This window comes from Winogradskyella sp., from assembly GCF_965656915.1.
Classification (GTDB): Bacteria; Bacteroidota; Bacteroidia; order Flavobacteriales; family Flavobacteriaceae; genus Winogradskyella.
The window spans coordinates 115,343-173,013 of record NZ_CBFHMI010000001.1; the positions used below are offsets into that span (position 1 = coordinate 115,343).

Genomic DNA, 57,671 nt, shown 5'->3' on the forward strand with positions numbered 1-57,671 from the left:
ATTATTTACCTCACTACCACCAACAAAAATATGAGTAGCAATAGAGGTGTTGACTTTAGTGATAAAGTTTGAAACATTTTCAACCTTCATTTTATCAGGATCAATTAAAACAGCTAAAAGGCGTTTTGAAGATTTACTAGATACGACTATATTTCGATAGATATTCTTCATTCTGGAACAACGTAAGCACAGGTAAAACCATCAAATTCTAAGAAAGCTGTATTGTATCTGTATTTTTTATTTTTATAATCTATCCAAGCGACGGTTTCTTTATCTTTGAGCATAAATGGTATAACTAAAAAGTGCTCTTTAAATAGCATTCCTGGAGTTGCAAAAAGCTTATATAGCGATTCTTTAATTCCCCAAATAACGGTAAGTTTTCTAATGTAATCATTCGCAGAAGCATTGAGATAACTAAACTCGTAATCAATAAATTTTTTAGCAATAACGCCTATTTTAAAACGCTGTTTTTCTATATCAATTCCGACTTCCTTATCACTAACAATCACACCTGAATAGGTAAAGGAATGTGTTATTGAAATGTATTTACCGTCTTTTAGATGAGGTTTGCCATTGTCATCGTAAAACAATTCCTGATCTGTATACCCAAATTCTCTAAGTAAATGGCGTACACTTAAAAAACCGCGTTGGTGAATTTCACTTTTCATGCCTAAAACACGCTCAAGGCTATTAGGCTTTAAATCTAATGGCCTCAATAAATCATCATAAAGCTCTTCAATCTTCCAGATTTTAACAGCAGTTTGTGAGTTTACGTTAATGGATTTGTACAGTGGCATTTAATATTGTGAAACCTAATGATTATCTTTGCACTGCCTAAGGCAGATTTAGCTTTTTTTGGTAAGCGAATTTAACCATTTTAAGCACTAAATCCCAAAGGCAATTAATTTAAAAATAGAAAGTAAAAAAGAATATGAGTACAAAAACAATTGCTTACGTACCCTTTAAAGTAAAGAACATTGATCTTGCAGAATGGGGAAGAAAAGAAATAGAACTCGCTGAGGCAGAGATGCCTGGATTAATGAGTCTACGTGAAGAATACAAAGACGAGCAACCATTAAAAGGTGCGCGTATTGCTGGTTGTCTGCATATGACCATACAAACTGCCGTATTAATTGAAACTTTACAGGCTTTAGGTGCTGAGGTAACTTGGAGTTCTTGTAATATTTTTTCAACGCAAGATCAAGCAGCAGCCGCTATTGCAGCTGCAGGAACTGCAGTTTATGCCTGGAAAGATATGACTGAAGAGGAATTTGATTGGTGCATTGAGCAAACGTTATTTTTTGGTGAAAACAGACAACCGTTAAATATGATTCTTGATGATGGTGGGGATTTAACTAATATGGTATTAGATAAATATCCGCATTTAGCAAAAGACATTAAAGGTCTTTCGGAAGAAACAACAACTGGTGTACATAGACTTTATGAGCGCGTAAAAAATGGTACTTTACCAATGCCTGCAATAAATGTAAATGACTCTGTAACCAAATCTAAGTTTGATAATAAATATGGTTGTAAAGAATCTGCAGTTGATGCGATTAGAAGAGCAACAGATGTAATGTTAGCTGGTAAAAGAGTAACGGTTTGTGGATATGGTGATGTTGGTAAAGGAACTGCGGCTTCTTTTAAAGGTGCAGGTAGTATTGTAACCGTTACTGAAATTGACCCTATATGTGCATTACAAGCTGCAATGGATGGTTTTGAAGTTAAGAAATTGGAAACCGTAGTTGGTAATTCTGATATTGTTATTACGACTACAGGAAACAAAGATATCGTTAGAGCAGAGCACTTTAATGCAATGAAAGACAAAACCATAGTGTGTAACATTGGGCATTTTGATAATGAAATCCAGATGGCTTGGTTAAACGACAATTACGGAAACACAAAAAACACCATTAAACCACAAGTAGATAAATACACTATTGATGGTAAGGACATTATTGTATTAGCAGAAGGTCGTTTAGTTAATTTAGGCTGTGCAACTGGTCATCCAAGTTTTGTTATGAGTAATTCATTTACAAATCAGACTTTAGCACAAATAGAACTTTGGAATAATTCTGAAAATTATAAAAACGAAGTTTATATGTTACCTAAGCATTTAGATGAAAAAGTTGCAAAACTTCATTTAGAAAAAATTGGTGTCGAATTAACTGAGCTTAAGGAGTACCAAGCAGATTATATTGGTGTAACTGTTGAAGGTCCTTACAAGCCTGAGCATTATCGATACTAGAAATATTGATTTTTAAAAGTACCATGCTTTTAAATAAATAAAATCAAACCCTTACATTTCTGTAAGGGTTTTGTTATTTTTAGGCATCCATGAAACGTACACAAAAACTTTCCGAATATGTTATTAAGTTAGAATCTTATATTTCTAAGTATTTAGAAAGTAATACCAAAGTCTCTAAAAGTACAATTGGCTGGCAGATAGATCATAGTCTTAAAGTAATTAATAATGTTACTAAAGCAATAGAAGCTTCCGATCCTACTTTGTATAAAAATAATTTTAGCTTTTTAGGACGTATATTTTTAACTCTTGGTTATTTTCCGAGAGGGAAAGTAAAAGCTCCTAAACATGTAAAACCTCCCGAAATAATTTTAGAAGACGATTTAATAGCACAAATTGAAGCTGCTAAATCTAATATTGAAGCATTAGCTAGTTTAGATAAGAATTCTTTTTTTAAGCACCCTTTATTTGGCAATATAAATACCAAAAGCGTCTATCGTTTTTTAGAAGTACACACCAAACATCATCTTAAGATTATTGACGATATTTTGAAAAACTAATTAGTTAGAATAACTAATCGCTCGTTCAGAATCTAATGTTTAAATAAAATTTTATTAGTTGTAACCTCAGTAAATACATATAAATTTGATTGAAAACAAGGTGAGGTTTCTACCAACTCAATAACCACTTTATCATAGCAATAATTAGAACGCAAAAAATAAAGTTCCTTATTTTTAATCAAAACATAGCCCACATGATTATCTAAACCAACAAAATAAACACCATCAGAATAAACAGCATTAACTTCAGTCTTTAGTTCCTCAAAAGATAGATTTGAATACATCTTAAGCTCAGTTTTAGACTGTAAAAGTTTGGATTCATCACAACCAGCCGCTTGTGCCATTTTATAACGATTGAGATTAAACCCTAAATGTTTTAAAGTGGTCGAAACAAAATAACCACAAGCAATTTCGCCATCATTAGGACTATTGGTATGGCCATTAAAATCCCAAGGTGTGTCATACCAATGTGGCACAATATCATTTAATAGCTTTTAATAGATATATTTTGAAGCACTATCAATTGCCTTGTTGTTATTAGTTTGATATAAGTTTTTAAAATAAAATTTATCTGCTTTAATCTTTGTGATGATAGAATTATAGTTGCCTTTGGGCTTAAAGTTGATACTTAGTTTTGTGGAATCAAATGACAATGCTACTGATTCTTCATTTATAATAACATCTGCAATTTCAGAAATAGGCTTATCATTTTCTTTTAATTCAGGCTTACATCCAAACAAGAAAACCAATAATAGAATAAATAGTGCTTTTTTCATTACTGGTAAAACATTAAAACTCACTTTTAATTATAAATAAACCCCTTCTATTTCTAGAAAGGGCTCAATCAACTTTAAAAATTATGAAGGTTAATCTTTTTTTAGATTAAGACTTCCAAGATTATGAAATAAAAACTCTTTAGAATCTGTCATTGACACAAACAAACCTTCAGGAAATTTTCTACCCAACGGTATGGTTGTAACTTCGCAACCATCTGTTTCTAAAGTTCCAAGATTTACTTCTTTAATAAAGTCATTTGTTTTTCTGTCAAAGACACAAAAACTATGTGATTGCTGATTAGATACTATCAAAAAACCAGAATTGTTTTGGTATTTAGCAATTGCTATTCCTTCTATATCCCTATTAAAATAGTCGGACCCAAAACAAGACAATTCTTCATTTCCCTTTTTGGGATCTGCATAGTATTTTCTAATACAATGATCTTCATCTGAATAGTATATAAAACCTAATTCGTTATCTACCGCAATAGCTTCTATTTCTTTCTTTCTGCTAAATTGCCCAAACTTTCTTACAAGCCTAGTGCTAATACCTAAACTGTCTGAAATTAATTGGTATTGATATAAATAATTATTAATTGGCCCTTCTTTTCTGCTTACAATAATATATGTTACTGATGCTGCAAAATCTCTATAAAAAGCAATGCCCATTGGTCTACGGTTTGCAATTTCAGATTCATCTTCAAACACCTTAAGCCCACCTTTATCTAACATTTCCATATTTGGAACAGAAAATAATCGTATTTGATTTTTTTCTCGTTCTGTAAATGCTAATAAATCAATGGTTGTTGAGTCATTTAATTTAAAATCATAAGAAATATCAACATTATTAGGGTAGCTTTTACCCATTAAAGATTTCTCTTTTATGATTTTTCCGTTTAAGTCAAATGCATAGACACCACCATTAACTTCATCTTTATCTGTGCCAAAAACAATACTTTCTTCTGTATTAGATTTGTTAATCCAAATGGCGGGATCATCTGTGTCGTTTGGTGTTTTTTCTGTTCTCAACACAGGTTCAATAACTCGTAGATTATTTTGCTTACAGCCTATAACAGCTAAGAACAAAATAAAGAAACAACAAATACTATTTTCTTTTAAATAAGTCATACTTTAATCCAAAGGTTAAACGTTGTCCATAATATTCTGCCTGCATTGTTCTGTTTCTTACTCCTTGGTAATAACGTAATGGCTGGTCTGTAATATTCAATAAATCCAAATAAACTCTCAGATTAGGTGTTACTGCATAATTAACATTAAAATCTACTAAAAACTGCTCATCATAATAACGATCGTCAAAGGCATTTCCTCCAATTTCATCGATATAAGCGTCTGAGTAATTTACAGAGAATCTTACATTAAATTTTTTATCATTATAGGCTAAAGAACCGTTAAACATATTAGGTGCTGTGCCTGGCAAATCTAAATCGTTTCGTTCATCACCGTCTTCTGTAAAAACACCATCTGTAGAAGATGTTAAATATGTATAATTTAAATAAATACTGAAATTTTTAGCAAAGCCAGGTAAGAAATCCAGTTGGCGTTGAAATGCGAATTCAGCACCAAAAATGGAAGCACCTTCACCATTTTGTGGTTGAAAGACCTGAAACCCTGTTGCATCATCTTCGCTCTGCAAGACATAAATAAAATCGCGAATGTCCTTGTAAAAAAGACCACCAGAGAGAATTCCTACACTTTCAAAATAATGCTCTGCCATCAAATCAAAAGCCATAGATGTTGTCGCTTCCAGCTCTGGGTTTCCTAAAAAAATCTCTTCGTCAGAGGAAACTATATCAACGGTTGGTACTAAATTTTCATAATTTGGTCTTGCTAAAGTATTGGTCCATGCAAATCTAAAAATTGTATTATCTGTTAAATCATATTTTAAATGAACACTCGGCATCACATTGGTATAATTACTTTCTTCTGTTATAGTACCCACAAGTTCTTCTTCATCTTCAATTTGGTTACCAGTAGCTTTTATAGATGTATTTTCTACTCTTAGACCTGCCAGAATACTAAACTTTTCTGATAATTGTTGATTGGCCATTGCATAAGCTGCAAATACATTTTCTTCAACATCGTAGTTAGCTCTAAGGAATTCATCTAGTACAGGCTCTCCATCTACCAGACTAAGTCCACCCAACCACTCAGGTGATGCAAAAAAACCGGTTTGATATTGGCTACCGGCTAAATAATCAGGGTCTGAAAAATCTCTAGTTGGTAAGTCATCAAGTGTAGGAAACTGATCTTCTAAATCGAATTCAAAAAAGTTATTATCTCTAAATTTGTTTTTTAGTCTTCCTCTTAAACCAAACTTAACAAAACCATCGCCTTGATTAAAAAAGTCTGCAGGTAACTGAGCATTTAAGAATAGATTAATATCCTCTTCTTCTGTGTACTGATTTTCTTCTGTTATTTCATCAAATTCAAAACCAGACAAATTATCACCATCAGCAGAATTTACTGGTATAAATAATGGAAATTCAGAATCTAAAGTGTTATTAATAAGATATTTAGAATTAAACTGTGCATAACGCTCATTTAAACGTTCTTCTGAAGCTTTTGCATAAGACGTCATCCAATCTAATTTTAGTTCACCTAATAAGTGCTCACCTGATAGGGAATAATTTTGCATGCGCTGATCTTCTAGACGTGCGTTTTGATTTCTATCATTATCTATACCTGCCTTAGTTTGCCTTGCCACTTCAACAGGAAATTGCGTTAGGTTACCATTACCATCAATTGAAAAGTCACCTTGTTCAATATCTTCACCATCTAAAATCTCGTGCTCTAAACGGTAACGGTTCTCGCGATCATCTCGCCAATTGTACATAGTTCTTAATTCAATTTTATTATTAGCATCAAATCTATAATCAAAATTGGCTGAGAAACTTCTTCTCACACGCTGTACGATATACGTTCGTTGTTCAAAAACATTAGTATATGGATTAACATCTGCCTCAACGACATCAGTGCCGTCAAAAAACTCGAATTCATCCGTCCACTCGGCTTCTATATTATCGGAACCAAAGTCATTATCAAAAACAGAAGCAGAAACCATCCATCCAAATTTTCCATTATTAGAACGGTCTCCTAATAAAAAAGTTCCATTTAATATGCGCTTATCGGAAATAAAGCTTACACCTGACCCTAAAGTAGCTGACAATCTAAATCCTTCAGGTGCAGCACGTGTAACAAGGTTTACAGAACCTCCTAAAGCATCACCATCCATATCTGGCGTTACGGCTTTATTCACTTCAATCGTCTGAATCATATCTGCAGGGATTAAATCCATTTGAATGTTTCTATTATCTCCTTCAGCAGATGGAATACGAGATCCATTTAATGTTACTGAGTTTAATTGAGGTGCTAAACCTCTTACAATAACGTTTCTTGCTTCTCCTTGATCTACTTGCATAGTAATACCAGGTATACGTTTTACGGCATCTCCAATATTAGCATCAGGAAACTTACCGACCTGATCCGCAGAAACAATATTAGTAATGTTCTGTTTGTTTTTTTGGGTATTTAAAGCCTTAGCTTGTCCACCACTAAATCCAGTGAGTAAAACACCATCTAATTGCTCAGCCTGACTTTTTAGAAGTACTTTTACTTCGACAGTTTCGTCTTCTAAAACTTCAACCTCAACAGTTTGGTCTGCATAACCTAAATATCTAATAATTAGAGTTTGCTTACCAACAGGAACATTTAAAAGTAAAAATTCACCTTCAATATCAGAAACAGTGCCTTTGTTTGTTTCTGAAATAGTGATGGTTGCGTAAGGCACTAACAGGCCTTGTTCATCTGAAATAACCCCTTTTATATTTCCATCTTGAGCAAAAGAAAATAGACTCAATAAAAAGAGACATAAAGTAATAATGTAATGATTTTTCATTTTAATAATTTGGTTAATTAATTCACCACTAATTAAAACATTACCACCATCAATTAAATTAACTGTACTTTATGATATCTTTACATTTCATAGCTTTTTAATCACTTTTTATAATAATTTAACATTGTTTTAAAGTTTACTATAAATTAACTTTAAAACCGGTCTTTCATCTTCATTTTGTATATTTAAAAATGCATATAACATCTAAATTACCTGAAATAGAAACTACAATTTTTACCATAATGAGCGCTTTGGCTAATGAACATAAAGCACTTAATTTATCTCAAGGTTTTCCTAATTATCCGAGTTCTCAAAAGTTAAATGACTTGGTAACAAACGCTATGAATAATGGCTGCAATCAATATGCGCCTATGGCAGGGAATTTAGATTTAAGATTAGCAATTGCTAATAAATATCAGCTACTTTATAAATCCACTTACCATCCAGAAAAAGAAATAACGGTTACAGCCGGAGCAACACAAGCAATCTACACAATCATTTCTGCATTTATAAGACCTAAGGATGAAGTCATCATTTTTAAACCAGCTTATGATTGTTATCAACCAGCTGTAGAAGTTAATGGAGGAATAATAATTCCGATGCAATTATCTGCACCAAATTATAAAATTAATTGGGAAGAAGTTGCATCAAAAATATCATCTAAAACCAAGATGATTATCATAAACTCACCTCATAATCCGAGTGGCACGATTTGGTCTAAAGCAGATATGCAAGTACTAGAAAAGCTAACTAAAAACACTAATATCATTGTACTAAGTGATGAAGTCTATGAACATATTGTATTCGATAACGAAAGACATCAAAGCGTCTGTCTTTTTAGTGATTTAAAACAGCGCAGTTTTATAACGGCATCATTTGGTAAAACATTTCATAATACGGGATGGAAAATTGGTTATTGTTGTGCTCCAGAAGAATTAATGCTCGAATTTAGAAAAGTACATCAATTTAATGTGTTTTCTGTTAATCATCCTGCGCAAAAAGGCATCGCAGATTTTATGCAAGATGCTAATACTTATCTAAATTTAAATGAATTTTTTCAACACAAACGCGATTTGTTTTTAAATCTGATTTCTGAATCCAGGTTTGAATTTAAGCCATCTAAAGGCACCTATTTTCAGGTATTAGATTATTCTAATATTACAAATGAACACGATGTCGATTTCGCCAAGCGATTAACTAAAGACTATAAAATTGCTGCCATTCCACTTTCTGTTTTTAACGAAAAAGGAAAGGATGACAAAGTCCTTCGATTTTGTTTTGCGAAAACTGAAGATACCTTAATTAAAGCAGCCGAAATTTTAAATAACATCTAGTTTGTTAAAACTATTTTAATTACTCGTTTGTTTATCATTTTTTCTATTTATTATATAATATGCTAGACATGAAAAAAATTTCAACAAATACGCTTCTCTCAACTATTATTGCAAGTTGTATTCTGTCTTGTGGAAGCAACGAACGGATTATTACTGACAATGGCAAGTTGTATAATATAGATGGAAAAAATATTGAACGCAATGGTAAGGAAGTTACAAATCAATTAAACGAAAGCGAAAAGAAGACTATAAATCAACTTCTAAAAGAAAAAGAAAAAAGAAGAGAAGAAGAAAAGGAAAAAATAGATGAACTAGAAGCTGCTATTAAAGAAAAGGAAGACATTGAAAAAGCGGTAAAAGAAACACAACGTGAACTTAAAAAGCAGCTTGATGACATTGAAAATAAAATTAAAGAACACGAAAATGCAAGAGATGATTATGCCAAAATAAAAACCGAACTCAAGGAAGAACAAAAGGAGTTTGAAAAATTAAAGAAACATGGAACGCTTTCTAAGGCTGAAATTAAAGAGTGGGAGGATAATCTAAAAAAATTAACTAAAGAAGTGAAAAGGCAAAAGTTAAACTAGAGAAATATCAATAATAGTTGTTACTTTTTGTACATTTCTGTGTCCAATACCTGAACAAATAAATAAACCACATGAAATATTACATTACACTTTTATTCTTAAGTGTTTCACTTAACTCATTTGCTCAAAAAGTAGAGAAGGATGGAAAAGTCTATGAAGTAAAAAAAGAAAAGGTTTTTCTTAACGGTGAAGGTGTTACAGAGACACTTGATGCCGAAATAAAGGAGTATGTTTTGAAAGAGGTAACTGCAATTTCTAACAAAATGAAAATGCAACAAAAAGCCGAAAAAGAAGCAAAAAAGCTCGAAAAAGAAAAGAAAAAAGCCGAAAAAGCCCAAAAAAGAGCCGAAAAGGAATTAAAGAAAAAAGAAAAACTCCAGAGAAATTTTGACAAAGCGAAAAGCAATTTAGAAAAGGCACAAAAAAAATATGAGCGTTTAAAAAAGAAAGGTAAACTTTCTCCAGTAGATGAAGGAAAATGGCTTGAAAAAATAGCGAAACTAACAGAGAGGTTAGAAAAAGCTCAAAAGAGAGTTAAAAGAGAATCATAATGGCAAACTCGCTAAATATTGCTGTCATACAAACGGATTTAATCTGGGAAAATCCAGAAGCAAATAGAAAGAATCTTGATGATAAAATCAATGCTATTAAGACTAGTGTTGACCTTATTATTTTACCAGAAATGTTTACGTCTGGTTTTACAATGAATGCAACTGATATTGCCGAGACTATGAATGGCAAAACCATCTCTTGGCTCAAACAACACGCCAAACAAAAAGAATGTGCAATAACTGGCAGTTTAGTAATTAATGAAGACGGAAATTATTATAATCGACTTGTTTTTATAGAACCATCTGGCAAGCTCACACAATACGATAAACGACATACCTTCACATTAGCTGGAGAACATAAGGTGTATACTGCAGGCACAAAAAAAATCACGCTTGAATATAAAGGTTGGAGAATCTGCCCTCTTATTTGTTATGATTTGAGGTTTCCTGTTTGGGGAAGAAATACAGATGGTTACGATTTATTATTTTATGTGGCAAACTGGCCTAAACCGAGAATTAGTGCCTGGGATGCATTATTAAAAGCTCGTGCTATTGAAAATATGAGTTACTGTATTGGTGTAAATAGAGTTGGTTTAGACGGTTCTAAGTATGAATATCCAGGGCATTCTGGAGTTTATGATGTTTTAGGTAACAGAATAGATGATTTTGAGCCGAATAAAGAAATGACAGAAATTATTACTTTGCAAAAAGATCATATTCAGAAATATAGAAACAGGCTCAATTTTCTTAATGATAGAGACAATTTTAATCTAGAAGTATAAAGTCAATTATAAAATCGAAACTAGATCGCACTTCTTCAATTGGCGGAGAGTAACTCACACGTTCTGGCTGAATGCCTAGTAAATAATTTCCGGTATCATATTTACCATTGCCATTAGAATCAAATATGACACGCAAACCATATAATCTTGGAGAAACATCATTAAAATCAACAACAGGTGATTCTGTAGTATATTGTTCATATAAGACATCTCCATTCTGATTCACTAACTGAACTATTAATGGAAATTCTGCATTTTTTAAGTTAACTCGAACATTACCATATTCAGACTTCATCTTAGTTCGTGTAGCATACTCTAAGGTATCTGTATTAACACCATCATAAAAATCGGTAAACGTTCCTGGGAACATGGTGAAAAAGTACTTTTGCCCTTCCACTTTTTGTACTGGGAAAGTATATTGATTCAGTAGAGAATCATATTTCACCTCAAAATCAACTTCAACGGAATCTTTATCAATAAGCTTAATTTTACTCTTATCAACACTAGATAAAGGCAAGTTGGCTTCAATAGAAAAGTCCTGATTGAAATTTAAAGTTCCTGTTATGAGCGCTTTAATGCGTAATGAATCAACTTCTAAATTTCTAAAGCGATGCTTAAACGTGTCTATTTCTTTGTCATTATTAACGACAAAAAAGGTGGTATCTACTTCAAAACCTGGTTTATACCAGTAATTTAGTGTATCCGTATCCGCTTCTTTTACAACACGATATTGATAATTTTCTGGTGTCTCTCCTAGCACATTAATCCGAATATTCTCGTAATCTCCTTCATAAGGAAAAATAAGTTGATTCTTAGCCACTTGTTTGGGCTTAAACGCTTTATAATTAACCTTTTCTTTAAATAGTTTCAACTTAAAGGATGAATCTGTTGGCACAGTTATAAAACCTTCTTTAAACCCAATTTTATCATCCTTCTGATCAAATGTGAAATTGGAGTTTTTATCCTTTAAGGCAATCAATTTATATGTTCCAGCTTTTATGTTTTCAATATTAAATGTGGTAACACTATCTAAAGTATTCGTAATATATCTTGGCTTTTCTTTGTAAACTATAGAATCTGTATAAGTCGAATCTACAGAATATAACATCACCGAAACAAAAGTATCTGGCTCTTCTTGCAAAGCATCTACAATATAACCGTTTACAGATAGGGAATCAATCGTTTCACCAGTTGAAAACACGTAACGATAGTATGGATAAGGGTTTTCCTCATTATTATCAACTATACTTTCACCAAAGTTAAACGCATAAGTTGTATTGGATTCTAAGGTATCTTTAATTTTTATGGAAATATACTTACTCGCACCTCCCATTGGGTAAATGGTAGGTTCTGTCTCCATAGGTGGTGAAATAATTAATTGTTTTCTGAGGTTTTTAATCTTGACGTATTCATCAAAATAAATTTTAATCTCATCACCTTTAAAGTTAGTTGAAAAATTTTCTGGCACTTCCTTTATAATTAATGGTGGCTCTATATCTTTTTCACCTCCCGTTGGTGTACCTCTATTAGCACAACTAAATATAGTCATGGCTAAAGCAACACTAAGTAAGACCCTCAGAAAATTAAAATGCATGTAATTTTAAAACTTTTGACAAAGAAACAATATTAATAGTAAGAAACGAAAAATTCAATCTGCAATTGCCATAGTTGCTAAACTTAACTTAATATTATCAATTTTTAACAAAACTGATGCGCAAGACTCAACCGTTGCACCTGTAGTAATAATATCGTCAACTAAAAGAATGTGTTTACCTTCTAAAGAGTTACTTTCTGTAATATTAAATATTGATCCTTCATCGCTCCAACGTGTAAGTCGTTCTTTGAACACTTGAGTTTTGGTCGACTTAGTTTTTATGAGAACAGTATCACAATATTCAGCATTTATGGCTTTGGCAATTTCACGTCCAAAATCTTCAACCTGATTATAGCCACGTTGACGCAATCTGGTTTTATATAGAGGCACTGGCACCACCACATCTATGGAATTGTATGCGGAAATCTGAGCCAATTCATTACCGAGCCATTTCCCAAAAAACCCGCTAATCTGCTTGTGTCCTCTGTATTTCAAATTATGAAGTATTTGCTGTACAATGCCTTTTTTAGAAAAATGTAAAAGTGCTGTTGCATTTTCGAGTTGCACTCTACCATAGACTATTTTTTTAACTACTTCAGAATTTTCAAAATGATGATTTGTAACAGGTAATTGATGTCTGCAAGAAAGACATAAAACCAACTCTCCATCACCTAAAAGATTATTACACGCCTCACATACTGACGGAAAAAACAAGTTTAACAAATATTTTACCACTTAATCGATTAAAATAAAATTACACCTATAGAAACTCTAATTTCACCTCAAATTAAGAAATTAATTATGATAGTTAACCCTCAATTATTTAACTATAGATTAATTATAGGTTCTTTACTTGTCGTTTTAGCTGTTTTAGGCATATTTAGCTTTACAAATTATCAATCCGTTAAATCCTACGAAGACTTCCTAAAACAAGAAAAACATCTCATTGAAGTTGAACTCTCTGAAATGTTGAATAGCTCTAATGATTTAAGCCAAGACTATGATCTTATGGCTTCACAGCTCCAAGAGGCAAAATTAGAAACTAAGAATGCCTTAGATTCTTTAAGATTATTAAAAAGTGATTTATCAATAATCACTAAGTTTAAAGATCAGCTTATAGTTCTAAAATCTAAGAATAGAGTGCTTCTTGGCACTATTGATTCTCTCAATTCCGCTAATCTCAAATTAGAAAAGGAAAATCGTTATGCGCTAAATACTATTGAAAAGAAAACTAATGTAATTAATGATCTAGAAGAAACTAATGCGTCACTTCATAAGACTATAGATAAAGCTGCTCTTCTTAAAGCAAACCGAATTGACGCACAAGCCTACAAATTGAGATCTGGGAAGAAACGTTTTACAGCAAGAGCAAAGAGTGCTAATGCTATCGACGTATGCATTTTGCTTTCTGAAAACTCATTAACTAAAAAAGGAGAAAAAGAAATTTTTATACAAATTGTAGGACCAAACAACAATGTTGTTGCAGATAAAGGAGAGGCAGTTTTCGGAGATAACTCATTAATATATAGTTCCAGAGAACTTATAAACTACGATAATCAAAACTTAGAGATATGCACAGCTATTGAGGCACCAGTTGAAGATCAACCATTGCTTAAAGGCTATTATTTCATTAATGTTTTCCATAAAAATAGAAAATTAGGCAGTACGTCTATTCAATTAAAATAATACTAACTACATAATTTTTTAAAAACCGCTCTATTAGTTTGAGCGGTTTTTTATTTTTGCAGCATGGCAAATGACGACAAATTCAAAAAAGTAATCTCTCATGCAAAAGAGTATGGTTACGTGTTTCAGAGTAGTGAAATCTACGATGGACTTAGCGCAGTTTATGACTATGCTCAAAACGGTGCAGAATTAAAAAAGAATATTAGAGACTATTGGTGGAAAGCCATGGTACAAATGCATGATAATATTGTAGGTATAGATGCCGCAATATTTATGCATCCTACCACATGGAAAGCCTCAGGTCACGTAGATGCATTTAATGATCCTTTAATTGACAATAAGGATTCTAAAAAACGTTATAGAGCTGATGTTTTGGTAGAAGATTTTAGAGAGAAGATTCTACAAAAAATAAATAAAGATGTTGCTAAAGCCAAAAAGCGATTTGGAGACGCTTTTGATGAAACCGAGTTTAGAACTACAAACGGAAACGTTCTTCGTCGTCAAAAACAAATAGATGATATTACTGAGCGATTAACCAAGGTACAAGAGGACGGAGATTTAGAAGGTTTTAAACAACTAATTTTAGATTTAGGCATTGCTTGTCCTGTTTCAGGTAGTAAGAATTGGACAGACGTAAAGCAATTTAACTTAATGTTTGGTACAAAGCTTGGTGCTTCTGCAGAATCTGCTATGGATCTATACCTTAGACCAGAAACTGCACAAGGTATTTTTGTTAACTTTTTAAATGTTCAGAAAACCGGGAGAATGAAAATTCCTTTTGGAATTGCACAAACTGGTAAGGCCTTTAGAAATGAAATTGTCGCAAGACAGTTTATTTTTAGAATGCGCGAGTTTGAGCAAATGGAGATGCAGTTCTTTATAAAACCAGGAACACAAAAAGAGTGGTTTGACTATTGGAAAGAGACGCGTTTAAAGTGGCATAAATCTTTAGGGTTAGGAGAAGATAATTATCGTTTTCATGACCATGAAAAATTGGCGCATTATGCCGATGCTGCAACTGATATAGAATTTAATTTTCCATTTGGCTTTAAAGAATTGGAAGGAATTCATTCACGTACTGATTTCGATTTAAAACAACACGAAGAATACTCTGGTAAAAAGCTACAGTATTTTGACCATGAAGAAAACGCTAGCTATACGCCTTACGTTTTAGAAACCTCTATAGGTTTAGACCGCATGTTTTTGGCCGTATTTTCAAATTCGTTAGTTGAGGAGGAATTAGAGAACAATACCACACGTACGGTATTAAAATTACCTGCTGTTTTAGCACCGACTAAAGCTGCTATTTTACCTTTAGTTAAAAAAGATGGTTTGCCAGAAATTGCTAAACAAATTGTTGAGGATCTAAAATGGGACTTTAATGTCGCTTACGACGAAAAAGATGCTGTAGGTAGACGTTACAGAAGGCAAGATGCAAATGGAACTCCATTCTGCATTACTGTAGATCACGATACTATTGAAGACCATACAGTAACCATCCGTCATAGAGATACTATGGATCAGAAACGCGTTAAGATTGAAGATCTAAAAGATTTAATTAAAGCTGAAGTTGACGTTAAGCACTGGCTGATGAAAATGAAGTAAAATTTTCTCTCAAAAATAAAAATCTCTAAAAACCAACAAAACACCCAAACCGCTACAGTTTGGGTGTTTTATATTATATATCGCCTTGGAACCTATAACCTAAAGAAATTCCAAACTTACTTATAAAGTCAAAATCTGTTTCTTCTGATTTAAATAAATTTCTACTAACACCAAAATTCACTTCACCAATAAAACCTCCGTTAGTTACCCATTTTCCGCCTAAACCAATTCCTAATGCAAAATCGGTGACATATTCTCTGTCATCATCTGAAACGAAGAAATTAAAATCTATATCTGTTGAATTTAACATTCCAAAGCCCTCAAGAAAGAAACCAGCTGCATACTTTTTACCAAAATAGAACCTATAATATGGTGAAACATAATATTGAAGATCGTCTTTAATTTCCTTGTCGTAAGGAACTGCAATATTTAATCCAATAGCTGATTCTTCATTTAAAAGACGCTCATAGGTGAAATCTACAATTCCAATTACTAAATATAATCCATTAGCTTTAATTTCATTTTTATTACTATTTGAATCGTTTGTATTGTCTAGCGCTTGTCCATTTACTACTAAAATAGCAGTCAATAATAAAAATGTTAAAATTGATTTTTTCATACTTATGTTAATTGATTGTTATTGTAGTAATTAGTCTAAGTTATACAACAGAGATACAAAACTATTGAAATGGTTGCATAAAATATGTATAAAATTAAAAATAAGCCTTCAATTGAATAGTACCTGTATGGATCGTTTTTGAAGTCTCTGTTTTACGTCCAAAATAATTAAGATTAAGGTCTAAAAATTTAGTGAGCTTTTTTTGCGCTAAAAGGCTCCACGTAAAATTTTTACCAGGCTGTAAGCCTTCTAGCATTTGGTAGGCGACAGGTGTATTAGCATTACCTTCAAATTCGTTTTGAAAAAAATTAAATTCACCTGTTAAGGCTATTTTTTGAGAATTATTATAGGTGAATGAAATACCATAATTATTTTGTACTAGAGATTCTAAACTGCCAATTGTATTATCTTTTGAGGTGTACTGATAGAACACGTCGAATTGTGCATTTTCGTTAAACAAATAAGACAACTTAGGTTGAAACTTTAATTCATCGATATTAAAATTTCTATTATTAAAATTCTCGCTTATGCTTTCATCATTTCCAAAACTTCCCAAAGCGTTTGCTAACCAATTAGTCGCAAACTTATGGTTAAAATTAAACTGATGACTGGTTAATCGATTTTCCTGAAAACCAATTGATAACAGATTTCTAATCGTATTGGTTAAAAACGTATAGGATGTTGTATAACGCTGTTTACCTCTGTTGTAAAACAATACGTTTCTAACACTATTATTTAAAGCCAATTGATTTTCTTCATCATCATTAAAAGGATTAAGATTAAAATTATTGCCTTCGCGCTTAATTTTACGATCTATTAAATACGATGTTTGATTATAAAAATGTGAGATTAACTTTTTTGTCTTATTCTCTGATTTACTCCATGGTTGCGGATTAAAAGTTAAGGTTTGACTTAAGCGATTTTGATGCGTTCTTACAAACACCTGATTTGGCAAAAGAACTCTGATATAATTTCCCTGATCTGCAAACTGTGCAATTTCAAATTCGTTTAATTCCTGTATCCCATTTTCATTATAATCTATCCAGGTGTAAGCACCTTGTCCAGCCTCTACCTCTACGTAAGTAAAATCTTGTTGTGGTAAGGTTCCTGAATTAGTTTCAAAACTTGTATTTAAAACAATGAGATTATTGAATAACTTTTGATTATAATTCAATCTGCTATTAAGACTTTGTTCATCTTGGGTAGATTCGTTCTCAGCCTTTAAATCTCTGTAGTTTACAAACAATTGAAGGTTGGTGAACTTATTTTGTATTAATCTAGATTTTAAATAGTAAGTGTTAGAGCTATTGACACGCTCTAACCTATTGTTACGCAAACTATCATTAAAGCGTTTGATATAACCAACCTCAGCAAATACTTTGGTACTATCACCTATACCTATAAAGGCTTCGTAGGCTTTAAGTTTTTGACTTAAAGGTGTTAACGAATCCGTTGCAATCACAGTCTGTTCGTTATCTTCAATCGCTAGTTTTATTCCTGCCCATTTTTTGTCTTTGCCGTAAACTGTACGATTAAAAGACCTTAAAAAGGTTGATTTATTTATAGTGCTTTCACTTTCTAAATAACTAGACTTAGAGAATAGATTAAAATCGCCTAATGTTAAGTTAGCAGTTAGATTATGTCTATTCCCATTAAAATTATTGGCGTAATCTAAATATTCAAAATTGTAAGCTACAAGTCCTTTTTTTGAATGCGACAATCGTAAACCTGAAGTAAGTAACAATTGATTACCAAAATTAAAATTACCCTGATCATCACGATTATCCTCTAAATTCCAATCTCTATTAAACTCAGCTCGGTAAAGTCGTTGAATAGTTCTAAAATTCTTCTGAATAAAATCTGCATCAACAAGTGCCGATAAATTCCAAAGACTATCATTCTGTATGATGTTTTGATTCAATTTTAATTTTGCGGCATAACCATCGTTGTCATCATCATCTAAACCCGAAAATAAATTGACATCATTTTTACTTCCTGCTAATTCAAAATACATATCTGTTTTTTCAGTTGGTTTGTATTGACCGTTTAAAACGGCTATTTGCAAACGTTCTGGTGCTACTAATTGCGTTATAGGTTCGTAATTACCTTGTGGAACTCCACCTATAGGAGCCACATACTCAAAAATATTACTAACAGCATTATCATTACTTAATACATAATTTCCCTGATTTGCACCAACTAGTGTAAAGCGAACACTAAATAATTCGTCTTCCGGATCTTGAGAAAACACAAAGACTTCTACTCCACCAATAATTTCTTGTTTATATAAAATTCTATTTTCGGAGAAAGACTCAGGTGTTGCAGACGATGCCACCATTAGATCTTTATCATCACCTGCATCTGCTAAAATTTGTGTTTGATCCGTTGATAGATTTTGCTGCAAGGGTTGATTTTTAGCATCACTTTCTGAATACACGGAGACATTTAAATTCAGTTTCTCAGTAGTATAACTACCACCACCAAAAACTGTAAATCTTGAGTAATTGCGTTCGCTAAATTGATAATCTACAGTAATACGCATCTCAGAAGTAATCGGAAACGTAGAGTTAAAAATAATCTCTCCTGCATTATAGTCTATAATATAATCTCTGTTCTCACCGCGTTCTAACGGTACACCATTAACGTAAACGGTTTCACTACCTGAAACTATGAGCACAAACAATTCATTATTAGGACCGCGCAACTTATATGGTCCTTGGTTACCTTCTTGAGCGGTAAACTGTGTTGTTGTAAACTGACCTCTTACTAATGCTCCAGAGGCAAAAACTGTAGTTTTATCACTAAGATTAGCACTAACCAGCAAACCTTGCACTCGCTTAGAGAAGTTAGCAAAGTAACTGCTAGTATTTACTAAATCTATATCACCTGCACGTATATTCCAATTGTCACTGAAGAGTTCTATAAACACCTGATCAAACTCATCTAATCGCTGAGAATATCCACTTTCTTGTAAAGGTATATTAGCATCTTGGATTGAAGCACGGAGTGACACTTTATCACTTAGTTTGCCTGATATCTGTAAATCTAATTCACTATTTAAAACCGAGTTTTGATTGTTACCAATGGTTACACCTCTAGAGATACTACCAGATGTTGTTAAACCATCAAAGGGAGTAAAGCTATTTTTGGTTCTGGTATCTTCAAGCCTGTAAAGCTTTTCTAAACCAGAAGTTTTATCGACAATAACTTTATCATCAAGTTGTCTGTAAACTTTGGTTAAAAATTCAGGATAGCGCAGATATTCAATCTGAATTGTATCTAAATCTATGCGCTTTTTAAACTTTAAAATAGCTTTAGAAAAATCTATAACATATAATGAAGAATCAATAACACTATTGTCCTTGGTCCTAACCACAAATTTATTTGGATTTATACTTACGGAATCTATAACAATGGAATCCTTAACTGCTACTCTTTTCGTTTTATAATTATTCTTATTCTCCTGAGCTATTCCGCTCAAAGAATATAGAAATAATAGGAAAAGTAACAGATTTCTCATGTAGAATAATAACTGCTTTACAAGTAAATTATTTTGTTGTTAAAATAGACTCAAAATAATAGTGTAAAAGTAGGGTATTATTTATTTTAGCTAAAACCGAAGAATTGACTTATGAAAATTGTATCTTATAACGTAAATGGCATTAGAGCAGCCATAAATAAAGGTTTTATAGATTGGTTAAAAGCGACAGATCCTGATGTGATTTGTCTGCAAGAAATTAAAGCTATGGAAGAGCAATTAGACCTAAATTTGTTCACCGATGCTGGCTATAATTACAACTATTGGTTTAGCGCCCAAAAAAAAGGGTACAGTGGTGTTGCCATTTTATGTAAATCTAAACCTAATCATATTGAATTTGGAACAGGTATAGAATCTATGGATTTTGAAGGTAGAAATATTAGAGTAGACTACGACAATGTTTCTGTAATGAGTATGTATTTACCATCAGGAACAAATGATGCCAGATTAGACCATAAGTTTGAATACATGGATTTAATTCATGATTACTTAAATACATTACAAAAAGAAAAGCCAAATTTAGTAGTGTGCGGAGATTATAATATTTGTCACGAAGCTATAGATATTCATAATCCAAAAATGAAAGGTGTATCTGGATTTTTACCAGAAGAACGCGAATGGTTAGGTAATTTCATAGATAGCGGATTTATAGATAGTTTTAGATTTTTGCATCCTGAGCGCCAGGAGTATTCGTGGTGGAGCTATAGAGCAAATGCCAGAGCAAATAATAAAGGATGGCGGCTAGATTATGCAATGGTTAGTCAACCATTACAAGAAAACATAAAACGAAGCGTTATTCTCACTGAAGCTGTTCACAGCGATCATTGTCCAATTTTATTAGAACTAGAATTTTAAAAACTAAATCATGATTAAAAAAATTTCGTTAATAGCACTAACACTGACTTTATTAACTTCTTGTGTGTCTAAAAAGATTTACACAGAATTAGAAGATAAATACGCTAATCTAAAAAAGGAAAATAGAAGTCTCAATGATGAAGTAAACGAATTATCTAATGATAAAACTAAATTAACCAACGATTTAAATGCATTACAAGCAGCTTACGAAAATGCTATAAAAGAAAGAGATCAATTACGCTCAGATTATGCTACTGCTAAGAGTAACCTAGATAACTTAAAAGCATCTTATAAAGCCTTGGAAGAGAATAGCTCTGCTGCGATTGCTGCAAACGCTCAAAAAAACAGGGAATTATTAACTCAGTTAGAGGCAAAAGAGCAAGCGTTAGCCACAGAAAATGAACGTTTAAATACCCTTAAAAAGGAATTAGAAAATCGTTCTAAACGTGTTGCAGAACTGGAAAATGTTATTGCTTCAAAAGATGCGAGTATGCGCGCACTAAAAGATGCCATATCTAAAGCACTCACCAATTTTGAAGGCAAAGGATTAACGGTAGAACAACGAAACGGAAAAGTTTATATCTCAATGGAAAACAAACTATTGTTTCAATCTGGAAGTTGGTCTGTAGGTACAGAAGGACGTAAAGCAGTACAACAATTAGGTAGCGTATTAGCGGATAACCCAGATATTGCCATTTTAATAGAAGGGCATACTGATGACGATCCTTATAAAGGTAATGGACAAATAAGTGGTAATTGGGATTTATCAACAAAACGTGCCACTGCAATTGTAAATATTTTAAGAGAAAATGCATCCATAAACCCTGAAAATTTAACGGCAGCTGGAAGAGGTGAATATGCACCTATTGCCTCAAATGAAACGACAGAAGGAAAAGCTAAAAACAGACGTATAGAAGTCATTTTAACACCAAAGTTAGATGAGATCTCTAAGCTGTTGAATGAGATGTAATTCTCATTCAGAGCGAAGCGAAGAATCTGATTATTTTAAAACCTTAACATAGATTTAGACCTTTCTCGTTTTAGGAATGTGAAAGGTCTTCTTATTTTTGTTCAGCAGGAGTGTCATTGCGAGCAAAGCGTGGTAATCTCTTGATAATAACTCAAGTTTAATTTAAATAGATTCCTGCTTTTGCAGGAAGTTAATATGAAATATACAACCTTACCCAACACAGATATAAAAGTGAGTAAAATATGCTTAGGCACCATGACTTGGGGAAATCAAAATACCCAAGACGAAGGATTTGCTCAAATGGATTTAGCTTTAGACAAAGGAGTTAACTTTTTTGATGTTGCAGAATTGTATCCTGTACCAGCAACAGCTGAAACTTATGCAGAAACTGAACGCATCATAGGTAATTGGTTTACAAAAACAGGTAACAGAGATAAGGTTGTGTTAGCTACAAAAATAGCTGGTCCTGGCGATTACACAGCTCATATCAGAACCACAGGATTCAGTAAAGAAGCTTTAAATGAGGCTGTTGACAATAGTTTAAAGCGATTACAAACTGATTATATAGATTTATACCAATTACATTGGCCAGAACGCCAAACTAACACTTTTGGCGTTAGAGATTATTCACATAATCCTAACGACAAATGGGAAGATAACTTCAATGAAATTCTTTACAGTCTAGATGAGATCATAAAAACTGGTAAAATTAGGCAAGTGGGATTATCTAATGAAAAAGCCTGGGGAACAATGCGTTATCTTGAAGAATCTAAAACACATAATTTACCAAGAATGATCACTATACAAAATGCCTACTCTTTATTATGCAGACCTTTTGAAGGTGATCTTGCAGAAGTTGCGCACAGGGAAAACATTGGTTTATTAGCATACTCACCAATGGCATTTGGTGTGTTATCTGGTAAATATATTAAAGGAACTGCAAGAGATAATGCACGTTTAAAAGCGTTTCCAAGGTTTGCCCGTTACAGTAGTGCACAATCTACAGAAGCTACAAAGCGCTATTTAAAAATTGCCGAAGATAATAACATGTCATTAGCACAAATGTCATTAGCTTTTGTGAATGAACGACCTTTTTTAACCAGTAATATTATTGGTGCTACTAATCTTGAACAGTTAGAAGATAATATAAATAGTATTAATATTTCATTGTCTGATGATGTCATGAACGCCATTAATGCGGTGCATGCTGAGATTCCGAATCCTGCGCCTTAAAACCTATTAATAATTCTTATTATTTTTTGAATTACGGAAAAACCGTAATTAAAGTCATGCTTTTTCTTACATTTTAACATTTAAGGATTTCTTTAAAATGAGTTATAAACTTAATTTTAGAGTATTCCCTCCTAAGATTGATTAATAGCGATTTAAAACGAAACTAATTTTAAATCGTTATATAAATATGAAAAACAAAATTTTAAGTGCAGCACTCTGCTTAGTGTTGCTTGCCATTTATTTCGCTTGCGAAAAAGATGATGCTTTCATTAAAGAACAGCAACCTATTGGAGTGAGTGACCAACAAAAAACACCAACTATAAAAAATGTATCGTTTAATGAGGTTGGTGAAACATTTAATGCTCTTAAAAACCGTTATCAATTAGATGGTTTTTTGCAATCTAATCTAGAGCATAATATGTTGTCTAGAAACACAATAGATACACTTGGAATAACCATTTACACTGATGACATAAAGGAAGTAACACTAGATGATTACACATCGTATACCATGTTAATTGCGTTGCCAGAATCTGACAGTACCAAATTTTATAACTTAACTATTGAAGATAAAAACGGTGAAGAAGGCATGTTTATGACCAAATACACACCAACCCAAGAATGGTTAGATGATAAAAATAAAGCCTATGAAGGAAGTATTAAAACAGCACGTATTGATGTAATTACCCAAGAATTTCCACCTGATGGTGGTGGTGAAATTGAAACAAATAATACTCAATATAATGATTATAGCACGCCACAAGGTAGTCCATATTATCCTTCAGATTGTGATGGTGTAGTAATAATCACAATAGAGGATGTGCCGTACCCTTGTAGTTGTAACCCTAGTCATATGCCTTGGGAAAGTTGTGGGTGTGAACTTCTTGAAAATGGAACATCGCCTGGTTACGACCAAGTCCCCTTCTATTACTGTGATGTCTACGGCAATGAATGGAATGACAATAATAATCCTAATGATACAACAAACACTAACACAAACGGCCCTGGAGGGCCTAGCGACAATACAAACGGAAATGAGGGTAATGACAATGAGTCTGAATCTTTAGCTGGCTTTGTTCCACCAGGTGAAACGTGCAGCGAACCACCTCCTTTATCATTAAATGGAGATTGTATTGTCGATGCATATGAACTTCTGATTGACAGATTATCAATAACTGATGAAGAAGAAAGAACATTTGTATTAGAAAATACAGTAGTTTCTGATGAAATAATAGAATATTTAGAGGATAATGCAAATAGTGAAGAAGCTATAGAATTTGCTAGCTTAGCAATTGATGTATTAGAAGAAGGAGGAGAAATAGATTTTGAACATGAAATTATTATGGATTCATCGATAGAAGATTGTGTAAAAAATATTATTAATGCACTCATAAACGATAATACACATTTGAATTTAGGAGATATGCCAGATGAAGTAAAACAAGAATTGAATCTTTCAGGTTTTATTTTGGAATTATTTAATAATTCTGACAATTTTCAACTAACTTTTAAAGCAGCAGATATTCCACCAAATTCTAATGGGGAAATCGTAAATGCAACAACAAACAGAGGACCAATCTCGGGAAACCCAGGTAATTTCTTTATTGATATTACATTGAATAATAGCTTTATTGCAAATGCAACCGATTTAGCAATTACAAGGACAATAATTCATGAATCTTTGCATGCATACATTGTTTATATTTATCAGACTGATATTTTTTCCAATTTATCGCAGGCATTTATGACATTGCTTTCAGAAGCAGGTATGCCTGATGATACAAACCCTGCACAACATCAATTAATGGTTGATTATTTTATTTCGGCAGTTGCCTATTCTTTGGAAAACTGGGACAATAGCAGTATCACTGATTCGAATTATTATGAATATATTAGTTGGTCAGGTGGATTAACCTCAACAAGCACCTTTAATAATAAACCAATTATTTTTCAACAGAACGTTATTAGTGCTAATATCGCTGAAGGTCAAGCAGATAATGAATATAATGCTGATATTGCAAAAGGATCTAAAAACTGTAATTAAATGAAAACAAATATTATAACATTAATCTTATTGCCTTGTATATTTCTTACATCATGCAAATCTTTTTCTCAAAAAAAATTAAATGAAACAATTTTAAACGATGAAGAATATAGAGTAATCAATAATCTTTTTACAAATGAATCTACTAATGTCAAATTATACTATTTAACTGATTTTTCTAAGACATGGTCATATTTAATGAGCTCAACTCAATTAGACAACTTATTAGGTCCACCTTGCAATAATGGTGAAAAAGTTATCAAATGGGAAGACATTTTCTCTGAATCAGATTTTAAAAAAATTAAAGATGAAATTATTACTTCTAAACCTGTTTATTTGAATTCAGACAAACTAGATAGCAGTTTTATATTAGTAGATAATCTCCTTAATTCAGATGAAACATACAATGCTGTATCTATAATTTCAAAACCTATTATTATTAGAGATTTAGCAATTGTAAAAAGAAGTAGTTTGAATGGTGATGTCATTATTATAGCAAAAAAGAATATAGATAAATGGGAAGTAATTTGTAGAAAATCTGTCTTTGAAACTTCCTATGACTAGTATTTAAAAACAAAAAGCCCTTCCATAATTGGAAGGGCTTTTTTCTAATAGATATTATTTGATTTTGTTACCATTTTTATCAAAAAAATGATATTCAAGATAAGTGTAAGCATCTCTAGGTAAAACTTTTACCCATTTTTTATGTTCAAAAAACCACTTTGAACGAACTGATGGAAACCCTTTGGTTAAAAAGGCTGCTATAAAAGGATGTGCATTTAATGTTACCTTTTTATAGTCTTTTTTGAAAATCCGCTCTAGGTCTTGACTAATTTTTTCTACCACTTTAATCGGTGCTTCAATTTCGTCTCCTCCTATTATATTAGGATTTTCTTCTTTTGTTTTAATATTACGTTCTGGCCTAACGCGCTGTCTGGTTATTTGCACTAAACCAAACTTACTCGGCGGCAATATTTTATGTTTTGCTTTGTCGTCTTTCATCTCATCTCTAAGATGATTGTAAAGTTTCTTTCTGTTCTCTGCACGTCCCATATCGATAAAATCAACAACAATAATGCCTCCCATATCACGTAAGCGTAATTGGCGAGCTAATTCGGTAGCAGAGATTAAGTTAACTTCTAAGGCTGTATCTTCCTGGTTTTTTTCTTTATTAGAACGGTTACCACTGTTTACATCTATAACATGCAATGCTTCGGTATGCTCTATAACCAAATAAGCTCCTTTTGCCATAGAAACGGTTTTACCAAATGAAGTTTTTATTTGGCGTTCAATGCCGTACTTCTCAAAAATTGGTGCTCCGTTTTTATAATACTTTACAATAGACTCTTTTTTCGGTGCAATCTGTTGCACATAATCTTTTACTTGTATGTACAATTCTTCATCATCTACTATAATATTAGAGAAAGAGTCATTAAAAATATCTCTCAAAATTGAGGATGCTTTGTTCATTTCTCCCAATACTTTAGTTGGGTGATGCGCTTTGTACAATTTTTTACACATTGCGGTCCATCGTCCCAGCAAATTTTGTAAATCATTATCTAGCTCGGCAACTTTCTTGCCGTCTGCTACAGTACGTATAATAACCCCAAACCCCTTAGGTGTGATACTTTTAACAAGTCTTTTTAAGCGGTCTTTTTCTTCCTGCGATTCAATTTTTTGAGAAATTGAAATACGGTTAGAAAAAGGTACCAGGACTATGTATCTACCGGCAATAGACAATTCTGAACTAATGCGTGGTCCTTTTGTGGAAATAGGTTCTTTTACTACTTGTACTAAAATGGACTGATTAGACTTAATAGCATTTGAAATACTACCATGTTTATTTAAATCCTTTTCTAATGGAAAGTCTTTAAGATTGTAATCTCTTAATTTCCCTGTGCTTACACGTTTAATGAATTTTAAAAGTGAAGGTAATTGTGGTCCAAGATCATGATAGTGTAAAAAACCATCTTTCTCATAGCCAACGTTAACAAACGCGGCATTTAAACCAGGAATAACTTTACGGATTTTGGCAATAAATATATCGCCTACTGCAAAGTTATTATCCTCTTCATCTTTATGTAATTCAATAAGTTTTCCATCTTTTAATAGTGCAAAATCAACAATATCTGAACTCGATCTTACGATTAATTCTTTGTTCATAATGTTAATTTATATCTAGCTCTTCATTGAGATAGATGGATTTTACTAAATTATTTGACACAGGATTGTAATATCCAGTAAACTCAGATACACTCTATTAAATATATCTAAATTCTATATCAAAGAACGTTTTTTTTAACGCATATAAAACTATCGTAATTATGCGCTTTAAACTGAAAAAAGTAGTTGAAAAACTACTTTTAACAATTTATTTCTTTTTGTGACGATTAGCGCGTCTACGTTTCTTACGCTTATGCGTCGCTACCTTGTGTCTTTTTCTTTTTTTACCACTTGGCATAATAAATAATGCTTTTAATTAATATTTTTTTTTATTGCTTTTAGTTTACTTCAACATTAGATTTTACACCTTCTAAAAATACTTTAGCAGGTTTAAAAGCAGGAATGTTGTGAGCTGGTATTTTTATTGTAGTATTTTTTGAAATATTACGACCTGTTTTTTCAGCTCTTGTTTTAATTATAAAACTTCCGAAACCTCTTAAATATACGTTATCTCCGCTCTCTAAAGATGTTTTTACTTCTTCCATAAAGGTTTCCACTGTAGCTTGCACATCTCCTTTCTCCATACCTAATTTATCAGATATTTTAGCTACTAAATCAGCTTTTGTCATTGTTATTAGTTTTAGGGTTACTATTATTTCTAAGGGATGCAAATATATGTAATTTAAATTCAATATTTCAAGCGTAATTAATTAAAATTTAACGGGATAAAGATTTAATTTTGTTCCGTCAATTAAAAAATCACATGGATTTTAAAAGTCAACTAATTAACTGGTATTCAAATCATAAGCGAGATTTGCCATGGAGGCAAACAAAAAACCCATACTATATTTGGTTATCAGAAATTATTTTACAGCAAACTCAGGTGAAACAAGGTTTGCCATATTATGTAGCTTTTTTAAAAGAATACCCAACTGTTTTTGACCTAGCGAATGCATCTGAAGAAGAAGTTTTAAAACTATGGCAAGGTCTGGGTTATTACTCCAGAGCAAGAAATTTACACACTACAGCTAAATTTATTGCAAATGATCTCAACGGTGTCTTTCCTAACACTTATAAAGAACTAATAAAACTAAAAGGTGTTGGCGATTACACGGCTAGTGCTATTGCCTCTATAGCGTTTAACGAAGCAGCAGCAGTTGTAGATGGCAACGTATATAGAGTCTTAGCACGTTATTTTGGTATAAACACTCCTATTAATTCAACGAAAGGAATTAAGGAGTTTAAAAAACTAGCGACTTCACTTATTGATAAAAGCAGACCAGCAACATTTAATCAGGCCATTATGGAGTTTGGTGCTACACAATGCAAACCTAAAAATCCTTATTGTCTAATTTGCCCATTCCAAAACAGTTGTGTAGCCTTGCAGAAGAATTTAATAAACACACTTCCAGTAAAACTGAAAAAGACCAAAGTAACGACTAAGTATTTCAATTATTTAGTTTTTGTAGATTCTAAAAAATATACGCTTTTTGAGAAAAGGACGAAACGCGGAATATGGCAAAATCTATATCAATTTCCTTTAATTGAAACTGAAAGAAGCTTGAATTCAGAGGAATTTGATCTTCTAAATTTTGAAAGCATCAATTTTAATTCTTCAAACTTTGATTACTTTCTGTATAACGAAAAAGATAAGATTCATAAATTGTCTCATCAACATTTATATACTAAATTCTGGATTATTGAAACAGATCAACTTCCCAAAGAAGCACTACCAATAAAAAGTCTTACAAAATATCCAGCACCTGTTTTAATCAGTGAATTTATAGAGGAATTCAACTTTGAAGGCTTATAGAAATCACATTTTTTTATTACTTTTAAAGTAGTGACTATAAAACACTTAAATTTGTACTCTAAAATTAAATAATTATGTCAGGAACGTTAAATAAAGTAATGCTGATTGGGCATTTGGGTGATGAAGTAAAAATGCATTATTTCGACGATAAAAACTGTGTCGGTCGCTTCCCATTGGCAACTAATGAAACTTATACCAACAAACAAACTAACGAACGTGTTTCTAATACAGAATGGCACAATATTGTTGTAAGAAATAAAGCAGCAGAAATTTGCGAAAAATATCTAAGCAAAGGTGATAAAGTCTACATTGAAGGTCGTATTAAAACCAGAAAATGGACTGACGATAAAGGCATGGAACGCTACTCTACTGAAATTCAATGCACTGATTTTACATTTTTAACCAATAAAAATGAGCAACAACAATCTCAGCAGCAAAATACTCCTAGTCATTCTCCACAACCACAACAATCTACAACTAATACCGTAGTACCTGATGGTGATGATGACTTACCATTTTAAACTTTTAAACTAATTTTATCTTGGACCCAGAACCCACGGTTTTATTTTCAAATTTATTAGTTTCTAGTACTTCATTTATAACGAGTGTAGTGTTACTTATTATACTACTGATTTGTTCTGCACTAATTTCTGGTGCTGAAGTTGCCCTATTTTCCTTAACTAAATCTAACATAGATGGCAGTGTAGAAAATAAATCTCAGGCTATGCAAATTATTGCTCAACTTTTGGAGCGACCTAAGAAATTATTAGCGACTATTTTAGTCGCTAACAATTTTATAAATATCGCCATAGTCTTATTATTTGCATATATAGGTGAAACCATCTTCAGTAATATTACAAATCATATTTTTAGATTCTTATTAGAAGTCGTTTCGGCTACGTTTTTAATCTTATTATTCGGAGAAATAATTCCTAAAATCTATGCCAGTAGAAATAGTGTAAAGTTCTCGTCATTTATGGCAAGACCATTAAAAGTCTTAGATGTACTTTTTTCGCCATTAAGTTTACCTATGCGTTATGTTACTATTAAGCTACAAAAAACGTTAGGTAAACAGCGATCTAATCTGAGTGTAGACCAATTATCACAGGCATTAGAATTGACAAATGACGATGAAACAACACAAGAAGAGCAAAAACTCTTACAAGGTATAGTATCGTTCGGAAACACAGATACCAAACAAGTAATGCGTCCTAGAATGGATTTATTTACATTAAATATAGATACACCCTTTGAAACTATAATAAAAGACATTATTGACAACGGTTATTCCAGAATTCCGGTTTATGAGGAAAATATAGATACTGTAAAAGGAGTGCTTTATGTTAAAGACCTTTTACCTCATCTGAATAAGAAAAAATTTAATTGGACTACCATCTTAAGAGAGCCCTTCTTTGTTCCCGAAAACAAAAAGTTAGACGACTTAATGGTAGAATTTCAAACCAAAAAAGTTCATCTTGCTGTTGTTGTTGATGAATATGGAGGTACATCTGGCTTAGTATCTTTAGAGGATATTATTGAAGAAATTGTTGGCGATATTAGCGATGAGTACGATGATGAAGATTTGATTTATACAAAACTAGATGATAACAATTATAGTTTTGAAGGTAAAACACCACTAAAAGATGTTTACAAAATTGTAGGTATTGAAGATGATGTCGAAGATTTTGAAGCCAGAAAAGGTGAAGCAGAAACTCTTGCAGGATTTGTATTAGAAATTTCTGGTGGATTCCCTAGGATTGGAAGTAAAATAAATTTTAAAAATTACGTTTTTACTGTAGAAGCTTTAGAGCGTAAACGTATAAAGCAAATAAAACTAACCTTATTAGAACATAATAAATGAAGCGATTAATTGCTCTTTTACTTAGCCTGGTGTTGCTTGGTTGCGGTGATGACCCATTACCAAAACCTAATGCCTTTTTACGATTAGAATATCCGAATGCAGACTATAAAACAGCTCCAGTACCACTGCCATTTACATTTGACAAAAACGAGTTGTCGAGTCCAATAAAAACCGTAAAATCATCGGGCAGCACTAAAGGAGTTAATATAAAATACCCTTCACTAAAAGCAACGATATATCTTACCTATAAAGAAGTAACTGAAGGAAATTTAGATAGTCTATTGAGAGATGCGCAAAACTTAACTCAAAAGCATACCATTAAAGCAGACGAAATATCTAGTAACCTATTTGAAAATGATGAAGCACGTGTTTATGGTATGTTGTACGAAATTGGTGGTGATGCCGCTTCTCAATCTCAATTTTATGTTACCGATAGTATAAATCATTTTTTAAGTGGTTCTCTATATTTCTATGCTAAACCAAATTACGATTCTATATTTCCTGCTTCAGAATATCTTAAAAAAGACATTAAGCGTATTATGGAATCTATTCGATGGCAAAAGAAATAAGCAAATTCGATGTATAAAAAAAGCAGCCAATTGGCTGCTTTTTTTATATTATATCATTCTTCTATTAGAAATTGTAACGTAAACTAGCGTTCCACGTTCTTCCTATACCTAAGTAGTAACCAAATGCGTCTCTTTGGTTAATATATGCCTCGTTCAATAGGTTATAAATATTAGTTCTAAATGTCATAGCATTACCGCCTATAGTAAATCTATAAGTTAAACCAGCATCGGCTAAAGTATAAGCTGGTAATCTAACTGACTCATATTTATCTCCAGCTAAAGCAGCCTCTGCTACATCTGCAGGATCTACAAACTCATATAAATCGGTATAAATGTTATAATCCATATCTACAGAAAGACCTTCACAGATATCTGCTCTAAATCCAAGACCGAAAGATGTCTGAGGTGCGTTACCAACTTTTACATCTGTTAAGTCAGCTTTTCCGTTTGTAGTAATGAAATCACCTGTATCATCGTTTTGAAGTGTATAAGGTGTTTCACCATCATATTTCCAATTACCTAATGATCCGTAACCTCTTAATGACCATGTCGCACCTAAAGGACGATATTCTAAATCGAATTCAATTCCATTGTGCCTTTGGGTAACATCTGTTAATCGATACGTACTGAACTCATCATCTGATGTATTTAGCATACCATCGTCACCAGCTTGTACAGGACCATTTAATGATAAAAATCTATTTCCCCATTCTGTACTATAAACATCAATATTAATTCTTAAGGTATTATTTTTAAATCGATATCCACCTTCAAATCCTGTAATTTCTTCATTATCAACTTCAGGTTCAGCTAATCTATTATCATATCTTATATCAGCAAAAATATTATCTAAGAATGGTTGACGAGAATAAAATCCTGCATTAGCAAAAATAGAATGTTGTTCATTAAAAATATACGCTGCACCACCTTTTATATTGTATCCTTCTTTGCTTACTTTTTTAGATTTCCCTAATCCATTTCCTCTTCCTGTAAAGAATCCTTCTCTCTGATATGATTGTGTAGATACAGCACCTTGTACAAATGCTGAGAAATTTTCATTTGCATACTCTGCTTGACCGAAAGCACCTAAATATTGAATTACTTCTTCGTAATTGTAATCATATCTTTGATCGTTATCTGCAAAATCAAATAACGCCGACCAAGGGTTAGCTTCATAAGTTTCAGTTATTACATAATCACTTGGACGATCAGTTCTGAAATTATCATTATAACCATCTAAACCAAGTGTATTGTTCAATTGTCTAAAGTGAAAACCATTATAAGTTCTACCATCTACACCAATATTCATTGACCAATTTTCATTAGCTTCATATTGTAGATTAGAAAGTAAACCATACCAATTATGGTTATTCACAGATGATCTTCTTAAATAAGAATCACCAAACGTACCGTATTGACCACCATCTATAGTAGTTGCCGTAGCAATATTATTTTCTACGATTGCATCAAAATTTATTTCTCTTTCGTTTCTTCCTGTAATTCCTATATCTTCATTTCTAATTCTACCTCGACCTACACCGCCAGTTCCACCACCACGTCCCCATGATGCGTATAATACGGTTGATAAATCTAATTTATCGTTGATATCTAAATCCCAGTTTAAGTTAGCAACTGGTTTGTGGTAATAATTACGTCTTTCTGTAAAACGCTCACCATCAAGAAAACCACTGTTACTATTTGCTTTTTCACCATATTGCTCATAAAACTCTAAGCTTTGTGAGAAATTTTGATCATGCCATTGAGGTGCACCTGTAATTAAGAGGTTAAATGTATTTTTTTCATTTGGCTTATAACCTACAGAAAACAAGTAATTCTGCCCTTGACCTGCTGTACCAATTGAATACTTTCTATGTGCTTGCCAGTGGTCTAATAAAAATGAAAACGCCCATCCTTTGTCGTTTACACCTGTATTATAAGATGCCGTTGTTTTAAGATAGCTATCATTACCTCCAGTAAATCTAATAAATCCACCTTGAGTTTTATCGGTAGTTCTTGAAATAATATTTACTGTTCCACCAACCGATGAAATTGCTAGTTTAGATGAACCTAGACCTCTTTGAACTTGCACTGCATTGGCAACATCTGCCATACCAGACCAGTTAGACCAGTACATTCTGCCATCTTCCATTCCATTAATCGGTTGACCATTTAACAAGTATGCCGTATTTGTTTGATCAAAACCTCTTAAGAAAATTTGGCTATCACCAAAACCACCTGCTTGGTTAGAAACGTAAACCGAAGGGGTGTTTTTAAACGATTCACCAAATTCTGCGTTACCAGCAATTTTTAGTTGAATGTCTTTTCCTCTGATAGTAGACACTGCAACTGGTGTTCTTCTTGATTCAGCTAAATCAATCACTCCTGTTCCTACAACAACCACTTCTTCTAATGTGTTGTCTGTGTAGAGTACAATAGTTCCTAAATCAGCGTTACCATTAAATTCAATTTCTTTTGGAGAAAACCCTACATAAGAAATTACAATAATACCAGAATCCGACTGCGTAGTAATAGTGAAATTACCGTCAAAGTCTGTAGTTGCACCATTTGTCGTTCCTTTCTCTAAAATATTAGCACCAGGAAGTGGTGTATTCATTTCAGCATCTATTACTTTACCTTTAATAGTGCTTTGTGCAAATGCCGCCGTAGTGCATATCATTAATACAGCTGCAATTAAAAATTGATTAAATTTTTTCATATAAAATTTAAGTTAATTGGTTTTAAAAATCACAGCAAAATTAGTTATAACAGCGGTATTTACATTACCTAAATGTTAAGAATTTTAACACAACAAAGTTAATTACGTAATTCGCAATATATATGCATGCATAATTAATTTATCGCAAACTTTTTGAAATATTTTAGCGATTTTTTCTAAAATAATTGATAAGATTTTGAGTAGATGAATCGTGATTTCCTTTAGCATTATGGTCAGTAAGTTCATTTAAGATAGATTTGGCTAAATGTTTGCCTAATTCTACGCCAAACTGATCATAACTGTAGATATTCCAAATAACACCTTGCACAAAAATTTTATGCTCATACATTGCGATTAGCTTACCTAAGCTTTCTGGTGATAATTTTTGTATTAATATTGAAGTTGTTGGTTTATTACCTTCAAATATTTTAAATGGAAGTAACTTATTAATTGCTTCATCAGATAGATGCTGTCCTTTCAATTCAGACAAAACTTCTGCTTTTGTTTTACCATTCAATAAAGCTTCCGTTTGCGCAAAATAATTGGACATTAGTTTATCATGATGGTCTGTATCTCCATGCAAAGATTGAATAAAACCAATAAAATCTGCTGGAATCAACTTTGTACCTTGATGTATTAGTTGAAAAAATGCATGTTGGGAATTAGTACCTGGTTCTCCCCAAATTATTGTACCTGTTTGGTAATTAACTCGTTTTCCATCTCTATCAACACTTTTACCATTACTCTCCATTATTCCTTGTTGCAAGTAAGTTGCAAATTGGTTTAAATATTGTGTGTAAGGTATTATTGCCTCGCTTTCTGCATCAAAAAAATTATTATACCAAATGGTTAATAGCGCAGAAATAACAGGAATATTAGTATTGAAATCTGAGGTTTTAAAGTGTTCATCCATTTTATGTGCTCCCAAGAGCAAATCTTCAAAATTGTCATATCCTACGGCAAGACTTATTGATAAACCAACGGCACTCCACAATGAAAAGCGACCACCAACCCAATCTTTCATTGGGAAAATATTGTTCTCATCGATACCAAATGCTTTAACACTATCTATATTTGTAGATACCGCTACAAAATGCTTAGAAACCGCTTCTTTAGGCTGAGATTCTAAGAACCAAGTTCTGATAGAATTCGCATTAGACAACGTTTCCTGAGTTGTAAACGTTTTTGATACAATAACAAAAAGGGTAGTTTCAGGATTTAAATTTTTAATGATTTCTTTATGGTGATCACCATCAACGTTACTAACAAAATGTGTGTTTAAATGGTTCTTGTAGTATTGCAGTGAATCAACAACCATAGCTGGCCCCAAATCTGAACCGCCAATACCAATATTTACAACATCAGTAATTACTTTTCCTTTATATCCTTTATGACTGCCAGAAACTACGTCATTAGTAAAAGCCTCTATCTTTTGTTTTACCTGTTGCACTTCCGGTATAACATTAATACCGTCAACAAATACTTCATTCGCTTTTGATGCTCTCAAGGCAGTATGTAAAACTGCTCTACCTTCTGTTGTATTAATTATATCTCCTTCGAAATACTTTGAAATAGCATCTTTTAAGCTAACCTCATCAGCAAGATTTACCAACAAATCTATAGTTTCTTCTGTAATCCTGTTTTTTGAAAAATCTACATAAAAATCGTCCCATTTAACTGTTAAGTTTTCTGCTCTAGCCGGATCTGCCGTAAATAGTTCTCTTAAATGTTTGTCTTTTATTGAATGAAAGTGAGATTGCAGTTTTTGCCATGCATTTGTAGACGTCGGATTAGTTGCTTTTAGTGCCATTATAATGGTTATGAAATTGGATCTTCAGTTATAGAATTTTCTGTTTTGTTTGAATCTGCTTCGAGGAAGAAGATGTTGTCTAAGCGCTGTTTTATTGGCTTAATATAATCTAAGTATCTTACTTTTAAACTATCTGAAATAGGTTCTGCTTCCGGTAGTTTTTGCTTAAAAGGATCTACTTGTTTTCCGTTCTTCCAGAAACGATAACAAACATGTGGTCCACCAGTATTACCGGTCATACCAACATAACCTATGATATCACCTTGTTTTACAAATTGTCCTTTTTTTACGGCTTGTCTGCTCATATGCAGATATTGTGTGCTGTAGGTTGCATTATGTCTAATTTTTACATATTTACCATTACCTCCTCGCCTTGTAGACTCTACAACTGTTCCATTAGCAGTAGCCATTATTGGAGTACCGACTGATGCTGCAAAATCAGTTCCTTTATGCGGTCTTAACTTGTAGCCGTAATATGCAATGCGTCGTTTAAGATTATAGCGAGAAGATAGTCTTCCAAACTTTACTGGCATTTTTAGAAATGCACGTCTTAAGTTTTTTGCTTCTTCATTAAAATAGTCTTTAATACCTTTAATTGAATCTGTTTGAAATTGAAATGCATACAACGAATCGCCGTTATGCTCAAAGTAGGCGGCTCTTACATCGTGTACTCCTGCATAGATTGTATCATTGATATACTTATCTGTATAAATCACTTTAAAACGGTCGCCAGGTTGCAATCTTCTAAAATCTATAGTCCAAGCATAAATATCATCTGCCATTTTATAAGCAAGTACCTGGCTTAAGCCTTTCTGTTCTAATGTTTCTGAAATATTATTTTCTATTACACCAGTAGCTGTTTTTTCGATATAGGTTATGGGTTTTGTTCTGGTATAGGCTTGAATTGAATCTTTAAAATCAATAACAACATAATCCTCCAGATTCTGCTGATAGATAAACGTTGAAGGTTTTTTGAGACTATCATTAAGGGTTTCATTTGGAAACAACAAGGTGTAAGGTTTACCAACTTGTAATTTCGTTGCAATATCGAAAGTATCTTTGGCTTTCTCTGCAATCTGATATATTTGCGGATAACCAATGTTATTACGTTCTAGAATTATACCAAAGGTATCTCCTTTTCTTATTGTATCTCTTTTAAATTCGTATTCCTTTAAATCAAAACCAAATTCATAGATTTTCTCTTCCTCAACTATTTCCGCAAGTTCCTTTTGATATTCCTTCTCTGGATTTTCTTCTTTACACGTTACAATACTAACTGCAATGACAGCTGCTGCTACTAATCGTTTCAATCGCATTAATGATGCTAATTATAAGTTATTTCCCCAATTTTTTAATTCTTCATCTGACCATAATTCTGGAAAAAAAATACGTCTCTGATATTTAGGATGCATGTACTTTTTCCAATCACTACCACCAGTTGCTTCACCATCTCCTATACCACTATCAATATAATGTTTTGCCGCATTATAATGGGCCATCACCCATGTTACATTAACGGTATAATCATAATGTCGCATTGCCTTGACTAAGTCTATACCTTTCTGATCTTCCTCAGGCAATTCCTTAAAACGTGTCCAAAGATTTTTGGTATTGTAAGACTCCATAAATCTTAAAAACTCATCTTTATAACGCTTTTCAAAATTAATTAAAAGCGTTGATTTTTTGCCAGTTTTATGATCTTTTCCTGCAGCTTGCCAATATAAATGTTCAAAGGCATGCGTATATGGTGTATTTCTATCTATTTCTGCTCTAAATCTGTAGTCTATTAAATTAATTAATTCTGTAGAGGCAAACTCTATCAATCTATATTGAGCACTTTGAAATCCGCTTGCAGGAGTCAGCGTGTATCTAAATTTCATGTATTGCTCCACTTCCATACCTTCTCGCATTATATTAAACGAGGTTGTAAGCATATCAAAATAACGACTAACACGCATTATCTTGCTTTCAAAAAAAGTAACGTCTAAATTCTCTTTCTCTGCTACTTGGGAAATCTCCCAAAGTATCATTTTAAAGATAAGTTCATTAATTTGATGATAGGCGATAAACACCATTTCATCTGGCAACGTTGTACGTTGAATTTGAAGATTTAGTAATGCATCGGTTTGTATATAATCCCAATACGTAATCGGCTTGCTATAAAGCAAGCCATATAAATGGTCGTCTGTATCTTGATCTATTTTTTCGTACTTCTCTTGAAGAGCCTTTACTATTTCGTCGTAATTTGGTTGGTCTGACATAAATTAATTATCAAATTCTATCGGAAAATAGTGTTTTAATCCCTTGAATGCAATTAAATCTGCACGTAAAGAACCTACCGCCAAATCAGCTTGAATTTTTAATGGAATCTTGTTTTTATCAGCACTAACCCAAAGTGTTAAACTCTCTTCTTCTTTAAATACTCGACCTGCCATTACATAAGGTCTAAACTTAAGTGTTTTTACCTTACCAAATTCAGTCTTTACAGTTTCTCGACCTAAATATTTTAGTTTAAAACCATAGTTTTCTGCATCAAAAAACATATTTGTTTGTATCTCATCGCCTTGTGTAAGGGATGAAATATCAATCTTGTTTCTTAAATAATAGTACATAGAAACCATATCTTGTACGTCTTTCTCTGTCGCTACTGTTTTTACTTTTTTCTTCTTCTTGTTATGAACAACAGCTTCTCTATTATTATGGTCAAATTGAATTTCAATGTCCTTTGTATGGCCGCCTTCATCGATTTTTCGTATAAATTTATAAGGTACGCCCGTTTCTTTATCGAAATAACTTTCGTAACGATCTTTTACTTTAAAGAATAATTTTATAGCTCCTGTTGTCCAACCTTTACCAACAACATGATAAACTGGTTTTCCATCTAAGTTAGATTCTTTTAAAGACAACGTAGCATTACCAGCTTTTAAAAAACCACTGTAGCTCATCTCAAATTTAAACCACTCTCCATTCTGAAAAGCAGACTCTTGCTTTGCTTTCGGTGCGTTAAGTCCGGTAAAAAAAAGTAATATGGTAAATACGTACTTCATATCTTATAGATTGTAAATGTAAAAAATGTAACCCATTATTTGTGTTACAATTATCTTAAATACAATTACTATTCCAAATGTATTAATTCGTTGAAATACGAACCAAAATACAAGGCTAATTTTAAAATATTCTCGTTAAATGCTCACATTTCGGTATTGCTACGATACTATGTTAGAGCAAACCAAAAAACGCATAATTATAATAAGATTATGTAAAGTTTAAAATTTTAGAGTTGGTTTTTTGCGCGTTTAACTGTAGGGAGTTAAACGCGCATACGCTTTATAAGGTTCCTCTTTTGGCTTGTTCTCTTTCAATAGATTCAAATAATGCCTTGAAATTGCCAGCTCCAAAACCACGTGCTCCCATGCGTTGAATGATCTCAAAAAACAACGTTGGTCGGTCTTCTACAGGTTTTGTAAAAATCTGTAATAAGTACCCTTCTTCGTCGGCATCAATCATAATACCTAGACTCTTTAGTTTTTCGATATCTTCTCTTAACTCGTGACTAAATTCTTCTAATCGTCCTGGTACTGCTCTATAATATGCATCTGGTGGTGTAGATAAAAACTCTACTCCATTAGCTCGTAGTTGTGATACGGTTTTAATAATATCGTCCGTTGCAACGGCAATATGTTGCACACCTGCACCTTCATAAAAATCTAGATACTCTTCGATTTGAGAACGTTTTTTCCCCTTTGCAGGCTCGTTTATTGGAAATTTTATTCTACCATTTCCATTAGACATTACTTTACTCATTAATGCTGAATATTCGGTATGGATTTGCTTGTCATCAAATGATAAAAAGTTTTCAAACCCCATAACATCTTCGTACCATTTTACCCATACATTCATTTGATTCCAGCCAACATTCCCTACCATATGGTCGATATATTTTAATCCTGCTGTAGGTGGATTGTAATCAGATTCCCATTTTTGAAAACCTGGTAAAAATGCACCGTTGTAGTTTTTACGTTCAACAAACATGTGAACGGTTTCACCGTAGGTGTAAATTCCTGCTCTAACAACCTCGCCGTGTTCGTCTTTTTCAACTATAGGCTCCATATAAGATTTTGCTCCTCTAGATGTTGTTTCGTCATAAGCCTTTCTGGCATCTTCTACCCATAAAGCTATTATCTTAACTCCATCTCCATGTTTTACGATATGATCGTTTATTGGTGACTTACTGCTTAACGGTGTCGTTAATATTAACTTAATCTTATCTTGTGTTAACACATAACTTACAGAATCCTGAGCACCAGTTTCTAATCCACGATACGCATGCGATTGAAAACCAAATGCTGTTTTATAAAAGTGTGCAGCTTGTTTGGCATTACCAACATAAAATTCTACATAGTCTGTTCCTAAGAGCGGTAGAAAGTCTTGCGCTCCTTCAAATATTTTTTCTAAACCGTAGTTTACATTTTCTATTTCTTTTGACATATTTTATTTACTTTGTCATTCCTGCGAAGGCAAGAATCTAAATTTAAATCTATTTTTAAACTCATGATATTCCTGCCTACCCAGGAATAATGGATTACTCCAACCAAGACTTATAGTAATCCTCATCTGCTATTTTTATCGCTTCTTCTGTAACTTTTAATGGTTTAAAAGTATCTACCATAACAGCAAGCTCATCTGTTTTTACTTTACCAATACTTCGTTCCATTGCACCTGGATGTGGTCCATGCGGAATACCTGCTGGATGCAATGAAATATGACCAGCATCAATATCATTTCTACTCATAAAATCACCATCTACATAATACAAAACCTCATCACTATCTATATTACTATGGTTATAAGGAGCTGGCACTGCTAATGGATGATAATCATATAAGCGCGGCACAAAACTACAAACCACAAAGGCATCTGTTTCAAATGTCTGATGCACTGGTGGTGGTTGATGAACTCTACCTGTTATTGGTTCAAAATCGTGTATTGAAAATGCGTACGGATAATTATACCCATCATAACCAACAACATCAAAAGGATGTGATGCATAAACCATTTCTATGATTTCGTCTTGTTTTTTAATTTTGATTAAAAAGTCACCAGATTCATTATACGTTTCTAATTCATGCGGCTGTCTTAAATCGCGCTCACAAAAAGGTGAATACTCTAATAACTGGCCAAACCAGTTACGATAGCGTTTTGGGGTATATATTGGTCTGTACGATTCTACAATGAATAAGCGATTATCTTCAGTATCAAAATCTAGCTTATAGATAATTCCTCGTGGTATCAACAAGTAATCACCATATTTAAAATCGAGATTACCAAGCATGGTTCTTAATTTTCCCGTGCCTTTATGGATAAAAATTAATTCATCGGCATCAGTGTTTTTATAGAAATAATTATTTGTGGATTCCTTCGGTGCAGCTAATATGATATTACAATCACTATTAGTCAATACAATTTTTCTACTATCTAAATAATCATTTTCTGGTTTTACTTTAAATCCATGAAGGCGATACGATTGCATATTATTGGCCCTAGCTATTTTTGGGGCAACACTATATTGTTTTTTTATAGCTTTAACCTGAGTTGGTCGTTGCTCGTGATAACTATTTGTAGACATCCCATCGAAACCAATAGTTCCGAATAATTGCTCATAATAAAAATCGCCGTTTGGCTTTTTAAATTGTGTATGTCTTTTTGGTGGAATTTTTCCTAGTTTATGATAAAATGGCATATGTTGTATTGTTTAACTGTTGAATTGTTTATTCGTTTATTCGTTTATTTGGTATAAATCGAACAACATTTAAAGGTACAAAAAATGCGTGTTTATTCCGGATTCCTTTTGATAAGGAAGTGTAAGTGTTGTTTAATATCTTTCCAGAATGCTATCATAGTTACACAAAGTTGGTGAATTTTTAAATTAAAACCAAAACCCTAAGTTAAAAAACCAATAGCTTTCACCTGTTTCTGGTGAGTAGTTATATTTTCCTTCTAATGGCCCTAAAAATGTTTCTAATGAATACCCTAAAGCATAACCACTATAGTCTGGCGCTGTTAACCATTCACCAGATTCAAATATGCCGTCTTCTATATTTGCATAATTTGCGGCTATAAGAATATGATGCTTTTTAAATAGCTCGTAATCTAAGGTAAATGTAGCTTTCATAAAACTATCACCAGAAAGTGCTATAAAGTCATAGCCATAAAACGAATAAAAGTTATTAATAAAATTATTAGCATAACCACCCAGAGCAAAACCTAATGAAGTTGTAGAATTGTCCCCAATTTTAAACCCTCCATTCGCTTCAGATTTTAGTGCTAATTTATTACTGAAACTAAAGGCATATCCAATATCTGCTTTAGCGATGGAAAATTCTTCAAAATCTCTATTAAACCCTGATGCATTTAAATACAAATGAAAATCCCCATTGAAGTAAAACCCATTTTTAGGAAAATAAGAATTGTCGTAATCATCAAAAATTAAATTTCCAAACAGACCAAAATAATCTGTGTTTTCAAAAGTAATATCGTCTTCCTGATCTTCATCAATTATAGTCTCTGATGTAATTTTAAGTCGCTTGTATTCTGCACCTGCACGCAAGGCAAAGTCTTTTCTAAAAATAGTTTGTAGATATATCTGATTTGTAAAATCTGTTAGCTCCACATCTATTCTGTTTAAGCCTGTTAACAACGGAGAGCCCTCTTCTAAAGCTAACAATGGATTTACGTTTTTATTAAATTGATTAAAGCGCGATTTAACTCCTATACTGATATAAAAACCTTTATCTATAAAATAATCAAAATTATATCTTGAATTATCGCCTAGAATTACATCTAATAACGCTATATCATTATTAAACAACAAACGCTTTTTTGTAATGTTGGCTAACAAAGCACTCTTATACAAATCGTCATAATGAACACCAAGTTTTAAAAATATTGTAGTTTCAGATTCTCGTATGTCTCCTTTGAGTTTATAGCCAGAATCTTCAGAATTTGGTTCAAGATAATATCTGAACGTATCAAAATTGTTAGTTGCAATAAGATTATTTATGCCTTTTCTAAACTTAGTGAAACTTATTTTATTTTCATCTTTAAATTTTAACTTACCTAACAAATAGGATCTGGTATATCTTTCATTGCCATCTATATTAACTGACTTTATGGTAATACTATCCGTAATTTTTAACGCTGGTCTTTCAACATTGGCTATTTGTTGATTTTTTATATCTAAAAGCGCATCTAAATTCACTTGTGCAGCAGCTTCACCATTCGCAATGATATCTCTTCCTTCATCAAATGAAATCACTGAAAAATCGGTGATATCTGGTTTTATATAGACATCAGTTAATGGGGCTTTATCCTTCATGGCATTTATAGTACGGAAATTATTAATTTGAAGTAAGATCTCTGGTGCCGACTTTAATGACCCTCTATCTCTTAAAGCATCTTGCACATCTACTCCTATTATTATGTCCATACCTTTATCCCGAAGTTCTTCTACTGGAAAATTATTGGTTACACCTCCATCAATTAATATTCTATCACCTACAACAACGGGTTGAAATAAAGAAGGTAAAGCACCACTTGCAGTAACCGCTTCTGCCAATCTTCCTTTATCCATAATTACAGACTCACCAGTCTCTATGTCTGTAGCTATGCAAAAAAATGGTATCGGTAACTTATCAAAATCTCGTATTTCGTCTACAGGGAGCATTAATTGATATAACAAATTATATACATTTTGTCCTCTTGATAATGCTGACGGTAGACTAATTTTAAAATTATCAAAAGGTAAACTAACTGCATACTTTTCGGCATTTTCCCGTTCGTAGAATGGTTTGGACGCTCTTGGAAATGCGTCATTAATTAATTCATTAAAATCTTGATTGTTAAACATGGCCTCAAGTTGCTTACCTGAATAACCTGTTGCGTATAAAGAGCCGATAATCGCTCCCATGCTTGTGCCAGAAATGTAGTCTATTTTTACACCTAAACTATCTATAACCTTTAAAACGCCAATATGGGCAAATCCTTTAGCCCCACCTCCACTAAGTACCAATCCTACTTTAGGTTCTTTGGATTCTTGTGCATTTGTTATATTAATACCGGTACAAATCAAGAGCGTTAAGAAAAATATCTTAATATAATCAAATGTATTGTTATATGTAAATCTATGTATCAAGCTATTCTTTATGATAGTAGTTATATATTTTATTTGCTCTAGACACGCCAACAACCGCCTCTAATTCGTCTAACTTAGCATTAGCAATTCGCTTTATAGTTTTAAACTGCTTCATTAGAGTTATAATAGTTTGTTCACCTACACCAGGAATATTTTCTAACTCCGTGGTTAATGCGCTCTTACTTCGTTTGTTTCTATGATGCTCAATACCAAATCTATGCGCTTCATTTCTAAGCTGTTGTATTATTTTGAGCGTTTCACTTTTCTTGTCTAAATATAAGGGAATTGGATCATCTGGATAAAATAATTCTTCTAAACGTTTCGCAATTCCGATGATTGCAATTTTTCCTCTCAACCCCAAGGTATCTAAACTTTTTAAAGAAGATGATAATTGACCTTTACCACCATCTATTATAATAAGCTGAGGTAAGGGTTGGTCTTCTTCTAGCAAGCGTTTATATCTTCTATAAACCACTTCTTCCATAGAAGCAAAATCATCTGGCCCTTCTACAGTTTTTATGTTAAAATGTCTATAATCTTTTTTACTCGGTTTTCCGTTTTTAAAAACCACACATGCTGCGACAGGGTTTGTTCCCTGAATATTTGAATTATCGAAACACTCAATATGTCTAGGTTCTTCAGATAATCTTAAGTCAGCCTTCATTTGCGCCATAATACGATTTGCATGTCGGTCTGGATCTACAATTTTTATCTGTTTAAGTTTATCCATGCGATAGTACATAGCATTTCTTCTCGATAAATCAACAATACTTTTTTTATCACCCAATTTTGGTACAGTAACTTTAACATCTTCGCCTAGATTTACTTTGAAAGGCACATAAATTTCTTTAGAGTTAGAATTAAACCTTTGCCTAATTTCGGTTATCGCTATTTCTAGTAATTCTTTATCAGACTCTTGAAGTTTCTTCTTTAATTCTAAGGTATGTGATCTTATAATTGACCCGTAGCTTAATTGTAAAAAATTAATGTAGGCATAGGTTTCATCACTCACTATTGAAAATACATCAACATTGCTAATTTTTGGATTTACAATTGTAGATTTTGCTTGGTAATTCTCAAGTATCTCTAATTTCTCTTTTATTTTCTGAGCATCTTCAAAATGCATTTGTTCTGCATGAGTCTTCATTTGTGCTCTAAACCGTTGTAAAGAATCTTTAAAATTTCCTTTTAAAATTTCTCGTATAGCTTTAATGTTTGCGTGATATTCCTCTTCAGTTTCATGACCTTCACATGCACCTTTACAATTTCCTAAATGATATTCTAAACAAACTTTATATTTTCCAGCTTCAATTTTGGCTTGAGATAAATCGTAATTACAGGTACGTAGTTGATAAAGCCCTTTAATTAAGCCCAACAGGGTTTTTACGGTTTTCATGCTTGTGTAAGGCCCAAAATATTCTGAGCCATCTTTAAACACTCTTCGCGTAGAAAAGACTCTAGGGAAACGCTCTTTTTTAATACATATCCATGGATAAGACTTATCATCCTTAAGCATAACATTGTACTTAGGCTGATATTTTTTTATAAGATTATTCTCTAATAGTAGTGCATCATTTTCAGTCTCAACAACAATATGTTTTACAGAAGCAATATTTTTAACTAAAACTCGTGTCTTACCATAGTCGTGATGCTTGGTAAAATAACTACTCACCCGCTTCTTTATATCCTTAGCTTTACCAACATAAATTAGTTTTTCATCGGCATCAAAATATTGATATACACCTGGCTGATGTGGTAATGTCTTAATCTGAATATCTAAGGCAGTATTTGGCATTAAACCAAAGGTAAGAATTCATAAAAATAATTATGTGTTTTGAATAAACTTTATAACTATCTTGCGCCACTTTTTATAAAAACCTTTTAATGATAAAAAAGATTTTAGGACGAGTCGATAAGATTGACTTTCCTGAATTAAAATTAAAAACTGTCAATGTAAAAATTGATACTGGCGCATACACCTCTGCCATACACTGCTCTAATGTTAGAGAAGATAACAACAAGCTATACTGTACATTTGAAAGCAAAGGACATGCAAATTTTAAGAGTGAAGTGATTGTCTTTCAAAACTATTCGTATACAGACGTAAAGAGCAGTAATGGCTTTAAGGAAAATCGTTATAAAATTAAAACAACAGCCATATTCTTTGGCAAAATCTATAAGATTAACTTAACTTTAAGCACAAGAGATGACATGAAATTTCCAGTATTAATTGGTCGTCAATTTCTTACACAAAAATTTTTAGTCGATGTTGACTTAGAAAACCAATCCTTTAAGAACACCGTAAATGAACATTGTAGTATTATCGCGTAATCCTCATCTATACTCTACAAAACGACTTGTTGAAGAAGCTGAAAATAGAGGTCATGATGTAGAAATTATTGATCCTTTAAAATGCGATATCATTATTGAAAAAGAAAAACCAACCATATACTATAAAGACCGCTATCTCGATTATGTAGATGCTATTATACCAAGGATTGGTGCTTCAGTTACCTTTTTTGGTTGTGCTGTTGTGCGCCAGTTTGAAATGATGAACGTCTTTACAACAGTTTCTTCTGATGCTATCATAAGATCGCGAGATAAATTGCGTAGTTTTCAACGTCTTTCTAAGGCTGGAATTGGTATGCCAAAAACTGTTTTTACAAACTACTCACGAGATGTTGAAGAAGTCCTAGAGCACGTTGGTGGGCCACCAGTAATTATTAAATTACTTGAAGGCACACAAGGATTAGGCGTGGTTTTAGCAGAATCTAAAAATGCAGCAGAATCTGTACTTGAAGCTTTTAATGGTTTGCAAGCCAGGGCTTTGGTACAAGAATATATTGGTGAAGCAAAAGGATCAGATTTAAGAGCGCTAATCGTCGATGGACAAGTGGTTGGAGCTATGAAACGACAAGGGCGAGAAGGTGAATTTCGTTCTAATTTGCATAGAGGAGGAAGTGCGAATTTAGTTAAGCTTTCTGAGGATGAATTAAAACTAGCCATAAAAGCTGCTCGCGCATTAAAACTTCCCGTTTGCGGAGTAGATATGCTGCAGTCTTCTCGAGGACCGTTAATTATGGAAGTGAATTCTACACCAGGATTAGAAGGCATAGAAGGTGCAACTCAAAAAAATATAGCTAGAGCAATTATTACGTTTATAGAACGCAATAGAAAATAGAATGAGCGATAAAGAAGTATTACACATACTAGGAGAAGATGTAGCTTTAGGAGAAAGTGCCAAAGTTAGCTTTAATGTTGCTAAACTACACACGCAAAATACAATTGATGTCCCTGTTATTATTGAACGTTCTAAAAAACCTGGACCAACAGTATTGATAACTGCTGGTATACATGGTGACGAAGTTAATGGTGTAGAAATAGTACGTCAAATAATAGCTAAAGGCATAAACAAGCCAAAAAAGGGAACCATAATTTGTGTTCCGGTAATTAATGTTTTTGGTTTTATACATATGGATAGAGAGTTTCCTGATGGTAGGGATTTAAATAGAATGTTTCCTGGTATTAGAGGTGGTTCTTTAGCTAGCAGAGTCGCTTTTAAGCTCGTTACGGAAATTTTACCACATGCTGATTTGGTGCTCGATTTTCACACAGGAGGTGCCGATAGGTTTAATGCTGCACAAATTCGTATTATTAAAAATGAAGACAACCTAGATGAATTAGCACAGGTTTTTGGAGCACCATTCGTACTCTATTCAAAACATCTAAAAAAATCGTTTAGAAATACCTGTTACAAACTTGGTATTCCAGTATTACTTTTTGAGGGAGGTAAATCTTTTCATATAGACAAGACCATAACCAATACAGGTGTTAACGGTGCTAAGCGTGTACTGCATCATTTAGGTATGTTAGGTTCAAAATTTAAAGTTTCTAAGCCTAAAAAAGCTTGTATTTATATAACTAATAGTAAATGGATTAGAGCCAATTATTCGGGCATGTTTAAATCTACAATTACCATTAATTCTGAAGTTAAAAAAGGAGAGGTGCTTGGTAATATTACCGATCCTTACGGTAGCTTTAATCATTTTGTAAAAGCACCAAATGACGGCTATATTTTTAATATTAACGAATCACCAATAATTTATCAAGGTGATGCTATTTTTCATATCTCTACAAAGTTTAAATAATGACAAAACCAGAGCTTCGGAAAAAATATAAAACCTTACGGAAAGAACTTTCTATAAAACAAATCGAAGATTTTAGCCTGGCTATTGCTAATCAATTATTAAAACTTAATATTTGGGATAGGTCTTTTTACCATATCTTCTTGACTATTGAAGAACAAAAAGAAATTAATACAGAATATATTTTAAATATCCTTGCAGGAAAAGATAAAAACATAGTCATTTCAAAAAGTGATTTTGAAGATTACAGAATGACGCATTATCTACTCACAGATAACACTAGGATTAAAAAAAATAGTTATAATATTCCTGAACCTATTGATGGTATTGAAATAAAGCCTACGCAAATCGATGTGGTCTTTGTTCCCTTATTGGCTTTTGACAAAAGAGGAAATCGTGTTGGTTACGGAAAAGGTTTTTATGATCGCTTTTTGAAGCTATGCAAACCAGAAACCACTAAAATTGGTTTGTCATTATTTGAAGCAGAAACTAAAAATTTTGAAGTTATTGATAGTGATATTAAGCTAAATTATTGCGTGACTCCAAATCAGGTGATTCAATTTTAGAAGTTTCCTTAAAAGCCTTTTTATTAAACACAATAAGTATCCCAATACCTGTACTAATGGCTACATCAGCTACATTAAATACCGGATCGAAAAACGAGAAATATTTTCCACCAAAAATTGGCAACCATTCTGGTAAAATCCCGCTCCATAAAGGGAAATGAAGCATATCAACTACCTTACCATGAAACACCTCAGCATAACCACCTCCTTCTGGCAAAAATGTCGCCAATTGCATATGACTATCGCTAAATAACATGCCATAAAACACTGAATCAATAATATTTCCAAGTGCACCCGCAAAGATTATGGCAATAGCAAAAACTAGTGTTTTAGACTTTTTCTTTTTTGTAACATCAACTAACCAAAAGCCAATGCATGTTACAGCAACAATTCTAAATAATGTTAAAATAAGTTTTGCCGATTTATCTGAAATAAAAGATACAAAATCGCTCAGTTTTGTACCCCAAGCCATGCCATCATTTTCTACAAATGCTATCTTAAACCAAGAAAATACCTCAACATCCTCATGCAATTGAAAATGAGTTTTAATATAAATTTTACTGATTTGATCTGCTAGTAAAATAAGGATTATTAAGATTGAGGCCTTCTTTAGAGACATGCAAAAATTTTATGTAAAAGTAATAGTTTATTCTTGTTTAAGTACTGTAATATCTCCATTAATGGATTGTAATTTCCATGAAGATACAAGGGTCTTAAAATCATCTATAATCACGTTGCCATTATTAGAAGTTGCATTTACTTTAGCGTTTTTAGTTTCAATAGTAATGTGTCCATCAATGGTATTAATAATTGCTTTTGCAGCAGTACCTATGACCTTACAATTACCTCTAATTAATTCAATAGTAAGTAATTCAAAATCACCATTTACATCGACAAAACCAATATCGCTAACAATACTTAAATTGATATTTTCAGGTATTTCTAAACTAAGGTTAACAGCTACTATTTTATGTGCATTGCGCTTATCGTCTGGAATTATACTTAAAGACAATTTTTCTAATTTCAAATAAAGTATACCATCCTTTTGCTCAGTTACAACTTGATAGTGGTCTTGATGCTCACCATCTACCAAAGAATAAATTTTAATAAATTCTGTCTTTGATGTGGTAACATTAATATTAAAAATTTGATTACCATCAATACTTATAGAATTTACGTCGTGTGCATTTATTTCTGATGATATTGAATTTTGTGCTTGAAGCATTACAGAAAACAACACAAAAAAAGCCTTAAGGTATTTAACCCAAGGCTTTATGATTTTGAAATTATTCAAAAAGTAAAGTTGTTTAGAGATATTTCTATTTCTTAGAAATCAATTATTTCTGCATATTTTTTGCTTCAATACTCAACGTTGCATGTGGCACTAGCCTTAAACGCTCAGTATTAATAAGTTTTCCTGTAACACGACAAACACCATAAGTTTTGTTTTCAATTCTTATTAATGCATTTTTTAAATCGCGAATAAACTTCTCTTGTCTAATAGCTAAAGCAGAATTTGCTTCTTTACTCATCGTAGCACTCCCTTCTTCAAAAGCTTTAAAGGTAGGAGATGTATCATCTGTTCCGTTATCATGATCGTTCATGTAAGCACTTTTGATTAATTCTAAATCGTGCTCTGCTTTGTCTATTTTTTCTTGAATTAATACTCTGAATTCTTCTAATTGTTTATCTGAGTATCTATTATTTGTTTCTTTTGCCATTGGTTTTAGTGTTTTTTTATAGATAACTTGGTATTTACGTCATCAAAAGCAATTTCTATACCATTATCTATTGTATCCATAATTTGTAAATCTTCAGTTAAGGTTTCTGATTTAATATAATCTTTATTTGAAGCGATTGCTGCTACTATCTGTGCATTATTCTGAAGCTTTACATCTATTCTGTCTGTTACTTCAAAACCAGAATCTTTACGTAAATTTTGAATACGGTTTACGAGCTCACGTGCAATACCCTCCTTACGTAATTCTTCACTTATTGTAACGTCTAATGCTACAGTTAATGCGCCATCGTTGGCAACAAGCCAACCTTCAATATCTTGTGATGTAATCTCTACATCATCTACACCCAAAGTAATATTTTTTCCGTTAACTTCAACGTCTAAACTACCATTTTGCTCGATATTTTTTATGTCATCTGCCGAAAAAACACTTATAGCATTAGAAATCAGCTTCATATCTTTTCCAAATCTAGGTCCTAATGCTTTAAAGTTTGGTTTAATTTGTTTAACCAAAATATCTGAAGCGTCCTCTAGCAACTCAATAGATTTAATATTTACCTCATGCTTAATAAGGTCTGATACCGCTTCTATCTCTTCTTTTTGTTGCTGACTATCGACAGGAATCATTATTTTTTGCAATGGTTGTCGCACCTTAATTTTCTCTTTAGCTCTCAACGATAGTACTAATGAAGATATTGTTTGTGCATTCTCCATTTTTCGCTCTAAAACTTTATCGATTAAAGAAGATTCTGCCTTAGGAAATTCTGCTAAATGCACACTTTCAAAACTTTCCTTATTTGTAACTGCATTTAAATCTAAATACAATCGATCCATAAAGAAAGGTGCTATTGGTGCTCCTAATTTTGCAATGGTCTCCATGCAAGTATAAAGTGTTTGATATGCTGATATTTTATCTAACTGATAATCACCTTTCCAAAAACGTCTTCTGCTTAATCTTACATACCAGTTACTAAGATAGTCTTGCGTGAAGTCTGATATTACCCTTGCCGCTTTAGTTGGTTCATATTCAGCATAGAACTTATCTACTTTTTCAATAAGTGTATTTAATTCTGATAAAATCCAACGGTCTATTTCTGGTCTATCTTTTATAGCGATATCATCTTCGCTATAATTAAACCCGTCAATATTCGTATATAGTGTAAAAAATGAATAGGTATTATATAAAGTTCCAAAGAATTTACGACTGACCTCAGCAATACCTTCACTATCAAATTTTAAATTATCCCAAGGATTAGCATTACTAATCATGTACCATCGCGTGGCATCAGCTCCATATTTAGACAAGGTTTCAAAAGGATCTACAGCGTTTCCTAAACGCTTAGACATCTTCTGTCCATTTTTATCTAATACCAATCCGTTTGAAACAACGTTTTTATAAGCCACAGAGTCAAAAACCATGGTTCCGATAGCATGAAGTGTGTAAAACCAACCTCGTGTTTGATCTACGCCTTCAGCAATAAAGTCAGCCGGAAAAACTTCATTATTATCAATTAGGTTTTTATTCTCAAATGGATAGTGCCATTGCGCATAAGGCATTGAGCCAGAATCGAACCAAACATCAATTAAATCACTTTCGCGTTTCATTGGTTGACCTGATGGCGACATCAAAACAATTTTATCGACAATGTTTTTATGCAAGTCAATTGTTTCATAGTTGTCTTCAGACATATTGCCTACTTCAAAATCAGTAAAAATATCTTCAGACATAACACCTGCTTCCACAGATTTTGTCATTTCAGCTTTTAACTCGGCAACAGAACCAATACAGAGTTGTTCTTTCCCATCTTCGGTTCTCCAGATTGGTAATGGAATTCCCCAAAAACGCGAACGCGATAAATTCCAGTCATTAGCATTTGCCAACCAATTACCAAAACGACCTTCTCCTGTTGATTTTGGTTTCCAGTTAATTGTGGTATTTAACTCATGCATTCTCCCTTTTACATCCGTAATTTTTATGAACCATGAATCTAATGGATAATATAAAATTGGCTTATCAGTTCTCCAGCAATTGGGATAGCTGTGTTTATATTTTTCGACCTTAAATGCTTTATTTTCAATCTTTAATTTAATTGCTAATTCAACGTCTACCGAGCGCTCTGGTGCTTCGCCTTCATCGTAATATTCGTTCTTAACGTATTTACCACCTAACCCACCAAGTTCTGGTCTAAATCGTCCTTGTAGATCAACTAGTGGCACCAAATTGTGGTTTTCATCTTTAACTAATAAAGGTGGTATTTCCGGAATTGCTTGTTTAGCAACTAAGGCATCATCTGCACCAAATGTTGGTGCTGTATGCACGATACCTGTTCCATCTTCTGTAGTTACAAAATCACCGGAGATAATTCTAAATGCATTTTGTGGATTATCATATGGTGTAGCATAATCTAGAAGTTGCTCATAAGTAATACCAACTAAATCTTTTCCTTTAAACTCTTTAACTACATAAAAAGGAATTTTTTTATCTCCTTCTTTGTAGCTTATTAATTCTGGCTTGTTTTCAACTTGTTTATACTTTCCATCGAATTGTTTTGACACTAAATTCTTAGCCAATACCACATTCATTGGTTTAAAGGTGTATTGATTGTAAGTTTCGACTAAAACATAATCGATTTTAGGACCAACAGTAAGTGCTGTGTTACTCGGCAAAGTCCAAGGTGTTGTTGTCCATGCTAAGAAGAAAATATCACCTTCATTTTGTAAAAAATCAGGCAATGAATCTTCATTTGCCTTAAACTGCGCAACAACTGTTGTATCCGTTACGTCTTGATAAGTACCAGGCTGATTCAATTCATGGGAGCTTAACCCTGTGCCTGCTTTAGGCGAATATGGCTGAATCGTGTAGCCTTTATAAATTAAATTTTTATCGTAAATCTGTTTTAGTAACCACCATACAGATTCCATATATTTAGACTTGTAAGTCACATATGGATTATCCATATCTACCCAATAGCCCATTTTTTGGGTAAGGTCATTCCAAATATCTGTATAACGCATCACAGCTTTTTTACAAGCTTCGTTATACTCCTCTATAGAAATCTTAGTACCAATATCTTCTTTAGTAATGCCTAGTTCTTTTTCAACTCCAAGTTCTACTGGTAATCCATGTGTATCCCAACCTGCCTTACGTTTTACCTGAAAACCTTTCATAGTTTTATAACGTGGAAAGATATCCTTAATCGCACGAGCTAAAACATGGTGTACACCAGGTAATCCATTTGCTGAAGGAGGTCCTTCAAAAAAAACATAGGGTGGTTTACCTTCTCTAGTCGTAACACTCTTCTCGAAGATATTATTAGCTTGCCAATAGTTACTCACTTCAGTAGCAACTTTAGACAAGTTAAGTCCTTTATATTCAGGGAACTTTGTGCTCATTTTTATAAAATCTTATAAGTCTGCGAAATTAAAGAATTTTTAATAAAATTCGATACTGTATGTCTTTGAAAAAACAAAAGGTCACTCTGAAATTTTGAAGAGTGACCTTTGTAATATTATTATTGAGTTTTTAAGTCTACTTAATTTGCAATAATTTTCTTTGTAATAATTCCATTTTCTTCAGTTATCAATCTTATAATGTAAGCACCTGTGGCTAAATTATTAAGTTGAATATCCTGTGTGTTCTCAGTATTTGAAATACGATTACTATACACAGATTTACCTAAGATATCATACAATTCAATACTCTTGATTTTTTTATTATTAGGATTTGAAATTGATAAGGTATTGGTGTTTGTAAGATATCGGACATCTAATCCATCTAAAGTCTGATCTATTTGAGACAAGGTTTCTGATTGTTGTTTAAATACAATTTGAAATCTGTTTGGGTAATTTCCTTCATCAGAGTAAAACTCGTAAGCCTCGCCACTCTTTAAATCAAAATATGTTCCATAAAGATTATCTTTAAGGTGTAAATCATTTTCTTCCATATTTTCAGTTGCAGTAAGTCTTATTGTAAAGGAAAAGCTACCTGAAGTTTGAAATAATAGATTCACTTCCTTATCCTCAGTGATTTGGGCATATGCTTGTTCGGTCATTGGTTCGCCATTAAAATCTATGTTAAGATCATATTCTGCGACATTTGTATTTTTAATATCATAATCAACTTCAAAATCATCTGAAGTATTTTCACTAAATGCAAGTTGCAATACTCGTCTTGCTTCTGGTCCATCTACACTATTGAATTCTAAACATATACGCTTCATGAGTTCTTCATCAGTGTCTGGTAAATTTTGAAGAGGTTTAAGTGCACTAATAGACTGCATTGATAAAAATGCAAATGCAATAAAACATAAGATGTTTTCTTTTTTAAGTAGTGTTGTTTTCATAGGTTAAATTTTAATAAGGTTTGGGTTCCTAAATTTACTATGTACTAACTTAAAGTCTTAATTCTAATGGATTGTATTGAGAGGGAATCTTGAGTTAGAATCATTTCGTTTAACTCACCTAACTACCTTACAATAATAGTGTTAGGTTGCTAATTAGAAAAAAAATAGGTTCGTTTTCGTTGTAATTATAAGAAGTAAGGCTAAAATGTAATTTTTGAGAAATGAAGTACAAAATAATCAGACTAATGGCATGAGTTATTTCTGCAAATGATCTCAGGTAATATTCAGTTTTACGCTGTAATCTGTTTATTAACAGAAAACAAGACAAAAAAGACAAACGAATTTCGTCTGCTTTTTCTTGTTAGGGTTATTAATTAATCTTGGTTTGTAAAAAATTAATCGTACAGCTGAATTAACATGAATTAACCTAGTATTAATTAACATATGTTAAAATCCCTAAAGCGTCTTTCTTATCCTACTTAATTGTACGGGTGAAATATTTAAGTATGAGGCGATTTGATATTGAGGAATTAAATTATCAATATCTGGAATTTGTTTTTTTAGACGTCTGTAACGTTCGGTTGCATTAGCATACTTACAGTAAATGGCGTGTTATTACCATTATTAGTCGTTGTATTATTATCGGTTAGGGTTGTAGCCCCTGTACTTCCTACTGGTGAAGCCCAATAGTTATACCAATACACGCTTGAGTTCCCTTCCTGGCGTCGTAATAACTTTCCATTGGCTGAAGTGACCAAATCACTATCCTTGGTCTGCACTAACTGAGAGTCGTCCTATAAATCTAGTGTTCGATGAATAGTCATCCGTAGTGCTATTCTTTATACCAGTCATTGGGTAATACGCGATTAAACTAGACCATGGAATGGTACTTGAGGTGTTGATGTCTACAATATCTTTTGGAATCACCGCACCTCTTACATTACCACCATTATTTTCTATCTCTTGATAAACTATACGTTGTATCTGATCTGCTGTTAAGGCTCTATCAAAGACACGCACTTCGTCTATAGCTCCATCAAAATGTTCTTTATTTGTATTGTCTGTAGATTTTCTACCGATCTCAAAATTACCATTAGCTGAACTATTTCTTTCCAAGGTTTCCCCTATCATATTATATATTGTGGAGTATTCTAATTCTCTTCCATCAATATATAGAGAATCATGGCACCGTTAGTATTATCAAATACACCGGTAACGTTATGCCACTCATTGTAGGCTATAGCATCGCTTTTTAAGGTATAACCACCATTGGTAGTTCTTACTTCAAATTCTATCTCATCTCCAGATTTTAGACGTAATCTAAGGGCAACATCCTCACCTGCTATGGTTGTAAATGTTTCTGACGCATTACCTACATCTATCTTTATCCAAGCCATTAATGTTGCTTGTGTTAAACCTTCAACAAAACCTTCTGTCGATAAATAATCGTCTACTCCATCAAAGTCTAAAGTAGCTAATAACGGTGGGTTTGTATTAAATAAATCGCGATAATCTAAATCACCACCTGAGTATAAATCCCCATCCGTATCGGGTAATATTGATGTGCTCGGGTTATTGATTTGATCATTAACATCGAAGGAATCATTGATGTTACAGTCTTTAAATAATAGATCTAAACCGTCATTATCGGTATCAGAAAAACTGACAATAGCATTAGCCATCCCATTTTCTTCTATATCTGGCAAACCATCATTATCTGAATCTAAATCCACATAATCACAAATACCATCGTAATCTGTGTCTTCAGGTTTGTTGTTCATTGTGTAGTTATCATCATACCCATCTTTATTAGCGTCAACAAAAGCCGAAGCTATAGGACTTGGTGTTATGTAACCAATAGTAGGATGCGCTTCTACATTATCTGGTATACCATCATCATCAGAATCTATATCTAGGAAATCATAATTACCAGTTCCATCTGTATTAATTGCTACTGTACCTGTATTTGCTGAAGCAGGGATTCCTAGTTGAGCACCATTTTTTCCTACTTTTCCGTCTGCACATCCATCTCTAACGGCAAGAAAAACGTTAGATTCTATATCTGTACCACCAGATTCAAAAACATCTGTAATACCATCATTATCGCTGTCTAGATCAAAATGATTTGGCATACCATCTGAATCGAAATCTAAATTTACACAAACACCTAATCCATTTAAGGTGCAAAAATCTACATCTATGTAGTTTGGTGTCTCATCTCCATCGTGATCCGCAGAGGGATCTATTCAACCAGGTTCATCAACATCTTTAACACCATCATTATCATCGTCTAAATCATCGATATCACTCATGTTATCCTGATCAAAATCAGGTAACGTTAGTATGAACATTTTACCATCACCATTATCGTTTGAGGCGGCCGTAATAGTTGCTTTAGAAATTTAAAGACCCTGTAGGAGCAATATCATCTAAATAAAACTGAGTAATACCAATAGTTCCTCTATTTTCTATAACTCTGTCACCTAACCAATAATCTGAACCTGTTGGTGGCGGGTTTACTGTTCCTGGAATACCTAAATTATTAGGTCCACCTAAGCCTGCACCACCGAATCCAGAAAATAACCCACCAGCATTATTTATAAATGTTTCACCTAAAGATTGTTCAACGGTACTATCTTCTAGATAACCGAAAAATTCTATATGAAGACAGTTATTTGCATTTCGTTCACACACAGCAATTACACCGCTAGAACTTGCCGCTATACCTCCATCGTAAAATAATGTTTGTCTTTGTGAATCAGTAGTTTCCTCAGCTGAATAATCGTCTCAAATATTATCTCCGTTGCCATTACATTCAAAATAATAATTAAGATTTAAGGACTGAAATGCATCTAAAGCTG

The 57,671-nt window shown here is 32.8% G+C and carries 52 protein-coding genes (2 of these 52 running past the window's edge); 21 read left to right on the forward strand and 31 right to left on the reverse strand.

The genetic code is table 11. The annotated features are described in order from the left end of the window. Both ACTG3Y_RS00565 and ACTG3Y_RS00570 read right to left on the reverse strand, forming a co-directional pair. On the reverse strand, nucleotides 1-171 hold the start of the coding sequence (locus ACTG3Y_RS00565; RefSeq protein WP_439150971.1) for a geranylgeranylglyceryl/heptaprenylglyceryl phosphate synthase. It extends 555 nt beyond the left edge of the window; only the first 171 of its 726 coding nucleotides appear in the window; the start codon lies at nucleotides 169-171; the stop codon falls past the left edge of the window. Continuing rightward, nucleotides 168-797 (reverse strand): 4'-phosphopantetheinyl transferase family protein, encoded by a 630-nt coding sequence (locus ACTG3Y_RS00570; RefSeq protein WP_439150972.1) that lies wholly within the window; start codon nucleotides 795-797, stop codon nucleotides 168-170. The genes ACTG3Y_RS00565 and ACTG3Y_RS00570 overlap by 4 nt, the downstream gene beginning before the upstream one ends. A gap of 134 nt (nucleotides 798-931) precedes the next feature. Between ACTG3Y_RS00570 and ahcY the strand changes: the two genes are divergently transcribed. Next, nucleotides 932-2,248 carry an adenosylhomocysteinase gene (gene ahcY, locus ACTG3Y_RS00575; protein WP_439150973.1) on the forward strand — a complete coding sequence of 439 codons (1,317 nt, stop codon included), beginning with the start codon at nucleotides 932-934 and terminating at the stop codon, nucleotides 2,246-2,248. An 89-nt stretch (nucleotides 2,249-2,337) separates the two neighbouring features. After that, on the forward strand, nucleotides 2,338-2,805 hold the full coding sequence (locus ACTG3Y_RS00580; RefSeq protein WP_439150974.1) for a DUF1569 domain-containing protein: 468 nt from the start codon (nucleotides 2,338-2,340) through the stop codon (nucleotides 2,803-2,805). 32 nt (nucleotides 2,806-2,837) lie between these two features. Here the strand turns inward: ACTG3Y_RS00580 and ACTG3Y_RS00585 are convergent, their stop codons facing one another. From ACTG3Y_RS00585 to ACTG3Y_RS00600, 4 genes are all read right to left on the reverse strand, one after another. After that, on the reverse strand, nucleotides 2,838-3,281 hold the full coding sequence (locus ACTG3Y_RS00585) for a hypothetical protein (RefSeq protein WP_439150975.1): 444 nt from the start codon (nucleotides 3,279-3,281) through the stop codon (nucleotides 2,838-2,840). Nucleotides 3,282-3,299: 18 nt separating this feature from the next. After that, nucleotides 3,300-3,581 (reverse strand): hypothetical protein, encoded by a 282-nt coding sequence (locus ACTG3Y_RS00590; RefSeq protein ID WP_439150976.1) that lies wholly within the window; start codon nucleotides 3,579-3,581, stop codon nucleotides 3,300-3,302. Nucleotides 3,582-3,671: 90 nt separating this feature from the next. After that, nucleotides 3,672-4,709 carry a phytase gene (locus tag ACTG3Y_RS00595; RefSeq protein WP_439150977.1) on the reverse strand — a complete coding sequence of 346 codons (1,038 nt, stop codon included), beginning with the start codon at nucleotides 4,707-4,709 and terminating at the stop codon, nucleotides 3,672-3,674. Next, on the reverse strand, nucleotides 4,687-7,497 hold the full coding sequence (locus ACTG3Y_RS00600; protein ID WP_439150978.1) for a TonB-dependent receptor: 2,811 nt from the start codon (nucleotides 7,495-7,497) through the stop codon (nucleotides 4,687-4,689). The genes ACTG3Y_RS00595 and ACTG3Y_RS00600 overlap by 23 nt, the downstream gene beginning before the upstream one ends. Nucleotides 7,498-7,688: 191 nt before the next feature. Between ACTG3Y_RS00600 and ACTG3Y_RS00605 the strand changes: the two genes are divergently transcribed. The 4 genes from ACTG3Y_RS00605 to ACTG3Y_RS00620 all read left to right on the forward strand — a co-directional run bounded on the left by ACTG3Y_RS00605 (nucleotide 7,689) and on the right by ACTG3Y_RS00620 (nucleotide 10,751). Then, a complete protein-coding gene (locus ACTG3Y_RS00605; RefSeq protein ID WP_439150979.1) occupies nucleotides 7,689-8,831 on the forward strand; it encodes a methionine aminotransferase in 1,143 nt (380 codons plus the stop codon). Nucleotides 8,832-8,899: 68 nt separating this feature from the next. Further along, nucleotides 8,900-9,418 carry a hypothetical protein gene (locus ACTG3Y_RS00610; protein WP_439150980.1) on the forward strand — a complete coding sequence of 173 codons (519 nt, stop codon included), beginning with the start codon at nucleotides 8,900-8,902 and terminating at the stop codon, nucleotides 9,416-9,418. Nucleotides 9,419-9,489: 71 nt separating this feature from the next. Continuing rightward, complete coding sequence (locus ACTG3Y_RS00615) at nucleotides 9,490-9,969, forward strand: hypothetical protein (RefSeq protein ID WP_439150981.1); 480 nt, start codon at nucleotides 9,490-9,492, stop codon at nucleotides 9,967-9,969. Next, nucleotides 9,969-10,751: an amidohydrolase gene (locus tag ACTG3Y_RS00620; RefSeq protein ID WP_439150982.1), complete on the forward strand. Its 783-nt coding sequence runs from the start codon at nucleotides 9,969-9,971 to the stop codon at nucleotides 10,749-10,751. Before ACTG3Y_RS00615 ends, ACTG3Y_RS00620 begins: the two co-directional genes overlap by 1 nt. On the opposite strand, the gene ACTG3Y_RS00625 is transcribed toward ACTG3Y_RS00620, so the two are convergent. Together ACTG3Y_RS00625 and ACTG3Y_RS00630 are read right to left on the reverse strand one after the other, a co-directional pair. Next, a complete protein-coding gene (locus ACTG3Y_RS00625) occupies nucleotides 10,735-12,300 on the reverse strand; it encodes an Ig-like domain-containing protein (RefSeq protein WP_439150983.1) in 1,566 nt (521 codons plus the stop codon). The two genes, ACTG3Y_RS00620 and ACTG3Y_RS00625, sit on opposite strands and share 17 nt — an antisense overlap. 99 nt (nucleotides 12,301-12,399) lie before the next feature. Further along, nucleotides 12,400-13,068, reverse strand: coding sequence for a ComF family protein (locus ACTG3Y_RS00630; protein ID WP_439150984.1), 669 nt, complete (start codon nucleotides 13,066-13,068; stop codon nucleotides 12,400-12,402). Between the two features lie 78 nt (nucleotides 13,069-13,146). Between ACTG3Y_RS00630 and ACTG3Y_RS00635 the strand changes: the two genes are divergently transcribed. After that, nucleotides 13,147-14,031 (forward strand): hypothetical protein, encoded by an 885-nt coding sequence (locus ACTG3Y_RS00635; RefSeq protein ID WP_439150985.1) that lies wholly within the window; start codon nucleotides 13,147-13,149, stop codon nucleotides 14,029-14,031. 63 nt (nucleotides 14,032-14,094) lie between these two features. Next, nucleotides 14,095-15,636: a glycine--tRNA ligase gene (locus ACTG3Y_RS00640; protein ID WP_439150986.1), complete on the forward strand. Its 1,542-nt coding sequence runs from the start codon at nucleotides 14,095-14,097 to the stop codon at nucleotides 15,634-15,636. A gap of 73 nt (nucleotides 15,637-15,709) precedes the next feature. On the opposite strand, the gene ACTG3Y_RS00645 is transcribed toward ACTG3Y_RS00640, so the two are convergent. Together ACTG3Y_RS00645 and ACTG3Y_RS00650 are read right to left on the reverse strand one after the other, a co-directional pair. Beyond that, a complete protein-coding gene (locus ACTG3Y_RS00645) occupies nucleotides 15,710-16,255 on the reverse strand; it encodes a DUF3575 domain-containing protein (RefSeq protein ID WP_439150987.1) in 546 nt (181 codons plus the stop codon). A 94-nt stretch (nucleotides 16,256-16,349) separates the two neighbouring features. Further along, nucleotides 16,350-19,775 carry a hypothetical protein gene (locus tag ACTG3Y_RS00650; protein WP_439150988.1) on the reverse strand — a complete coding sequence of 1,142 codons (3,426 nt, stop codon included), beginning with the start codon at nucleotides 19,773-19,775 and terminating at the stop codon, nucleotides 16,350-16,352. 111 nt (nucleotides 19,776-19,886) lie between these two features. Here ACTG3Y_RS00650 and ACTG3Y_RS00655 point away from each other — a divergent pair, with 111 nt between their 5' ends. The 5 genes from ACTG3Y_RS00655 (at nucleotide 19,887) to ACTG3Y_RS00675 (ending at nucleotide 25,459) form a co-directional block, all read left to right on the forward strand. After that, nucleotides 19,887-20,648, forward strand: a complete 762-nt coding sequence (locus tag ACTG3Y_RS00655; protein WP_439150989.1) for an exodeoxyribonuclease III — start codon at nucleotides 19,887-19,889, stop codon at nucleotides 20,646-20,648. Between the two features lie 10 nt (nucleotides 20,649-20,658). Continuing rightward, nucleotides 20,659-21,618 carry an OmpA family protein gene (locus ACTG3Y_RS00660; RefSeq protein WP_439150990.1) on the forward strand — a complete coding sequence of 320 codons (960 nt, stop codon included), beginning with the start codon at nucleotides 20,659-20,661 and terminating at the stop codon, nucleotides 21,616-21,618. Between the two features lie 195 nt (nucleotides 21,619-21,813). Beyond that, nucleotides 21,814-22,851 carry an aldo/keto reductase gene (locus ACTG3Y_RS00665; protein ID WP_439150991.1) on the forward strand — a complete coding sequence of 346 codons (1,038 nt, stop codon included), beginning with the start codon at nucleotides 21,814-21,816 and terminating at the stop codon, nucleotides 22,849-22,851. Between the two features lie 187 nt (nucleotides 22,852-23,038). After that, the gene (locus tag ACTG3Y_RS00670) at nucleotides 23,039-24,895 is read left to right on the forward strand and encodes a hypothetical protein (protein ID WP_439150992.1); all 1,857 of its coding nucleotides are present in this window, start codon (nucleotides 23,039-23,041) and stop codon (nucleotides 24,893-24,895) included. Between the two features lie 198 nt (nucleotides 24,896-25,093). Then, nucleotides 25,094-25,459, forward strand: a complete 366-nt coding sequence (locus tag ACTG3Y_RS00675; RefSeq protein WP_439150993.1) for a hypothetical protein — start codon at nucleotides 25,094-25,096, stop codon at nucleotides 25,457-25,459. Between the two features lie 54 nt (nucleotides 25,460-25,513). Here the strand turns inward: ACTG3Y_RS00675 and ACTG3Y_RS00680 are convergent, their stop codons facing one another. Both ACTG3Y_RS00680 and ACTG3Y_RS00685 read right to left on the reverse strand, forming a co-directional pair. Then, entirely contained in the window at nucleotides 25,514-27,058 is a 1,545-nt protein-coding gene (locus tag ACTG3Y_RS00680; RefSeq protein ID WP_439150994.1) for an Rne/Rng family ribonuclease, read from the reverse strand. A 338-nt stretch (nucleotides 27,059-27,396) separates the two neighbouring features. Beyond that, the gene (locus tag ACTG3Y_RS00685; RefSeq protein WP_439150995.1) at nucleotides 27,397-27,687 is read right to left on the reverse strand and encodes an HU family DNA-binding protein; all 291 of its coding nucleotides are present in this window, start codon (nucleotides 27,685-27,687) and stop codon (nucleotides 27,397-27,399) included. Nucleotides 27,688-27,821: 134 nt separating this feature from the next. Between ACTG3Y_RS00685 and mutY the strand changes: the two genes are divergently transcribed. The 4 genes from mutY to gldD all read left to right on the forward strand — a co-directional run bounded on the left by mutY (nucleotide 27,822) and on the right by gldD (nucleotide 31,301). After that, complete coding sequence (gene mutY, locus ACTG3Y_RS00690) at nucleotides 27,822-28,871, forward strand: A/G-specific adenine glycosylase (RefSeq protein WP_439150996.1); 1,050 nt, start codon at nucleotides 27,822-27,824, stop codon at nucleotides 28,869-28,871. Nucleotides 28,872-28,945: 74 nt separating this feature from the next. Further along, on the forward strand, nucleotides 28,946-29,392 hold the full coding sequence (locus ACTG3Y_RS00695) for a single-stranded DNA-binding protein (protein WP_439150997.1): 447 nt from the start codon (nucleotides 28,946-28,948) through the stop codon (nucleotides 29,390-29,392). A 20-nt stretch (nucleotides 29,393-29,412) separates the two neighbouring features. Then, nucleotides 29,413-30,732 (forward strand): gliding motility-associated protein GldE, encoded by a 1,320-nt coding sequence (locus ACTG3Y_RS00700; RefSeq protein ID WP_439150998.1) that lies wholly within the window; start codon nucleotides 29,413-29,415, stop codon nucleotides 30,730-30,732. After that, nucleotides 30,729-31,301 carry a gliding motility lipoprotein GldD gene (gene gldD / locus ACTG3Y_RS00705; RefSeq protein WP_439150999.1) on the forward strand — a complete coding sequence of 191 codons (573 nt, stop codon included), beginning with the start codon at nucleotides 30,729-30,731 and terminating at the stop codon, nucleotides 31,299-31,301. The genes ACTG3Y_RS00700 and gldD overlap by 4 nt, the downstream gene beginning before the upstream one ends. A gap of 64 nt (nucleotides 31,302-31,365) precedes the next feature. Here the strand turns inward: gldD and ACTG3Y_RS00710 are convergent, their stop codons facing one another. The 9 genes from ACTG3Y_RS00710 to uvrC form a co-directional block, all read right to left on the reverse strand. Then, entirely contained in the window at nucleotides 31,366-34,017 is a 2,652-nt protein-coding gene (locus ACTG3Y_RS00710) for a TonB-dependent receptor domain-containing protein (protein ID WP_439151000.1), read from the reverse strand. Nucleotides 34,018-34,180: 163 nt separating this feature from the next. Continuing rightward, on the reverse strand, nucleotides 34,181-35,827 hold the full coding sequence (pgi, locus tag ACTG3Y_RS00715) for a glucose-6-phosphate isomerase (protein WP_439151001.1): 1,647 nt from the start codon (nucleotides 35,825-35,827) through the stop codon (nucleotides 34,181-34,183). Between the two features lie 8 nt (nucleotides 35,828-35,835). Further along, nucleotides 35,836-37,143 carry a peptidoglycan DD-metalloendopeptidase family protein gene (locus tag ACTG3Y_RS00720; protein WP_439151002.1) on the reverse strand — a complete coding sequence of 436 codons (1,308 nt, stop codon included), beginning with the start codon at nucleotides 37,141-37,143 and terminating at the stop codon, nucleotides 35,836-35,838. Nucleotides 37,144-37,155: 12 nt separating this feature from the next. Continuing rightward, on the reverse strand, nucleotides 37,156-38,088 hold the full coding sequence (locus ACTG3Y_RS00725; protein ID WP_439151003.1) for a tryptophan 2,3-dioxygenase family protein: 933 nt from the start codon (nucleotides 38,086-38,088) through the stop codon (nucleotides 37,156-37,158). Nucleotides 38,089-38,091: 3 nt separating this feature from the next. Continuing rightward, the gene (locus ACTG3Y_RS00730) at nucleotides 38,092-38,874 is read right to left on the reverse strand and encodes a DUF3108 domain-containing protein (RefSeq protein WP_439151004.1); all 783 of its coding nucleotides are present in this window, start codon (nucleotides 38,872-38,874) and stop codon (nucleotides 38,092-38,094) included. A 280-nt stretch (nucleotides 38,875-39,154) separates the two neighbouring features. Further along, a complete protein-coding gene (gene hppD, locus ACTG3Y_RS00735; RefSeq protein ID WP_439151005.1) occupies nucleotides 39,155-40,315 on the reverse strand; it encodes a 4-hydroxyphenylpyruvate dioxygenase in 1,161 nt (386 codons plus the stop codon). Between the two features lie 94 nt (nucleotides 40,316-40,409). Further along, entirely contained in the window at nucleotides 40,410-41,567 is a 1,158-nt protein-coding gene (locus tag ACTG3Y_RS00740; protein ID WP_439151006.1) for a homogentisate 1,2-dioxygenase, read from the reverse strand. Nucleotides 41,568-41,753: 186 nt separating this feature from the next. Continuing rightward, nucleotides 41,754-43,955, reverse strand: coding sequence for a patatin-like phospholipase family protein (locus ACTG3Y_RS00745; RefSeq protein WP_439151007.1), 2,202 nt, complete (start codon nucleotides 43,953-43,955; stop codon nucleotides 41,754-41,756). A gap of 64 nt (nucleotides 43,956-44,019) precedes the next feature. Then, nucleotides 44,020-45,813: an excinuclease ABC subunit UvrC gene (gene uvrC / locus ACTG3Y_RS00750; RefSeq protein ID WP_439151008.1), complete on the reverse strand. Its 1,794-nt coding sequence runs from the start codon at nucleotides 45,811-45,813 to the stop codon at nucleotides 44,020-44,022. A gap of 89 nt (nucleotides 45,814-45,902) precedes the next feature. Between uvrC and ACTG3Y_RS00755 the strand changes: the two genes are divergently transcribed. The 4 genes from ACTG3Y_RS00755 to ACTG3Y_RS00770 are packed head-to-tail and all read left to right on the forward strand — an operon-like array spanning nucleotide 45,903 to nucleotide 48,729. Continuing rightward, entirely contained in the window at nucleotides 45,903-46,349 is a 447-nt protein-coding gene (locus tag ACTG3Y_RS00755) for an ATP-dependent zinc protease family protein (RefSeq protein WP_439151009.1), read from the forward strand. Beyond that, a complete protein-coding gene (rimK, locus tag ACTG3Y_RS00760; RefSeq protein WP_439151010.1) occupies nucleotides 46,324-47,199 on the forward strand; it encodes a 30S ribosomal protein S6--L-glutamate ligase in 876 nt (291 codons plus the stop codon). The genes ACTG3Y_RS00755 and rimK overlap by 26 nt, the downstream gene beginning before the upstream one ends. A 1-nt stretch (nucleotide 47,200) precedes the next feature. Further along, complete coding sequence (locus ACTG3Y_RS00765; protein ID WP_439151011.1) at nucleotides 47,201-48,166, forward strand: succinylglutamate desuccinylase/aspartoacylase family protein; 966 nt, start codon at nucleotides 47,201-47,203, stop codon at nucleotides 48,164-48,166. Next, entirely contained in the window at nucleotides 48,166-48,729 is a 564-nt protein-coding gene (locus tag ACTG3Y_RS00770; protein WP_439151012.1) for a 5-formyltetrahydrofolate cyclo-ligase, read from the forward strand. Before ACTG3Y_RS00765 ends, ACTG3Y_RS00770 begins: the two co-directional genes overlap by 1 nt. Here the strand turns inward: ACTG3Y_RS00770 and ACTG3Y_RS00775 are convergent. From ACTG3Y_RS00775 to ACTG3Y_RS00820, 10 genes are all read right to left on the reverse strand, one after another. Beyond that, the gene (locus ACTG3Y_RS00775) at nucleotides 48,683-49,348 is read right to left on the reverse strand and encodes a lipoprotein signal peptidase (RefSeq protein WP_439151013.1); all 666 of its coding nucleotides are present in this window, start codon (nucleotides 49,346-49,348) and stop codon (nucleotides 48,683-48,685) included. The genes ACTG3Y_RS00770 and ACTG3Y_RS00775 overlap by 47 nt on opposite strands. Before the next feature lie 27 nt (nucleotides 49,349-49,375). Then, nucleotides 49,376-50,023 carry a hypothetical protein gene (locus tag ACTG3Y_RS00780; RefSeq protein WP_439151014.1) on the reverse strand — a complete coding sequence of 216 codons (648 nt, stop codon included), beginning with the start codon at nucleotides 50,021-50,023 and terminating at the stop codon, nucleotides 49,376-49,378. 43 nt (nucleotides 50,024-50,066) lie between these two features. After that, nucleotides 50,067-50,450: a TraR/DksA family transcriptional regulator gene (locus tag ACTG3Y_RS00785; protein ID WP_439151015.1), complete on the reverse strand. Its 384-nt coding sequence runs from the start codon at nucleotides 50,448-50,450 to the stop codon at nucleotides 50,067-50,069. Nucleotides 50,451-50,455: 5 nt separating this feature from the next. Then, nucleotides 50,456-53,860 carry an isoleucine--tRNA ligase gene (gene ileS / locus ACTG3Y_RS00790; protein ID WP_439151016.1) on the reverse strand — a complete coding sequence of 1,135 codons (3,405 nt, stop codon included), beginning with the start codon at nucleotides 53,858-53,860 and terminating at the stop codon, nucleotides 50,456-50,458. Between the two features lie 140 nt (nucleotides 53,861-54,000). Continuing rightward, nucleotides 54,001-54,810 carry a T9SS type A sorting domain-containing protein gene (locus tag ACTG3Y_RS00795; protein ID WP_439151017.1) on the reverse strand — a complete coding sequence of 270 codons (810 nt, stop codon included), beginning with the start codon at nucleotides 54,808-54,810 and terminating at the stop codon, nucleotides 54,001-54,003. A gap of 560 nt (nucleotides 54,811-55,370) precedes the next feature. Continuing rightward, nucleotides 55,371-55,589, reverse strand: a complete 219-nt coding sequence (locus tag ACTG3Y_RS00800) for a hypothetical protein (RefSeq protein WP_439151018.1) — start codon at nucleotides 55,587-55,589, stop codon at nucleotides 55,371-55,373. Then, on the reverse strand, nucleotides 55,573-55,941 hold the full coding sequence (locus ACTG3Y_RS00805; RefSeq protein ID WP_439151019.1) for a LamG-like jellyroll fold domain-containing protein: 369 nt from the start codon (nucleotides 55,939-55,941) through the stop codon (nucleotides 55,573-55,575). Before ACTG3Y_RS00805 ends, ACTG3Y_RS00800 begins: the two co-directional genes overlap by 17 nt. Before the next feature lie 20 nt (nucleotides 55,942-55,961). Then, the gene (locus ACTG3Y_RS00810) at nucleotides 55,962-56,942 is read right to left on the reverse strand and encodes a LamG-like jellyroll fold domain-containing protein (RefSeq protein ID WP_439151020.1); all 981 of its coding nucleotides are present in this window, start codon (nucleotides 56,940-56,942) and stop codon (nucleotides 55,962-55,964) included. A gap of 262 nt (nucleotides 56,943-57,204) precedes the next feature. Beyond that, the gene (locus ACTG3Y_RS00815; protein ID WP_439151021.1) at nucleotides 57,205-57,504 is read right to left on the reverse strand and encodes a hypothetical protein; all 300 of its coding nucleotides are present in this window, start codon (nucleotides 57,502-57,504) and stop codon (nucleotides 57,205-57,207) included. A 93-nt stretch (nucleotides 57,505-57,597) separates the two neighbouring features. Further along, nucleotides 57,598-57,671, reverse strand: the end of a protein-coding gene (locus ACTG3Y_RS00820; protein WP_439151022.1) for a hypothetical protein. It continues 97 nt past the right edge of the window; only the last 74 of its 171 coding nucleotides appear in the window; the start codon falls outside the window, past its right edge; its stop codon occupies nucleotides 57,598-57,600.

Coding starts and splice junctions, on each gene's coding strand:
- ACTG3Y_RS00675 (WP_439150993.1), top strand. CDS start 25,094: ATGAGCTCAACTCAATTAGACAACTTATTAGGTCCACCTTGCAATAAT.
- ACTG3Y_RS00775 (WP_439151013.1), bottom strand. CDS start 49,348: ATGTCTCTAAAGAAGGCCTCAATCTTAATAATCCTTATTTTACTAGCA.
- ACTG3Y_RS00635 (WP_439150985.1), top strand. CDS start 13,147: ATGATAGTTAACCCTCAATTATTTAACTATAGATTAATTATAGGTTCT.
- ACTG3Y_RS00710 (WP_439151000.1), bottom strand. CDS start 34,017: ATGAAAAAATTTAATCAATTTTTAATTGCAGCTGTATTAATGATATGC.
- ACTG3Y_RS00670 (WP_439150992.1), top strand. CDS start 23,039: ATGAAAAACAAAATTTTAAGTGCAGCACTCTGCTTAGTGTTGCTTGCC.
- ACTG3Y_RS00650 (WP_439150988.1), bottom strand. CDS start 19,775: ATGAGAAATCTGTTACTTTTCCTATTATTTCTATATTCTTTGAGCGGA.
- ACTG3Y_RS00595 (WP_439150977.1), bottom strand. CDS start 4,709: ATGACTTATTTAAAAGAAAATAGTATTTGTTGTTTCTTTATTTTGTTC.
- ACTG3Y_RS00660 (WP_439150990.1), top strand. CDS start 20,659: ATGATTAAAAAAATTTCGTTAATAGCACTAACACTGACTTTATTAACT.
- ACTG3Y_RS00725 (WP_439151003.1), bottom strand. CDS start 38,088: ATGTCAGACCAACCAAATTACGACGAAATAGTAAAGGCTCTTCAAGAG.
- ACTG3Y_RS00625 (WP_439150983.1), bottom strand. CDS start 12,300: ATGACTATATTTAGTTGTGCTAATAGAGGTACACCAACGGGAGGTGAA.
- ACTG3Y_RS00655 (WP_439150989.1), top strand. CDS start 19,887: ATGAAAATTGTATCTTATAACGTAAATGGCATTAGAGCAGCCATAAAT.
- ACTG3Y_RS00740 (WP_439151006.1), bottom strand. CDS start 41,567: ATGCCATTTTATCATAAACTAGGAAAAATTCCACCAAAAAGACATACA.
- ACTG3Y_RS00580 (WP_439150974.1), top strand. CDS start 2,338: ATGAAACGTACACAAAAACTTTCCGAATATGTTATTAAGTTAGAATCT.
- ACTG3Y_RS00695 (WP_439150997.1), top strand. CDS start 28,946: ATGTCAGGAACGTTAAATAAAGTAATGCTGATTGGGCATTTGGGTGAT.
- ACTG3Y_RS00600 (WP_439150978.1), bottom strand. CDS start 7,497: ATGAAAAATCATTACATTATTACTTTATGTCTCTTTTTATTGAGTCTA.
- ACTG3Y_RS00810 (WP_439151020.1), bottom strand. CDS start 56,942: ATGCCAAATCATTTTGATCTAGACAGCGATAATGATGGTATTACAGAT.
- ACTG3Y_RS00680 (WP_439150994.1), bottom strand. CDS start 27,058: ATGAACAAAGAATTAATCGTAAGATCGAGTTCAGATATTGTTGATTTT.
- ileS (WP_439151016.1), bottom strand. CDS start 53,860: ATGAGCACAAAGTTCCCTGAATATAAAGGACTTAACTTGTCTAAAGTT.
- ACTG3Y_RS00785 (WP_439151015.1), bottom strand. CDS start 50,450: ATGGCAAAAGAAACAAATAATAGATACTCAGATAAACAATTAGAAGAA.
- ACTG3Y_RS00755 (WP_439151009.1), top strand. CDS start 45,903: ATGATAAAAAAGATTTTAGGACGAGTCGATAAGATTGACTTTCCTGAA.
- ACTG3Y_RS00570 (WP_439150972.1), bottom strand. CDS start 797: ATGCCACTGTACAAATCCATTAACGTAAACTCACAAACTGCTGTTAAA.
- pgi (WP_439151001.1), bottom strand. CDS start 35,827: ATGGCACTAAAAGCAACTAATCCGACGTCTACAAATGCATGGCAAAAA.
- ACTG3Y_RS00645 (WP_439150987.1), bottom strand. CDS start 16,255: ATGAAAAAATCAATTTTAACATTTTTATTATTGACTGCTATTTTAGTA.
- ACTG3Y_RS00665 (WP_439150991.1), top strand. CDS start 21,814: ATGAAATATACAACCTTACCCAACACAGATATAAAAGTGAGTAAAATA.
- rimK (WP_439151010.1), top strand. CDS start 46,324: ATGAACATTGTAGTATTATCGCGTAATCCTCATCTATACTCTACAAAA.
- ACTG3Y_RS00805 (WP_439151019.1), bottom strand. CDS start 55,941: ATGATAGGGGAAACCTTGGAAAGAAATAGTTCAGCTAATGGTAATTTT.
- ACTG3Y_RS00640 (WP_439150986.1), top strand. CDS start 14,095: ATGGCAAATGACGACAAATTCAAAAAAGTAATCTCTCATGCAAAAGAG.
- ACTG3Y_RS00615 (WP_439150981.1), top strand. CDS start 9,490: ATGAAATATTACATTACACTTTTATTCTTAAGTGTTTCACTTAACTCA.
- ACTG3Y_RS00590 (WP_439150976.1), bottom strand. CDS start 3,581: ATGAAAAAAGCACTATTTATTCTATTATTGGTTTTCTTGTTTGGATGT.
- hppD (WP_439151005.1), bottom strand. CDS start 40,315: ATGTCAAAAGAAATAGAAAATGTAAACTACGGTTTAGAAAAAATATTT.
- ACTG3Y_RS00620 (WP_439150982.1), top strand. CDS start 9,969: ATGGCAAACTCGCTAAATATTGCTGTCATACAAACGGATTTAATCTGG.
- ACTG3Y_RS00720 (WP_439151002.1), bottom strand. CDS start 37,143: ATGCGATTGAAACGATTAGTAGCAGCAGCTGTCATTGCAGTTAGTATT.
- ACTG3Y_RS00685 (WP_439150995.1), bottom strand. CDS start 27,687: ATGACAAAAGCTGATTTAGTAGCTAAAATATCTGATAAATTAGGTATG.
- ACTG3Y_RS00765 (WP_439151011.1), top strand. CDS start 47,201: ATGAGCGATAAAGAAGTATTACACATACTAGGAGAAGATGTAGCTTTA.
- ACTG3Y_RS00795 (WP_439151017.1), bottom strand. CDS start 54,810: ATGAAAACAACACTACTTAAAAAAGAAAACATCTTATGTTTTATTGCA.
- uvrC (WP_439151008.1), bottom strand. CDS start 45,813: ATGCCAAATACTGCCTTAGATATTCAGATTAAGACATTACCACATCAG.
- ACTG3Y_RS00610 (WP_439150980.1), top strand. CDS start 8,900: ATGAAAAAAATTTCAACAAATACGCTTCTCTCAACTATTATTGCAAGT.
- ahcY (WP_439150973.1), top strand. CDS start 932: ATGAGTACAAAAACAATTGCTTACGTACCCTTTAAAGTAAAGAACATT.
- ACTG3Y_RS00605 (WP_439150979.1), top strand. CDS start 7,689: ATGCATATAACATCTAAATTACCTGAAATAGAAACTACAATTTTTACC.
- gldD (WP_439150999.1), top strand. CDS start 30,729: ATGAAGCGATTAATTGCTCTTTTACTTAGCCTGGTGTTGCTTGGTTGC.
- ACTG3Y_RS00730 (WP_439151004.1), bottom strand. CDS start 38,874: ATGAAGTACGTATTTACCATATTACTTTTTTTTACCGGACTTAACGCA.
- ACTG3Y_RS00770 (WP_439151012.1), top strand. CDS start 48,166: ATGACAAAACCAGAGCTTCGGAAAAAATATAAAACCTTACGGAAAGAA.
- mutY (WP_439150996.1), top strand. CDS start 27,822: ATGGATTTTAAAAGTCAACTAATTAACTGGTATTCAAATCATAAGCGA.